The sequence below is a fragment of the Secundilactobacillus silagincola genome (genome assembly GCF_002583405.1).
GTDB classification, from domain to species: Bacteria; Bacillota; Bacilli; order Lactobacillales; family Lactobacillaceae; genus Secundilactobacillus; species Secundilactobacillus silagincola.
Genome location: NZ_BCMJ01000004.1, coordinates 115,344 through 173,014 on the forward strand (window position 1 = coordinate 115,344; position 57,671 = coordinate 173,014).

Consider the following 57,671-nt stretch of genomic DNA (forward strand, 5'->3'; position numbering starts at 1 on the left):
GCTGATAGCGAAGTTCTTTGGCTACATCCATGATAAGATAACCGAAATTATTCATAGTGTTTCTTCCTTTTAAATATAGTTAGTATACTAACTATATCGAGTTGGGTTATTAAAGTCAAAATTGTGCGACTAATCTTGGTCCTCTGCCAGACTAGTCGCACAATTTAGTTCCTATAATTCAATTGAAGCTTTATCCCCATTTATTTGAAAATGTGTCCCATATGGTTCGGACAGTTTTGCTAAGCGCTGTAAAATATCCCCCTTATTCGAAATCGTGGGCCATCCCTTTCGACCATCAGAAAGTGAGTAGTCATAGCCTAATTCAACTGGCCGTATTTCAACACTTGTCAGCTTACCGTTCTCAATCGTCCAATCTGGGATAAATGCCTGATAAAGCTTGGGGTCAACTTGCATCCCACGAGTGTAGCCCGCCCACTGAGCGTTAAAGAGTTCTTTAATCGTTGAGTCGGTTGGTAAGTCATACATCTCAAAATAATCAGCAGGTGCTTTATTCATACTTTGGATATTAAGAATAAAATCGCCTAAAGAATAGAAAATGGGGCGATCCCGGTATATTTCAACCGCTCGAATCGTGTGCGGTCCATGCCCCACAACGGCATCTGCACCGCAATCAATACAGGCTCGGGCAAACTGTTCCAGAAAATCCGGAATTGATTCACGATCCTCAACCTTCATTTCGTGACAATGAATTGACACCACCGCAAAATCAGCCTGATCCTTAGCTTCTTCGATTGAGCGTTGAATTCTATTCATATCCTTTTCGTCCACTTCAGTAATGTGTCCTGGCTGAGCAGCAATTTTAAAGCGATAGTCTCCCAACGCAATCGTGTTATCCGGCACTTTTGGCTGAAACCCCGCTTTGCGCAACAACCGATTATTATCATCTGCATGCGTCGCGTCAATAATCTTGGCTAGCGCATTGCCTTGATCGGGTGTAACAAAATAAGTGGCGTGATAACGTAACGGATTTAATCCCGGTCTGCCAGGTAAATAGGCGGAGGCGTCACCAGCAATGGCTGCAGGATTAAACGAACTGGTGACCCCAATCACGCCGATCCGACCATTTGGTGAATCATAATAAGCCGGCTGAGCAGCCTCCTGCATGTTCCTGCCAGCACCAGCTAAAGGAATTCCGGCTGCATTCACGTAGTCTAATGTTTTAGTTAACCCGCCATACGAATAGTCCATCGTATGGTTATTAGCAAAAGTGGTGGCACTAAAGCCAAATTCTTTCAGGTCTTTCAAAATCGACGGATCTGAGCAAAAATACCCGCCACCACTATACTGCGAACCATATGATTCATACTTGTGGACCGTCGTTTCCAGATTAAAAATACTGGCATCCGCATCTTGAATAATCGACTGAACGGCTTTAAAACCTGGGTAACCACCGCTAGGCATATGACGCTGAATAATGGCATCACCTACTGCTGCAAATTTCGTCTTCATCTGCATATCCTCCCGTATCATTGATAAACTAAAAGCAGTCTGATTATCAGTCAGATTTTGACTGGTAATCAGACTGCTTAAGCCGTTATTTCGACATATCATTTACTATCAAACGTCAATTCTACGCGTCTCATTAGAATTTGATATCCCAAGCTGGTTGTTCAAGTTCACCATAACTCTTCTTGATTTGGTTCTTAACAGCCTTAGTTTGATATGCTTTAATAACATCTTTATAAGCTTGCTTGTTCTGGTTCTTCTTAGTAGCAACGATCACGTTGAAGTACTGCTTATTTGTCTTGTTCAAAGGTTCTTTGAAGATTGAATACTTGATGTTAACGTGATCGGCCATAGCGAAACCACCATTAACGATTGCTGCATCGACATCATCAAGTTGACGGGCAGTTTGGTTAGCATCGATTGGCGTAATCTTAAAGTGCTTAGGGTTAGATGTAATATCACTTGGTGTTGGTGTCGTAACGCTGTTGTTCAATTTAATTAAACCAGCACTTTGCAACAATTTCAGTGAACGACCCTGGTTAGCGGCATCGTTATCGATAACAATCGTAGCACCCTTTTTGAGATCCTTAACGTTGGTGACTTTGTGTGAGTACAGACGCAGTGGTGCGGTGATTGAGTAACCAATTGAAGTTAAGGTACTATCCTTGTGGGCTGCATTCCAAACATCCAAATATTGTTTAGTTTGGAAGGAGTTAAGGTCAATTTCACCGTTTTGAACAGCCTTATTTGGTTGTACATAATCAGTAAAGTCCTTGTACTTGATCGTAATGTTGTACTTATCCTTTGCCTGCTTAGCAACGGTACTCCAGACTGCTTCGTCACCCTTAGATGGTGCAACTCGGCCAACTGTAACAGTTTGCGCTTTTTGCTTACCGCTTAAGCTGCCACCAAAACTAAAGAACCCAGCAATCACAATGACCACAACAACAATAATACCAACGATCCATTTAGTAGATTTCTTCATAACATTCTCTCCTCTGAGTAACAAATTTTATTATTTTTCAAAATAGCCTTTAACCACATCTTTATAAGTCTTGATGGTATCTAGATAGCTGCTAACAGTTGTAAATTCATCAGTTTGATGAACCACACTAGCGTTATCTGGTCCTAAAACGATAACGTCAATATTGGGATTACCTTTGGTGAACACGCTGGCATCCGTAGCCCCTTTGTAAGTAATCAGCTGAATGTCTCTACCTTGATAGTTCTTTTCTGCTGCCTGCTTAGCAACTTGAACTAGGTGCTTTTCAGGTGACGTTTCAACTGGGTGCCAACTATGGATGACCTTAAAGGTTAGTTCGTAATCCGTTGTCGCGTTGATATCGTCCACCGTCTTTTGGATGGCATCAATAACGTGCTGATTGTCAAAAGCTAATGTCGGCCGGATATTACCAAATAATTCTCCGTATTCAGGAATAATATTGACCTGATCACCGCCTTTAATCAGCGTAATGCTGTGAACTAACTTACCCAAATATTCATCAACCGGTGCATCGTCAAAGATATGCTTTTCGCGGTTGCTATACTCATTCAGCCCATCTAGAGCGTTGATGCCCAGTTCTGGCGTTGAGCTATGAGTGGATTTCCCCTTACTCTGGATTTCGTAGTTAAAACTACCACAGTGTGCATAAACCACGTTACCATCGCTAGCTTCACCAACAACCATGGCATTAACATCCTTTGAAATCCCCTGATCATTCAAACGGTTAGCACCAGGTGTCCCAAACTCTTCACCTGCGGTAGCAATGAACCGGAGTGTCCCCGGAACTTTGTAGCCTTCTTTAACCAACTCAATGAACGTTCGTACTTGAGCAGCTAAACCGCTCTTCATATCAGCAGCACCACGTCCATATAGCTTATCGCCAACGATTTCGGCACCAAATGGATCATGATGCCAAGCATCTGCATTGGGAACTGTAACGGTATCTTGATGCCCAGTCAAGACTAAGACATCGTCGACCTTTTTCTCCCCAATTTCAGCAACTAGATTAGCTCTTTTATCACCAAATTCATCAATCTTATATGAAATGCCATTTTCATCAAATAACTTGCCAATGTACTTAGCAACTTCTACTTCATTGCCATTCGGCGTTTGAATCTTGATGAAATCCTGTAATAGCTTAATTCGTTCGTTATCTTCTTCTGTACTCAACCTATTACCCTCTTCTATTAGTTATCTATGACTGTGACTCGTAGCTTTAGCTAAAACATCACCAGTGAGTTGGACAAATACCACTAGTATTAGAACTAGCAGTGTAGCAACCAACGTAATGTCGTTTGAAAATTGGTTATATCCATAAGCAATGGCAGTATTCCCAAGTCCACCAGCTCCAATGGCACCGGCCATAGCAGTCATACCAATCAAACTAATGAGTGTAACTGTCGTGACTCGAATCAATTCAGAACTTGCTTCCCTTAAATAAACGTCAAAGATTAAATCCGGAACGGTTGCCCCTAAGGACTGAGCCGCTTCAATTTTCCCCTTATCAACACTGGAAATAGCTGCTTGAACCTGACGTGCATAAAATGGGATTACGCACAATGACAGGGGAACTAACGCGGCAGTCGGACCAATCTGTGTGCCAACAATTGCTTGGGTAACGGGTGCAATGAATGCAAGTAAAATAATGAATGGAATGGCACGAACAATCGACACGATCTTATCAAAGATATTGAATAACACGCGGTTTTCAGCAATCCCGCCCTTATCAAAAATCACTAGTCCAACACCGAAAATCAAACCAATAACACCGCCAAACAAGGCTGCCCAGAAAGTCATATATAACGTTTGTCCGATCGAAGTCAACCAGCCGTTTTGTCCCAGCCAGCCTAGATGAACAACGTTAGGCATTAAGTGTGCGAATTCTGACATTATGCAATCACCTCCCTAGAACTGTATTCTTCAACATCGACCCCTGCCTTCTTTAGATAGGCAATCGCCTTTTCACGGTTATCCTTGGCACCTTTCAAAGTAACGAATAACGTACCAACGGGAGTCCCCCGAAGTTCATCAACGTTACCAAAGATGATGCTGACTTCTACATCAAAGTCTTTGTAGAGCTTTGCGGCAATGGGGTCAACCACATTGGTACCAGTGTAAGTTAAATGAGCTAACTCCCATTCTTCGTGATTCAAACGTTGGATGGCATCTTTATCCAGAAGATGGATGGCCTTTTTAAGTTCACCCTGAGTACCAATCAATTCTTTGGTTAATTCTTTTTGGGGATGAGTGAAGACATCAACTAATTCACCGCGTTCAATAATCTCACCGGAACTCATCACCGCAATTTTATCAGCAACTTGTTTCACAGCTTCCATCTGGTGGGTAATTAAAACAATTGTCAGGCCCAATTCTTTGTTCAGCCGTTTCAATAAATCCAGGATCTGCGTTGTACTCTTGGGATCCAACGCTGAAGTTGCTTCATCTGAAATTAGAATATCAGGATCATTAGCTAGTGCCCGCGCAATGGCAACCCGTTGCTGCTGACCACCGGATAACTGAGCCGGATAAAAGTCTTTACGGTCCTCTAACCCGACTAGTTTTAACAACTTAAGCGCTTGTGCCGTAACTTCCTTCTCTTTTTTCTTGCTATGTTTCAGGGCGAACTCAACGTTTCTAATCACCGTTTTTTCTTCCAGTAAATTAAAATGTTGAAAAATCATCCCAATATTCCGACGCTTTTCTCGTAATTCTTTGGTTCCAATCTGCTTAGTAACGCCATCCTTCTTTTCAAAAAGAACTTCGCCATTAATTTCGACTTTGCCACTAGTTGGTAACTGAAGTAAGTTGATGACTCGCACTAATGTTGATTTACCAGCACCAGAGTAGCCAACAACGCCGTAGATCTCACCCTGTTCAACCTGTAAAGAAGCGTCCTTCACAGCTTGAACCGTGTTACCTGCTTGATCAAACGAAACGTTGATATTCTCTAAGTTGATTAATTGCTTTGCCATTTATAACCCTCGTTTCAGTTTTTTACTCACATATCTGTTTAATTAATATAACCGTTTTTCTTTCTACAGAAACTAAAAAAAGTTTTCGTCCCTAAGTCATACTTATATGACCTAGGGACGAAAACTTCGTGTTACCACCCATGTTTATAAATCACTCACATGATTTACCTCAACAGCACAATAATGCTTGGAACGTTAACGGGTCCTACCGAATGAAGAGCTTGCACTCTTCACTATCCTTCAGAAGCTCATCTTCACCACATAAACAAGACTCTTTTTCATCAACCGAGTTTTCTGTGCATGTTTTTTAGGTTACTCTTCTTCTTATCGATTATTCTATTTACTTAGGTGGATAACAACATTAAATTAGTAAACATCTATTTTTTACTAATTATGTTTTAATTTATCCGGTTACCTTATGAGAACATTTTAATCATGTATAATTTGTTTGTCAAGATGCTATAACTCTTTTTCGTGAAGGTTACTAAAGAATTGTTCCAGCAATTTGATTCCTGTCTCGTAGTCTTTAATCACAACATTTTCATTTGGCGCATGTGGTCCAGACTGTGCATTGCCAACCCCAAAGGCTGCGATTGGCGCGTCCAAAAAATGATTAAAATCATATGATGGCCCTGTTCCAGCCGAAGTCGGCAACACTTCAACTTTATCTTCACCGCCATAAACTGATTCGGCGGTTGTAATTAATTGCTTAATCAGTGGTGCGTCCATGTCTGACCGGTAAGGTGTAACGCCCATGGTAAACTTCACGTGAACATCACCAAAACCGTTTTTCTCAAGCTGTTTTTGAATTTTGTTAGCGATATCAACTGGATCTTGACCCGGAACCAGTCGGGCATCAAACTTAGCAACACCCTGTTTTGGTAACACTGTTTTAACGCTTTCGCCTTCATAACCGCCACTGACACCTTCAATATTTAAGCTAGGGGCAAATAACAGTGCTTCTTTAATGGCATTTTCATCGTCACCTTGAATGAAGGGGTACTCGAGGTGATCTTCTTCCTTGATTTTTGTGGGTGAATAGTACATCTTGTGCGCTAACTGTTTAGCACGTTCTGAAGGCTCCTCAACACCATCGTAGAACCCTTCAACGGCAATTTTACCGTCTTTATGCAGGCTAGCAATACCAGCAATTAGATGCCAGAGAGCACCATCAACTACCGCAGCGTTAGAAGAATGCAGATCAATGCTTGCGGAATGGGTCGATAGTTCAAAACAGCTAATCCCCTTGTTGCCACCGGTAATTACCAGCTGGCCAATCTCGTTCTTTTTGCCGGATTCCCAAATAATCAAATCAGTTTTAAACAAGTCAGCATACTTTTCAAAGTAACTATGAATTCCTTGGCTGGCAATTTCCTCGGCACCTTCAACCAAAAACTTGATGTGTACAGGCGGTTGCCCATTTTCATCTAGGTAGTCCTTTAAAGCTGTCAATCGTGCAAACAAATCACCTTTACAGTCAGCTACACCACGACCAAATAACTTACCGTCTTTTTCAGTCAGCGTCCAGGGATCAGTATGCCATAAATCATATGGCTCAGCTGGCTGAACATCATAGTGATTATAAAATAAGATGGTTGGCGCACCTGGCTTTTCATCAGGAACCGGAAAATCAGCAAATACTAATGGAAATTTTTCATCCGTAAACACCTGAACTTTGCTACCAAGTTCTTCAAAGGTTTGCTTCAAGAAATCAGCCGTTTCAGGAATATTCTGATATTTAGCCGACACTGAACTTAACTTAATATACTGGGCCAACTTTTGCCGATAAGTTTCAATATTTTTCTCTGACATCAAACCACTCCTCTTCCAAATAAAAAAGTCCTTAGATTCTAAACTTAGAACCTAAGGACGACTGCCGCGTTACCACCTTAATTTCCACTTTTCTCACAAAAAGTGGCTCAATAAGTTAGAGCAAAATTTGCTGTAACCTTGCATGAATAACGCACGCAAACCCGTAGACAGCTTAGCTAAGCCTCACTGCTAGTTTAAATTCAAGACCATCTTCAAACGTGTTACCTTACCAGCTTTCACCAACCGCCAGCTCTCTTTTAAGACGCAACGTTCTACTCATCTTGATCAACTTTTTATATTCTCATGTGATTGCCATTGATAATAACGCTTTTGAAATCGAACTGTCAACTCATTTTTCCTAAAACAAGTTACTTAAGTTCATCCCTTAGCGTTTGCATTAGTTAAGATTTGGCTTTGGCAGTCACTTTTTGTCCAGCTACAAATAATCTCAATAATTAAACAGATGATTAGGCGCCGTACTGCCATTTTAAAAATGGTAACACGGCGCCTCAATTCATTTATTCTGCTTCAACTTTAATCAATAAACAGATTGGTCTACTTAACGTGAGCAGTTTTGGTAGAAGTAACCGCCTTATAATGCCCGTGTGAATAATAACCGGCATTGACGGTAATCGTTTTAGCTTTTGGTGCATAAATTGTTTTGCTGAAAGTGTGCTTACTACTCAACTTCACATAACGATATCCTTTATAGGTGTGGATGTGAGCATAGTTAGCAAATTTATACAATTTTGCCGTACCAGTCACTTTCACGTATTTTTTTGAACCGGTTTTCTTCACGGATAATTTAGAAATATAACTGTGCTTAGCGGAAGATTTGGGTCCTGCGACACCATCATAGTTACCGCCATAATCAAGTACAGCGGCTTCCAAAGCGTGCACGTACCCTTCTTCTTGATCAGCAATATCATAGAAGTCCGAAGAACCGTTGGTGGCGTTAATTTCTTGATTCAGGTTATTCGCCAATGCTTCCAGTTGGCTTTGAGCGCCCGATGATAACCGGTTTTTAAAGATGTTATAGGTTGCAACCATGCAGTCATAGTTGGCACGAGCAGTTGCTTTTGTATTGGTATGGCCTTCAATCGAACTCGCAAGATTGTCTAAATAATCATGAAAGCTTGGCCAATTCCAAGATGTATAGGCATAACAATATTCCTTCGCACTTGGCAGTGAGCTTGCAACCCCTGCTTGGACGTCAGAGCTGGCCTTTCCCAAAGCCGCTTTAATGCCACTTAGATCACGTACATAGGTTGAGTTGGGGATCTTAGCTGCCGCTTGCGCCTGTGTAGTACTCAGTGCATTAGGTGCTTCAACAAATATACCTCCCAATAGCGATGTTCCTACCATAACCATAATTGCTGATTTACCGACCTTTTTTAACATTCAAATTCCTCCCAATAAAGAAATAATTTCGTAATGCAGGCCTACTTTATCATCGCCCAATGTCACCAGGTGTCGTTTTAAATTTAACTTCAAATTTATTCCAAAATTATTTTGTATCTAGATCATGTGTCCAGTCTAGAAAATATAGCTACCTTATTCATTCAAAAATTTATAGTGATACTTTTGGCTATTTAATGCCACATACCGATAGTCATTGTCCAGTTTTAAGATGGAAACGCTCAGCGGATTGTTGCCCTTGTAACCGTTATACGTGCCGACTAAATACATATTAATAGTGCCATCCGGTAAAATTTTCCCCTTATACGAAGTGGCAACACTATCATCAGTATCATCACCGTGTTCAATTTTCATAATAGTTTTAGTTTGCTGATTCCACTTCAACTCAACACGACTTGGACTAATTGAATTGGGATAGTAATTGTAAGTGAGGGTCTTATCACCATCTTCCAATTCATCAGCTATATCAACAAAAGTGTGTTCTTTATTTTTGGAATCGAATAGAATTCCCTGAGTGACTAAAGAATCGTAAACATCATCATCAGCCATTGCCTCTTTGATTGCTGACTTAGAACCATCCATTTCCAGAAACAAGCGATTTTTCAGGTACTTATCAATTTTAGCTTGGCTATCAATTTTGCCAGGCTTTAGCCGCACTGAATTCTTGACTCCAGATATTACCGGATATCCTTGATTAGTTTTGGTGGTTAACTGTTTGATTGGCACAACTGCGTCCGCCGTTTTGTGACCATGAGTTTTTGCACTGTTACTTCCGCAAGCCGTTAAAAACGTGACACATAATAACCCAATTAACATTAGTCCTTTTTTCATAGAAATCCCTCCATTAATTGTGAGTAAAATCAACGACACTGCCTTGATGTTTCGTGTCATCGTGGACATACCTTAACATTGGCAAGCGTCACCACCTGTCGCTAAATTGGTTATTTTTATTATTTTTTCTTATATGTAAATTAGTTTTGCTTTGCGATATAATAAACACATTATAGTAACCGCTTTCTATCGACTGAATGTCGCTAATTATTTTATTTTCTGTCAGTTTAGCGACATACCATGTCGTCGGGACACCGTATACTATGTTTGTTCAATATATTAATCAGACCATCCACCCAAGCTAAAAGCTCTAAAAGAACAACTCTGCAAGCCTTACGTTCTGATTCTGCTTTGTAACTCTAAACGTGGAAGTTAAGATGAAGCTTTCTTGGAAGGTTACTAATTTAAGGAGTGACTCATATGAAAACTAGAAAACAAGTAAAACAGGAACTCGATGAATTAAGTAGTCAATATGATGTGGATATGTCGCAAATAAGCTCGTTCACGACCTGTGTGCATGACTTACCCAGTAATGAACAGATTAAGCGTGACTTTCCAGATTTGTCAGATGTAACACCACTAACTTTGGGACCTAATGGAGACATTAAATCTTCTAAAGCATTTGAGCCAAATGAAAAAACACATTACGCAAATACTGATGTCGCTTTCCCTTTTCCTTTTAAGCACCCGAATTCAAAACACAGTCAAGTGACCGAAAACTACCCTAACTTTTTTGATTCTGAGAAGCTAGTCAATAATGAATTTATGTTCGTAGCCCTTAATTGTGCAGAAAGAAACAGCGAAGATAATGAACCACAGGAACACGATTGGCAAATGTTTCACGATACTAAACGAATTGCAAATACGTATAAATTATACTTAGAGATAAATCAAGACCGCTTCAAAAACTGCTACATCACGGATGCATTAAAAAACACTGTTGAAAGTGATTCAACCAAAGTTGTAAATCAATTTAACTTGGGCAAGTCGAAGTCATTACTCCAATTTTCTGACCCTGAAAGTCTCGGCAAATACTATCTAGAAAACCTGCCAGATTTTAAAAACAGAACTGATGCGGCTGCGGTTACCGAGACAAATACATTAGGAATTAAAAATAAGCAAACTTATCTGCTAAGTTTGAACTTATTTATTGCGGAGTGTACAATGATTCAGCCAAGACAACTGATTGTATTTGGTGGAAAAACAAGCGAAATTCTACAATCCATGAAGAGTGATATTGAAACACACCAAAACGAATTAAATACTGATCCACAAATTCTAAAGTATGTTATCCAGTTAATTGATAATTTAACAACTTTTGATCATTATTCAGCTTTTCGAAGCGTAAAACGTCTCATGGATAAAACCGAACAGGAACTGTGGCCTAGTCTTAACGACGAAAAACAAGCCACTTTTCCTAACTAACTTTCATTAACTAAAATTCAAAAAGTCTGAGATCAATTCTGACATCGATGGAGTAACCCATCCACAGCAGAATTAATCTTAGACTTTTTTGTTGATTCATTTATTTCAATTGGTGACTCTAAGTAGGCTGAATTAAAAAGTCATGTCGTCATTCATAATTCGCCATCATTTTCTGAATCTCCTCACGTACTTCACCTCTCAAGTATTCAGGTTTCACGCCCGATACCAAGGATCCCTGACTCATCAGCCAAAGTTTAGCGCCCTGTTTAGCCACGTTTCGGCATTTAATGAATACTTCCTGGGAGCCGTCCTCTAAAGTACGGGTTTTTTTAACACTGCTTTCAGGAAACCGATCCAATGCTGTTTGCGGGAAACCACGGTACCAAAATTCCAACGTGGTATCGCCGCCGCCAGATAGAAGATACGTCTTTTTCCGTAGCTCACCAACATCCAATTTTTTGATCCGGGGAACTGTCACCTTACCGCTATTCGTTTTGCGGAAGGTGATGAAACGATCTAGCCGATAAATCCGGCTCTGTTCATGTTCATCATCATATAACAAAACGTAGAAATAATACTCTGAAAAATACAAGCTTAACGGTACACCACGCCGCTTTTTGGTTGTACTAGAATTGGGAACGCTGCTTTGATAAGTGAATTTAATCGTCGCTTTTTGCTCTATCCAGTCTGTGAAAATTCTTACCCGATCAATTAAATCTGGGACAGTTTTAACTGGATAGTACTTACTTAAAGTTTCTGTGGTTTCTTGTGTTAGAAAAGCTTGCTGTTTAGGGGTTAAATTATATTTTAAATGCTTTTCGATTGTATTCACACTGCCTTTTTCAAGCGCTCGGGTCCCAATCAGAATCTTCATGATTGCCAAGGCTTCATCAACATGGAGGCTATCAATTTCTTGATCTTTTTGAAAGTCAGGGTCATCCAATTTATAGAACAAGTGATACCCCGGGATAGCCTTGTCATAATTCACCGTATAGTAACCCGCATCTGGCAGAGAATCCATCGAATTTCTTATCGCCCTCAAATCTCGTTGCACTGTCCTTTGAACTGATTTTGGATCCTCATGAAAGTAATCAACGATGTCACTTAAAGTGAAATAATTTTTCTGAAATAACCACAGCATTTCCCCTGCAATTCGCTCTTTAACTTTAGAATGCCACTCTGAGTTGTCGTCATTTTGAATACTATCGTCTCGTTTATCCACTTGCATAACTTCCCTTCAAGAATGTTCCTTAAATAAGTAGTATGAGGATTATTATTCTGAACTAAAATTACCATTAGTTACGGTCTAATTCAATTGTTTTATAGTTACATACTTCAACAACTTACAATCAAAATATATCAAATTATCACGTCATCTTATGTCGTTTTTCTAATAGATAATCATGTTCCGTTGAAAATTATTTTTAGTTAAAGAACTTTTTAAAAACGACATTTCGTGTCGTTCAGATTCGATATACTGTACACATCGAATAAGAAAGTACCAGATCTAACAAAAGGGAGCGTGTTTGTCTATGTATCCGTATGAAGAAACTAGATATACCAAAGCTGTCACACTAAGTGGCGCAATTGAATTAAATCGGCGCCTTAAAAAAATCTCCGACCATTTAGCTGTTATGTTTCAACCTGAATTTATCCTCGGTACCGGTGATGACCGAACACTGGTTGATGCCAGTTTCACTATTTTTTGGCGCGACAAAAATATCGTTTCGAAGCCACTCCGAACTTTTGAATTAGGCTTTCTTGCCATCCCAGTTCGTCAAACTCAGGAAATCACTAATGCAAACCATCCATTCGACTCAACTATCGCTACTCAAATTAACGAAACTTGTAACACTTTTGAAAATAACTTCACGCCTCTAGAACAATTCATTCCTGATAGATTAAACCCTTCCGAACCCGATCTCCCGTTTGATTTAATGATTCTCGATAGTGGCCTTGACAGTTTATTTCCTTATGTTCGTACCTCACCGATTAAATCCACTGAACTGAACCTGGATGATCCGCAAGACCCCCTTGTAGATGATAGTGATGCTTCAATTCCCTTTTGGATCGATGATCTTAACCAGGAGAAATGTTTAAACTTAATCCGTACGGCTACAAAACATCAACTGACCGATTTGAACAATGAAAGTGATGATATGGATGATTTTCTATGTTGGTTCTACCGCGACTTTACTCAGTTTCAATCCTTTATTTTTAAATTTCTTCAGTCTCACCATTACGATACTATCCCTCAAAAGCTGACAATTGATCTGAATGGATTGCAATATGAATCTTTTCTGAATGACTCGCGATATGAATCTGATGACGAATATGTGTTTGATGATGATTTCTATCCTGACGATATTCCGTTAACGACCCTTCGTTGTGCTTATGATCAAACAATCAACGGGATGCCAGTTCTAGCACTTCAACGATACCAAGCCTACCGTATCCCCAGTCAATCTATTTCAGCAATCGTTATCTATGCTGATGATACTCAGGAGTTAACAATGACGTTAACTCACGTCCCTGAAATGATTCAGGCCTGGAAAAAATAGGTTTTAATCGTCACCCTGCCAATTTATGCCGGCCCTTTTGCCCATCCAAACGAGGTGCTTAATGATGAAAGATTCTGAATTTTGCGACCATGCTGATTTAAACTATGTCGTTTTTAACGTCACCATTGATGACGCGTCTGACTTGTCAACGCATGGTGACTTCTACAAATTGTTACAGCCGGTGGAAGAACCATTTCAATTCCTTTTTAATCAAATTACTTACACGGACGATTCAGCACAGTTGATTCTAACAGCCTTATCGTTGACAGAGGTACCGCTTTACTCAGTCGCAACCACTTTACTTGATTCTAAGCAGGGGTTGCATTACATCATTACTAATCAGGGACATGGTCGTGCTCCCATCGACATCCCATGGTATGATGAACCCGAGAGCGGTAACACACTGAGCGAAACGGTCAGTTTGAAGATTCGAGACAAATCCCTCTGCCGGTCTGAAGATAAAGTCCGTCATTATTTGGAATCAATTTCGGACACCGTTAATTTAGTCATTATTAATAAAATTGATGTTTTTCCAAGAAAAATTTCTCGCGTACTATTTACACTCATTTCTCTGGACGAAATCACTGAAGCTGATGTTTTCACTACTGATAGTCTTCTAGGAGATTATGGACGTTTTCGATACCACATTGACGATCATTGTTTAAACATTGGCGAGAAAAGATTAAAAGTTTGGTATTAATTTCTTTGGTAACTAAGTCTCCCAAATATAGCAAAAAAGCAATTCACAGATTAACGCGCAATCTGTGAATTGCTTTTTTCTATATCGATTCAATTATTCAACATTATCCATATCATTCGGGTTCAACCGGTGCTGATACAAGCTCTGATCCGTCTTATCAACGTCCGTGCTTAAGGCATCTTCAATCACCTGCTGAACTTCTTGCATATCCGTCTTATTGAAGAACGGTACCGCAATCGTGTAGCCGTTACCGCTTTTTTCAATTTCCAACTGGGTCATAATACCATTTAAGAACATCCCTACACCTAACACCATCAAAATCAACCCTAATAGTACGGATGCATCCATAGCAGCGAAACCAAAGAAAAACAATATAATTCCCCAAATGAAACGACTCATTTTATACGCTGTATTCAATGAAACGTTAGAGATGTTTTTCAACGGTACGTTTTGAGTATGTGAGCCCGCTGGAAAAACACCTAAAACCGTATTCTTTTCATTAATTCTGACAAACCGATAATCCACCGAAATCTGGCCCTTGACCCAAAATAGAAGGGCACTAGCTGAGAACTCCTTTTTGATCCACGTATTGCTTCTTGACTTCGTGTATGTCGTCTCTTCAGGTTCAGGTTCCTGCGGCTGTTCAACTTCAGGTTCCGGTTTAACCTTAGCCTTAGGTGTTTCCACATTAACGTGGGCGATTGGTCGCTTAGCTGCGGTAGTTTCCCCTACAGAACTTACCTTTTCAGCACTAACGCCCGTGTTTGCCACTAATTTATGCCCGCAATTCGGACAAAAGCGCATCTCTTTAGATTCAATCTTAGCACCACATTTAGGACAAAAATTCATGATGATTCCCCCTATAACAAAGTATGAAAGCGATTCTCCTCGAACAAATTAAGTATACTCTCCCCCGAATACCGGGACAACCTAATAATTAAGAAAAGATTAAGATTTGATGTGCTTTAGATTGTGCAATTCCCCTTTAAATCAAAAACAGCTATCAGAATGATCAACATTCTAACAGCTGTCTCCATATTAGTTATTTTCTGGCATTACCAAAATTGGCTTGATGACTTTGCCCGATTTAGAATCTTCAATAGCTTCATTAACATCAGCTAAATCATAGAACTTGACCAACTTATCAAACGGGAATTGCCCATCTTGGTATAGTTTGATCAATTTTGGAATGAATAATTTAGGCAGTGAGGACCCTTGCAGAACACCACGAACCGTCCGTGCTGGAATTAGAATATCCTGGGCAATATTGAAATTACCTTCAAAAGCCCCGCCAATAATCCCAATCTGACCGTAGATGCCGGTTGAACGAACAGCGTTTTCAGCTAAACCATTAACGCCAGCTGAAACAACACCAAATTCAACACCGCCCGCACTAATCTTATTCACTTCGACTGGCACATCAGGCGTCTTCTTACTGTTGATGACGTTGGTTGCACCCAATTCAAGTGCCATATCAAGTCGGCTATCAACCACGTCCACGGCAATGATTGGGTCACAATGAGCAACTTTGGCAGCCATGATTGCGGCAAGACCAACAGTACCAGTCCCGAAGATAACAATGCCATCACCTGGTTCTGGTTTCAAGTCGTTCAAAACGGTTCCTGCACCCGTTTGCAGGCCGCAGCCAAGAGGGCCAAGTAACTTCAAATCAACATCTTTAGTCACTTTAACCACGTTTCTGGCTTGTACTTTCATGTAGTTACCAAAAGAACTTTGCTGGAAAAATGAACTCAGTGGCTCGCCATCAAGTTCGTAGCGTGTGCCACCATCAATATCTTTACCCTCAAAGTTAAGTTCGTTCATCCGTTCGCAAGCGTACGGCCGGCCAGCAACACACTGTTTGCAGGTTCCGCAACTAGCATACGAAACGGTGACGTGATCACCCTTTTGAAATTCGGTCACACTTGAACCAACGGCTTGAACAATCCCAGCACCTTCGTGGCCCATAATCATGGGAATTGGTGCAAAGCCTGTGGGACCACCATTGATTTCTTGAATATCCGCACCACAAATCCCACTTGCAACGGTTTTAACTAATAATTCGTCAGATTTTAATTTGTCATTTAAATTAACGTTTTTAACAACGAGAGGATCGCCTTGTTTTAACGCAACTGCAGCTGTAATTTCCATGATAATACCTCCATCAAAGTTTGATACTTATTTCACAACCATAGATTATCATGGAAACACCCGTTAAAATGTACCAAATTCCACCAAAATGTCACTATTTAAATAGCAGTTTCTGCCCATTCGTTAACGTTAAAAATAGCTGGATCAGCGTTTCAATATTAGTATGACGATGCTCGTCACTTAAAAAACTCACCAGAAACATGTAAATGGCCCCCGCATAGGTGTTGCTGATGTAGGTCTCATTCAAATGCACAACGTTATTCATCTTCATGATTTCACGATTCATAAACGCCACGTTATCAATAAAGACCTCACGTAGTCCTGACCACTCAATCAGTGCGAAAAATTCCCGGTGATTGTCCCAATACGACAACAGAAAACTAATCATTGATTCCGCATCCAGGTTAGAAATCTGGGTGAAGTGGTGCAATGCATTTAGTTTAAATTCATGAATCCGTGATGTGATAATTTCGTCTTTATCTTGATAATGCCGGTAAAATGTTTGGCGAGACAATCCAGCGTACGAAGCCAGCTGCTGAACAGTTAACGTCCGATAGTCTAAACCCTCTGATTTAATTTGCAGCAGCGCCTGATAAAACTTTTCCTTACTCTTATCTTTCGCCGTTATTTGAGTCATTTTTTAACCTCGATAACATGATTTGATACCCAAATTATAGCATGGTTAAACTTCTATAAGACAATCTGTCTTTGCTCATCAACAACTATGTGGTAATCAATCCAATCAACCCACTTACTAATAATCACGATGTCCACCCTGTTTAACAAACTCCCAACTATCACTGACGTTTTTGCTCATGCGACTTAGTAAAGATTTGACCTGGCGGACCTCATCGTCACTGAACCCCCTCAGCGCAACCTGAGTTGAATAGTCGTTTTCTGCCTTGATTCTAGGGTAAACTTCTTGCGCATATTCAGTGGGCCAGATGTGTTTGATTTTGCGATCATGGTCATCCGTTTCACGGCGCACAAAATCATTTTCCTCCAGTCGCTGTACCGCTCGAGTAGCCGTTGCCCGATCCACCTTAATCAAATTAACCAACTCAGTTTGCGTTAATCCCGGGTGTTCACAGATTCGCGTGAGGTACATATACTGGCCACGCGTGAGGTGATACTGTTTAAATTCAATATTGGCGATACCATCTAGTGCCTTGGCAATGACACCGATGGTTCTCAATGGATCATCGCTCATTTAAGCTACCGTAAACGTGTCAACATCAGCGTCAACACTAAATTCAGTTTGAAGCCGTTCCTTCATTGTGGTCACTGCTTCAGCCTGACGCACACGTTGCTCCTCATTAATAGCTTCGATGACTAAAATAGCGTCCGTGGTTTTTTCTGTTAACATGGTCCGTTCGCCATCACGCCAGTTGAAACAGCGGCAGACTGCACCAATTTTATCGTAGTAAATCACTTCACCAGGTAAAGCCGGTTCGTCTTCATCCACACCTAATGGCTTAAAGGCTTCACCACCTTTAGCGACTCCGAGGTGCATCGGCCCATCAATGGCGGCTAAATCTTCGCCACCGCAAGGCACACCAAATTCTAGTGAAACGCTGTTGTACACGTCCACTAACGGATTGATTGGCGAAAGCGTCTTGCCCTGATCCACTCGTTTTAGTAACGCTTCGATGGATGAACGGGCACCCTTCTTTTTCTTGAATTTACTGTAAGCATCACGCCATTGCACTACTACTGGATTATTGCGGAAGGTATCTTCCGTTAAATACTGGTGAGACTTTGCCATAGCATCATCTAATAAAGCCTGAAAATGCGGATCTTGTGACTCATCAACGGTGTTATTTAAACCATGAACGGTTAACGTATTAATTTGGGCATCCGGAAAAAGATCCCAAAACGCTGGATCAACAACTAAATTAGCCATACTGACACATCCTAAATTAGAATTTAGTACTTGCATTTGCAACTACTGGTTAGCTTGATTTTACATTAATGCTCTGTCGGTTGCAATCTACTCCAACGAAAAACCTGCATGACAAGTTTGAATATTCGTCATGCTGGTTACTACCACTATTTAAATGTCCTTAACATACCAAGCAGTACATGCCTTATGAGCCGGCTTATCTCCCAAAGGCTTATCAAGCTGTGTAAAACCAACGTGCGTATATAATCCCCGTGCTGATGTATAATTCAAAAATGTTTCTATGTAGAATTTTTCATAACCATATTCCTTAGCGGTCTTCTCTGCCAGAGTTTCTAATTGATGGCCAATGTGATGACCCCGAGCAGCCGGTGTTAGGTATAACTTTTGGAATTCCGCTGTGTTGGGATATGAAAAAGGACCAAGGCCAGCACCGCCAACTAAATCACCGTCAACTTCTGCTACCCAGTATTTCGCCTTATCCTGCTGTGCGTAGTGCTCCGCTAAGTGATCTAGAACCTCATCATAATACGGTGAGTCGGGTAAATCATTGCCATACTCACGAATAGCAGCTTGAATAATCTTTTTAATCTGAGCGTTATCCTTTTTCTCGATTGGTCTGATTTTCATGCGCAATTTCCTCCATTTAATAGTTAGCGTTCAAAACATCATGAACTAACTACAAAGTTTACTTCACTTTCAATCTACTTGCTATCCTTTTAATGGTCATTTCCACATTTCAACTTCCAAATTTTGCTTGATCATCAATGCCCTAACACACAAATAACCTGTTCGATGAATTTTTTGAAAATAAAAACTAAGTAGTTTCATCACGTAAAAAGTCTTTGAAAGCGCTATATATCAACATTTCATCATTATTTATGTTGATTTGTCAATTATTTTTAGGTAAAGTGGAACTTTCTATTGGAAAAGTGTTATACTTCTTTTCGGGGACAAAGAGCAGTTCCAAGAGAGAGAGCCATAGGACGTAGAAAAAAGTTTATCAGGGCTATAAACAAAGACGTGTTGTTTATCAACACGTCTTTTTTACTGTCTAAAATTAGAAAACAACTTTTGCACTTCTACAATAAGCCACAAAAATAGCCCCGACAGTAATTCATCTGTTGGGACTATGCTGTTTCCTTATCAATTAGTATCGTGACAAACAGGGGCATTATTGAGTAATGTACTCGCTAATCAATTTCCCTAATTTTTTATTTAACTGTCTATCAGAAAATAGGTCAACGAAGACTTCAGCACCACCGTTTATAATGATACCCGTGTCTCCTTCATTAGTATAATAGGGAGCGTTCGGTGCTTTTTCCTTACGCCAACTAAACAGAATAATTTCAATCTTCGAATTATTGTAAATGCTGATAAGTTTAGCTGGGGTTGCCGCTTCTGCAAATTGCTGTTGCGTGATTTTTAAGCAATCGTAGAAATCTTCTACTGGTTTCTCATCAACCACATAGCCACCGCCAAAGTCATTTTGCACCAAAAATTGGTCTAATTTGCTAGGATCCACATTATTAGCAGCTAAAAAATCAGAAATTTTTCGAGTCGTTATTATCATAGTTTATTTATTCCCCTCTACAAATATTTACATTTCTATCTAATAATAGTTTACCCCAAAATGATTGGTTTTTGTTTAATAGGTTTATTTAACCTATGTTGAATGGCATTAAAGTATCATCATTTTTAAACTTCTGTAATGATACCAGTGAGAATACTAAAAATTCACCACTTTGGCTGGTAGATTTTTACTATTTTCTGTAGTAATAATTTGTCCAGTAATGGCTTTTATAGTGATGCCCATCGTTAACACTTAAATACGCACAAAGATGAATCCAGTTTTTAGATTTATGAACCTTATAGTAACCCACTTCATGCCCCTTAGTATACATATATTCAGTGCCCTTGATGTAGTAATAATGACTACCCTTGTTATGGTGATAATACATGTTTTTTAAAATAGTTGGGTCGTTGCCTTCAAGATAAAACTGATTCTTAGATAATTTTACTTCAATTCGCGCTTTAGTGCCGAGATAGTCAATTTTCTTAGTAACCCAAGTACCACGAATTGCTGATGGTGTGTACTTGTGCCAAGTTGCGGCATGAGCAGTTGTCGTCGATACTGCCCCAAAAATGGCGCACGTTGTCAAGATGGAAAGTAAAAATATTTTGATTCTCCTCATCATAAATCCTCCCAATATCATATAAAAATAAGTATAAAGTGAATCAATCTTGATAACAAGTATCCCCGTAATCTTGATTGACTACGAAGCCGCTCCATTACACGTATTAATTTGCTTTGGTGGTAGTTTATGTTTTAAAACAATCTTCTCACAGATGGTTTATTTTTAAAGGGTATAGCAATCGACCAATCAATACGCTCAACGAAAAAGGCCAAGTTCGCGTCACACGAGCTTCGACCTTTCTTTAATATCATTAATAATTAAAACCATCCAAAATTGAATCAACTATTTAACCAAATTACAGCTTGAACCCCTGAATCAAGCGTTGACGTTGCGCCAGTGACTTCTTTTCCACTTGTGAAAAGCTGTACCACTTAAAATGGAAAAGTTTCGTCTTAAGGAACGTCCCTCGGAACAGCGCCTTTAAAAGTGGTGCGCCTATCACCCAACGATAAATCCAACTTGGGGTACCCATCGTGGTAATCACTTTAATCTTTGGTTGCCGAACAAGTTTGGTTTGCATCGAGCCGGCCTGATACAGACAACCTTTTGCGTAAACTTTATCGAGAAAGCCCTTCATCATTGCTGGCATGACTTCCCACCAAATTGGAAACATCAAGATGATTTGATCCGCATCTAATAAGCGATTTTGATAGTCTTCAACTTGAGCGTTAATAGGCACTCCGCGTCGCCAGTTCGATAGATCTTCAGCGGACATTACTGGATCAAAATGGTCAGCGTGGAGATCAATGAGGTCCACTTCTGAATTTTCAGCTTTTAGCTGGGTAATAACCTGCTTGTAGATTGCTGCAAGAAAAGAACGTTGATGTGGTACATTTTCACTAGCGGTACTCGTGTATGGGTGGTCGAAGATAATGACTGTTTTCATTTTTAATTTGCCTCACTTATTTTTTTGATTGAGGTCAGTTTAGCATCGCTCGATCACTGGCACATTAACTTATGTTAATTTGAACTGTGAAATGGCAGCTATCTGGACAATAAATCACAACATTGGAATATCAACGAATTCTGGTAATAGTTATTAAAATGAACAAAGCCACACACTTTTCACACAAAACGTATCTAAAAAGGCACTAAATTATACTAGAGCAAAAAAATAAAACGCTGATATATCAACGTTTTATTTAATCATATTAAGTTAAGAAACACTTATTGCGCCCCCCGAGAGTCGAACTCGGATCATGAGGACCGAAATCTCATGTGCTATCCATTACACTAAGGGCGCCCAACACAACTATGATAGCGGTGTTGAACAAGGATTTCAAGTCTTAACGCATACCTGCAATCTTTGTGGCTGCCTCTTGTAAGTATAAGAAGCAGGCATCATTGCTTGCTTTAAAATCAGTCACAAACGAGTCCGTCTGCGGTTTAATCGTTTCAATGGGCTGTTTCATAATATCAATCACTTCAATATTGTCTCCTGCCCACTTGGCTGAATCGTAGTGCCCTTCTTCAGCAAATTCTAGATAGGCTTGAAATGAGGCTAATACGGTTCTTTTAATAACTTCGGCTTCCGTCACGGTCTCACCGTTAGCTTGGCGGCGAGCAACTTCTTTTTCGACTTCTGCCATGGTTTCTGGTACATCAATTTCCATGAGTGATTCCTCTTTCTGTCATAGTCTTCAACACATTTTAGCATGTTACATTCCAAAACTCCTGTTAAATTTTCCTGAAGAAACAATATCGATTAGTCCATCTTAACAATCATTGGTAATGAAGGAAAGCGTTGGCTCTTATCCAGCTATAAAATGAGCAATAAATTAAAAACTCCTCTGTAATTTCTCATTAAATCAGGTAAACTAGTGATAAAGAAACTACAATTTGTAAGTAAATAAGGAGAATGACTATGACACTCTTATATCGCAGTACACGTGGTACTGCAGACGATGCCTTAACTGCATCCGCTGCAATCCTACAAGGATTAAGCCCGGACGGTGGTCTTTACGTCCCAACTGAAGCCCCCCAACTCAATTTAGATTTAAACAAACTGCCAAACATGTCCTATCAAGAAGTTGCTTTTAAAGTACTCAAGGCGTTCTTGACCGACTTTACAGATGACGAAATCCGCGACTGTGTCAACGCAGCCTATGATGATAAATTTGACGACCCATTGATTGCGCCAGTCACTCACCATGGCGATGATTATTATTTAGAACTCTTCCATGGCGCTACTATCGCCTTTAAAGACTTGGCGCTGTCAATTTTACCCCACCTCATGACAACGGCAGCCAAGAAGAATCACTTTAAGAAAGAAATCGTGATTTTGACTGCCACGTCTGGTGATACCGGGAAAGCAGCCATGGCTGGTTTTGCGGACGTTACTGGTACTAAAATCATCGTCTTTTATCCGAGTCAAGGCGTCAGTGCCATTCAAAAACAGCAGATGATCACCCAAGTGGGTGAAAACACCTACGTTGTGGCGATCAACGGTAATTTTGACCAAGCACAAACTAACGTTAAAGAAATTTTTAACGATAAGGATTTTGAAGCACAACTCGCTGCTCACGGGTTCCAGTTCTCGTCAGCCAACTCCATTAATATTGGTCGGTTAGTGCCACAAGTTGCCTACTATTTCTACGCTTATGGTCAACTGGTTAAACAAGGCGCAATCAAAAATGGCGACACCATTAACTTCAGCGTACCAACTGGTAATTTCGGTGATATTTTAGCGGGTTATTACGCCAAACAATTGGGGCTGCCCGTTAACCGATTGATTTGTGCTTCGAACCAAAATAACGTCCTGACTGATTTCTTCAAAACGGGTTACTATGACCGTATCCGCCCATTTTTCACGACCACCTCGCCGTCCATGGACATTCTGGTCTCTAGTAATTTGGAACGACTCGTCTTTCACGCAACTGGTGAAGATGCCACTCAAACGGCTGCTTACATGCATGAGCTGGAAAAGAACGGTCATTATCAGGTCAAACCAGCTGTTCTTGAAAAACTGCAAGCCACTTTTTCAGCGGACTTTGCCAGTGGCGATGATGATCAGCAAGCCATCGCGAAAGTTTATAAAAACACTGAGTTTGCGATTGATCCTCACACCGCAATTGCGAAAGCCGTCGCGGATAAATACCGCCAAGCAACTGATGATAATCATCCAATGGTCATTGTTTCAACTGCTAGTCCATATAAATTTCCTAATGCGGTTCTCAGTGCCATTGAGGGACATCAAGTTGAAGTTGACGGCCTTGACGCTGTGAAACAACTTCAAGATCACATTAACGTCCCGCTGCCAAAAGCCATTGAAACCCTCTTCCACGCTGAAGTTCGTCACAATACCACGGTACAACCTGATGAAATGCAGGCAGCGATTACAAAAATTTTGAAAATTGACTAAGTAAAGCTATTCAATTTTTATAAATACAGTTATACTTTAATAGTCAAATATTTAAGTAACCGAGGTGAAAGTTTGTGGCAGATATTAAGAAAGATTATTTAGCCGTTTCAACCTATAATGCTATTCTCCATCGCCAGCTTCAACGTGATATGAATCAGCTGTTGATTAAAGATAAGCTACCCGTTAACATTACCGAAATGTATCTGATGGTTCTGATTCTTGAAAGTCAGCCTATCAGCCAACGACGCGCATCTACAACACTAGCTGTCGATGAAGGTCTGATGACACGGATGGTCAAGCACTTAACTGCGCTTGGCTTAATTCATAAAGAAGCAGCCGCCAAAGATAAACGTGTTAAAGAATTGACACTGACAGCGGATGGTAAAAAGTTGCTGGATTATGGGTTATCAAAGCTTGATGAGTGGTGGCAGTCCTTCGCACCCGATTTAAAAGATATCGATATTAATAATCTTGGGCGTGATTTGTTTGATGTGTCAAAGGTTGTACTGTCTGATCGTCATCAAACAGACCTAAACAATGATCGTGTTGATACGGAAATCAAGAACTAAATGCGTCGCTTGAACTCATTAATAAAAGAAGAAATCCGATAATGGTGATCCACTACCCATTACCGGAATTTTTTTGCCAAAAATCCCCTAACTTCTCACTGGCATTTCAGTCATTAAACGACTACGCTAGACGTGAAGAAAATAGTAAGGAGTGGTTGAGATGACACGAACGGTAAGCATTGCTTAGGCACGTCAGGGCGATTCGCATACGATTCAAGAAATCGGTATCCCATCATTAGTCCTGATGGAACGGGCAGCCTTGGGTGCAACTGGTCGATTGTTAAATGGTAATTTTGATTTATCGAAGGTTTTAGTTTTTGCTGGTACAGGCAATAACGGTGGTGACGGTCTGGCAATTGCCCGCATGCTGCATGTTCGAGGTGTTGACGTCACTGTTATGCTGACGGGCGCAGAAGACCACACGTCTACTGAAACTGCACAACAGCTCAAAATTTTGCATTACTATCAGATTCCTGTTATTCCAGCAAGCACTGATCTAACGGGTTACACCACAATTGTTGATGCGATTTTCGGTATCGGCTTGGATCGGCCAGTTGAAGGTAAATTTGCTGATTGGATCAATGCCATCAACGCATCATCCGCTAAGGTTTTCAGTGTAGATGTGCCTTCAGGATTAAACGCTGATACCGGTGAACCACAAGGGGCCACGGTAAAAGCCACCGCCACCAGTTCATTCGCTTACGCCAAGAACGGTTTCGTTACCGATCAGGGTAAGCAGTATACCGGGCAGTTATACGTTGAAGATATTGGCGTGTACTTAGACGACCATTATGAAGGTTAGTTCAAGCAACCAAAAAGGCTTAGAAACGGTGATATTCACTGTCTCTAAGCCTTTATTTGCCGATTAAAATTTTAAATATTACTAAACGCTTGTTTTCACACTCTCTTAATCGCCCACAATTGCCTTAATAGCAGCAGCATAAATGTCCATCGCCGTAAACATTTTTTCTAGTTCCCACTGTTCATCGACCTGATGCATATAATCTGGAACTCCTGGCAGCATTGCACCAAAGGCCACGCATTGGTTCATGGTTCGGGCATAAGTCGCCCCTCCGGAAACTTGCGGTTCAGTGTCATCTCCGGTAACCTCACGATAAACCGTCATTAATTTTTCAACTAGTTCACTGTCTTTAGGGACATATAACGGTGCTAAATAATCGAAATCTTCATAACGGTATCCATATTCAGCAACCTTCTTTGTCATCTTCTCAATCAACTCATCATGGTCCACAGTTACCGGTATCCGCATATCCACCTGCATCCGTGTTTCTTCAGGGCTGACTTCAATGTTTGAAATGTTGATGGTGAGATGTCCAGACGCTTCATCCGCCACATCACCCATTAAGTTAGTCCCAGTGGCATCTTCTTTGAAGCAACGACCGATTAAGCCTAGTGGTCCATCTGGGAAAACCTGGTCCAGCGCCATTGCCAGTCGTAACACCGCGTTAGTCCCATTGGGCGCTAACATTGCGTGGACTGATTTACCAGTAACGGTAATCCCATTTTCGTCTGTTTCGTAGTCAAAGCCGAAATCATCCAGCGCTGCTTTAACTTCAGCCAGTTTGGGGCCATTATATTGTGCTTTGGCGGGAACCGCGTTGAAAGCGTGTTGCATCTTCAGGCTAAATTCCGTGCTACCTGGCCCAACGAAGTAGGATTGCTGAAGCCCCTTCTCGGCATAGGTAACCGGGAACTCGGAGTCTGGCGCGATACCATGAGTAATGGGATCTTCTTTTTGCTGATAAACGGCGATTCCGCGCCAAAGCGTTTCTTCATCTGTTCCGAAAATGAATCGAATACGTTCTTTGAAGGTCACCCCAGCGTCCATTAAGGCTTTAACAGCATACAACGCTGCTATTGATGGCCCCTTATCATCCTGAACACCACGTCCATAGGCCACACCGTTTTCAACCACCAGTTCAAATGGGTCATGGCTCCAGTCCGCTGTATCGCCAGCTGGAACAACGTCCACGTGACCAAGAATACCAAAGATTTCTTCGCCTTCACCAACTTCTGCATAACCGTAATTGCCATCCGGATCCGTATAGGTTTTAAAGCCGAGTTCATCGCAAATTTGCATCATTTCATCTAACGCGTCTCTGATGGGCTGACCAAATGGTGCATCTGGCGCAGGATCTGTGGCGCTTGACGGGTGTTTAACTACTCGTTTAAGAGCTTCAACGGCTTCTTTTTGATGGGTTGCTTTGATGTCGTTTTGCATGGTGGGGTCCTCCTTTATGATTTTGGATGGTTTCTTTAATATTGTTTAAATGGGTTGTGCCAGGCAGAGAACTGCATTTTTTTACATTGCCTAACTGGGCTACAACAAGCAGAGAGCTGCATGTAAGGAGCAGCCACCCAAAATCCAAGTTCGGGATTTTTGGCGCCCGCCCCTTACACTCCGCTCTCTAACCGCTTGTTTCCGCACCTTGGCTTAATCGGGCTACACTAGACAGAGAACTGCATGTAAGTCAATTCTGGTATAAATCCAAAACCGGGATTTTTACCAGAACCGTCTTACACTCCGCTCTCTAACCGTCTAGCTCCGCACCTTGGCTTAATCAGGCTCCTACAGGCAGAGACTTGCACCTAAGCCAATACCGCTATAAATCCAAGACCGGGATTTCTACCGGCATCGGCTTAGGCTCCAGTCTCTAACCGCCTGTATCCACACCTTATAATATTGCCAACACCCCCAAGAACACACTCGTCACAATGAAGAGGTAAATCATCAGCTTGGCAATCCACTTCCACCATACACTAATGTTGATGTGCGCAATGGCCAAGGCCCCCATCACGACACCTGAAGTTGGCGTAATCAAGTTTACCCAGCCCGACGCTGCCTGGTACGCCGTGATGACGACACTACCATCCACGCCAGCAAATTTACCCATCGGTCCGATAATTCCCATGGTTGCTGATGCAAGACCAGACGTTGACGGAATCAGGAACGACATTGGAATGTAGAAAATGTAGGTGATGATGATGAAGACACTTTCTGAGAGACCCTTAAGTCCCATTTCACCCCAATGAAGCACTGTATCAGTAATTAAACCGTCATTCATAACCACTTGAATCCCACGAGCAACCGCCACGATGATGGCTACGCTAAGGAATTCTGCCATACCGCCAAGGAAGGCGTGAATGAAATCGGCTTCTTTCATCTTATAAACAAACATCACAACGACTGACATTAATAGGAAGAGCATGGTAATTTCTGAGAAGTACCAGTCACCCATCGGCACCATGTCGCTACCGAGGATGTTGCCTACTACCGGAATACCAGATAACCACTTGGTTGCACTTTCAAAGAAAGTCCACTTCGTATTGATCGTGCTCCAAGGAATTAAACCAACGATCATCAGCAGGAATGTTAAGCCAAAGAGGGTGAGGACGCCTTTTTGACGGCCGGTCATGGTGCCACCTTCATCAGCATCAGCTACTGAGAAACGATCCAGGTCTTCTTGACGCTGTTCAAACACAGCCGATTTACTTGGATCTTTCTCAACCTTTGAAGCATAACGGTAAACATACCAGATACTCAACACCAGTGTAATAATCAACAGCAGTAATCGTGGGAAGAGTCCCTGTCCCATCGAAATATCCAGTGTTTGACTGGCCACACCAGTCGCAAATGGATTCACCGTGGAAGCCAAACAACCAATCTGTGACCCGACTAAGATAATCGCCACGGCTGTTAAGGAATCAAAGCCCACACCAATCATCACTGGAATCAGCAGTGGATAAAACGCAATGGTTTCTTCTGCCATCCCATATGTTGAACCGCCTAAAGCAAACAAAATCATTAAAATCGGAATTAAACGTTTTTCTTTTCCTTTATATTTACGAACAACGGCACCAATACCGTCATCTAAAGCCTTGGTCTTGTTAACAACACCAAGGAAGCCACCGATTACAAGAATAAATAGCGAGATAGAAATTGCGCCTTCGGTTTGGTCGTTACCGATCATCCCGTAAATTGGTGCCATAAAGACGTCCCAAATACCTTGTGGGTTCGCCGTTACTGATTTATAAGTATGCGCAATAATATTGCCAGCTTTATCAGTGTTATAAGCCCCTGCAGGAATAATCCAGGTGAGAATTGCCACTAAACAAATAATCATGAACAGAATCGTATACGCTGACGGCATTTTAAACCGTCTTTTTTTCGGTTCCACTTTAGGTGTTTGCATCGTCCTCATCTCCTTATCACTATTCTTTAACACTTTTTAGTTTATCGGAGACAAGTAACCAAATTATGACTATTGTTTGAAAATTTTTAATTTTATACTAATTGTGAGCATTAATCTTTACTTATTTGTATATCTCAAGCAATTATCTGTGTCAGTAAGTATCAAACGCTACTACATGTATGCTATAATCATTTTGAAATCGTCACCACAGGAGGGATATCAATGACTGAAGAAGGATACATGAACATTCAAGATGCAGATCCAGACATTATTGTTGACCTTAAATACGCTACTACTGATAATTTTACTGGCCGAGTTATCTATGACTTTACAACCGCGATTGCTCGAATCGGTACAGCGAAGAAACTCGCCAAGGCCGCCAAAGCACTTAAAGAGCAAGGCTATCGCATTAAAGTTTGGGACGCCTACCGACCAACTGAGGCACAGGAGAAATTATTTGAAGTCGTTTCTAACCCAACTTGGGTTGCTGAACCTGATCCAAATTACTCCCATCAAAAAGGCGTTACTTTTGACCTCACCCTCACTGACTTAGATGGTAAAGAAATCGAAATGCAATCCGGCTTCGACGATTTCACGGGAAAAGCGGTTCGCGATTACCCTCGAACACCCACTCAAGAAAAGAACTTTCAGACTTTAGTTAAAGCTATGACCGACGCTGGTTTTGTTGGTTACGAAAATGAATGGTGGGATTATCGCGATACGAATATGGATGATTATGGACCATTAGATGCAAATCCAAACGATTTTGCGCACGCGTAAAAACCTGAGCCAACTATTAAACATTCACACTAAAACTGACTATACTATTCTATGGTGATTACCACCTCCAAACGATCAGCTCAAGTACGTGGCTCCGCAGAAATACGACCAGGCTTGACTATGGTGATTACCCCCAATCTGTAAGGATTGGAACTGAGTTAACTCAAAAAACACCGCCCTTTATGTGAAGGACGGTGCTTTTAGTTTCTATTAAATTTACATCTACTGGGCTCAATGCTAAAGTAGATTTGTACGAATATTAAGGGAGAAGGATATGTTTTGAATCGTAAACTATTAATCAGCACCGCTGCGTTGATTGCCGGATTAGGCATCGCGTATAGTAGCCTGCAAACACCAACAGCTTCAGCATCTTACCGAGTCGTAAAACGAACTGAGGACAATGCACCATTCTCGACGTTTTACCTTAAGAATAAGCATAGTAATGCATACATGTGGAATTTATCCCACACGAAAAAAAGCCATAATTTAAAAAATTATCCTCACACAACCTGGTCTCGAACTTCAACAGTTACCTTACAGTCAGGTAAAAAGCGGTCAATCTACTATCAAGTTAGTAATGGCCGTTACAACGGTTATGTCTGGCACGGTTACTTCAAGGCTGGGCAGAACCCTGACGTTTCATACAGAACCAACAGTGATAAGGAAGTTGTGTACAGCAGCATTCCCAAGCGTGACTGGAGTCAAGTGGGGTCAGAAACTGATTATACACTGAAGAAGCCTCAACTAACTGGGCTTTCTTCGTACTCGGCATACGCTAAAAAACCAACCACTTCGCAAATTAACAAAGTGGTTGCCTTCATTAAAGCTTCGAACAACGCTGCCGGTATCACAGGCACTGGCTCATTAGCACCCGACCATGACGGTGATCCAACCTATAATGGCTGGCAAAACTTCCGCATCGTTATGCGCCCTATTAGTTCATCAAAATCTAAGACCATGGTGCCCTATGTCGAATACATGACCAACAACGTTATCGATGAAGGTACCGGCAATTCTTACTCAGGTAGCGAATGGGAAACAGCAGGAACCTTCAAAGCCTTTTATGATGCCGCCTCTGCTATCAGCGTCAAGAGTTACGACTCAAACAAACAGCCGTCAGATACTGGTACGGTCATATTCACACCCATTAGTTACGCTTTACCTAGTTATGCCGTAGAAGACCCCTATTTCTACACCCAAGCTGATAAAATCTACACTCTAGCCAAGGGCAGTCTGTCAGTTGTTCAAAACGGCACTCAACTTGAATATGTCAAAACAGCCAACATTTTGAAGTTCCCTAATCAAATTGTTTATCGCAATGGGATTGCCTATGGTCTAGCTGATCCAACCCGTACTGCAGTTAATATCAACCATAGTAAGGCGACCCATTACCGTCAGATTGATCCAAACTTTACCTCACCGGCATTTAATGATGATGTTTATCGTAATGGTCAATGGACACAAAACTTCTCAGTTGTATTAGACGAAGATTGGGCAGAGAACGTTAATGGTGGAATGGCTCTAAAACCAGCAACGATTATGCTGACTCAACCAAGTACAGATCCTGATAGAATTCCAGATTTCAACCCGCCATATCCGGTTGCAATGGGCACGACCACGGCAGATGCCAACACGTTGCGTAACCTCTATGCACCAAGTAGCGTCTGGGCAAAATACCTGAAGTAATATTTTATATCATGCTTCAAAACTCAGATTCCGGCCATTTAACGCAAATAAGACCTATTCCGGCAAAGTTTCCACCGGAACAGGTCTTATTTGCGTAAATTCTGGAATCTACCGCGTTTTGTCACACACGCTACTGTTCATTATCATCCGTTACCTGTTTAACAAACGAATGGTCTGGCACCCGAATCAGCGTGAAGCGGTTGGCCAATCGACCCGCGTGGAGGCCAATACCGTTTAGGAAATCCTTTTTATAAGTGGTTTCTACAACACCAACCCACGCCTTTTGATGCTGCTTTTCCATCTGATTAACTTTCTTGGTATCCCACTTATACGAAGATGCCACCAAGTTGATTGGATGCGACCCCGCTGAAACGGTGGCACTGTCACCGGGAACGATGTCCTTTTCACCCTGAGTATAAAAGGTATAATACTGCGCTGGTTTACGGCCATTACCCGTTTTAACGATGACGTAATCTGACTTATCCACAGCACTGGTATCTAGGACTAGTGGCTTATATTGATAAGCAACGGTGACCCGATTAGGATTAAGCTGACTGACATCTTGAAACAGCGTCGCGTAACCCATCCCCCACAAGCCAAGCAGGAAAATGACTAATTCAATACTCGATTTGGTAATATTTTGCCACGACCAAGAACGTTTCTCCGTAACCAAAAGCTTCAGCCGGCGCACACGCATATCGTGCACCATCCAAATTAAGTAGATTAATAGTAGAAGCCACAGCCCCATACCGACTAAATTCCATGCTGATTTCATGCTAAATTCTCCCATTCTTATCCATGATTTAACGCTTTTGTCACTTTGCCCCACCCGGAGAAGCGCTTAACTTCTTTCTAGATTATCGAAATTGGGGTTTAAAAACAAGTCCTTAGGTAGAAATGTTTCCCTGACCTATAATAGCATTATACAACATAAGTAGGGGGCTTTTGAAATGTGTACCAGTCTTACATTAACAGCGGCGGATGGCACCCATCTACTGGCAAGAACGATGGATTTTCCCAACGTTGATCCTTGGAAACCGACCATCCTTGAAACCAGTACTGAATGGCGGCCGATTCTAGGCGAACCGCACACTAGCAAGTACCGAATTGTCGGCTCAGCACGTCACCTGAACGGCCACTATCTTTTTGGTGATGGCCTAAATAGTCAGGGACTCAGTTGCGCCGAACTTTATTTTCCAAACCGCGTTCACTACTACGATGAACCGCAAGCTGGTATGACGAACCTCACGCCTCAAGACTTCATCTTGTGGGTGCTTAGCCAACATAGTACAATTGCGGAAGTTGCTGCTGATCTGGAAAACGTTGCCTTCATTGGCAAAGTCTGGTATGCAGAAAACAAAGTCTACCCTTTCCACTGGCTACTAGCCGATAAAACTGGAGCCACGGCTGTGTTAGAACCCACTACCCACTCGTTGACCTTAATCAGTGACCCCTTAAACGTCCTCACTAACACACCTGAATTGGCCAACCACATTGAGCGTGTTAACAACTTTCTGGATACTGACGCTGCTCATTTACAAGACTCAGCCAGTCAATGGTTAACTGAAAATAAGCCGCTACCAGAAGGGCCAATCCCCACTAATCGGTTTATCAGAACCACGATCAATCTCTGGGGACAACCCCAACCGGCAACGGCTCATGATGCGATTGCGCGTGCAGAAGCAATTCTTCAGCAGGTGATTATCCCAAGACAAGCCGGCAAACAGCCAACTAACCATAATTTTACCCATTACATTAGTATAATTGATATGTCTCATCTGCGTTATTTACAATTACCAACCGATGACACATCAAAATCAGAAATCACCCTTTAATCTTGCTAAACAAGTCAAGAAAACTGCGATTTTAAGCCAAAATCGCAGTTTTTTTGACTTATTTTTTGAAAAATCCCCTAATTTACCAGCTTTTGTTACAATCCTGCAATAAAGAAACGACGCCCGTTATAACGGCATTCAACGGACTTAAATTAGCGCCGTTTCACTGAAAGATTACGTTTCTGTCGATTTCATTAATCTAATAGATAATTCACTGAAACACTACTGTAACTTAGGATTGTTACACTTAGTCTCGTTGAATTGATTAAGACAAATATGAATTTTAAAAAAAGACTACATACAAGCAAAAGGGGATATTTAGAAATTATGAAGAAATGGTTCGTTAAACTCGCACTTACAGCAATTGCAGTTCTTGGTTTTACGGTTGCTGCTAACATGACTCACAGTACAACTGCAAGCGCCGCTACAACACCTTCTTACTCAAAGATTTACAAGGTCGCTAAACAACAACTTGGTAAACCTTATGGCTGGGGCTCAACTGGTCCTTCTCGGTTTGACTGCTCAGGTTTAACCTCATACGTATACAAAAAAGGTGCTTCAAAAGCAATTCCACGTACTGCCCAAGCGCAATACAACAAGTACAAGAAGGTCTCATACGCCCATGCTAAGAAGGGTGACTTGGTCTTCTTCGGTGGTAGTAAACACAGTATCAGTCACGTTGGCCTGTACATCGGCGGCGGTAAGATGATCGATTCTCAAAACCGTGGCGTGATCGTCGAATCCGTTAAAGCACCTTGGTGGCACCATGTTGGTACTGCTCGAGTAACTAACTTAAATTAATCATATGCAATATCCCCAAAGACCTGATTGTCGTGATGATGATCAGGTCTTTTTCGTATCGAGTGTGTGACAAAACGCGATAGATTCCAGAATTTAACACAAAATGGCTGGAATCTGAGTTGTGGCGCCGTTTAGACTAGCTTAGAGTATTGAATAAAAGTAAATTTTAAGTTGTCTTTCAGTCAAGAAACCGGATGAAACTTTTATCAATATAGACTTATATCATGGCTTCTTTTCGGATTATTAATATAAACGATTAGACGGCCACCGATTCTTAGAAAAAGACCGCACAACACTCCGTTAGATAGTAAAATACTAGTTCTACCACATCTGGTAGAAAAATAAGGAAGTTACGCCATATATTGTTGCTTTTTTCAAACGGATGTTCTACGATTAACATATCGAGAAAAAGGAGACTTAGCCGTGAACAAACAAAAACCGCAACAGTCACATATTCAGATTACGGTTCGCTTTGTGGAAAAGCAAAACGGGAAAAAAGCGCTGTTTGATGCGCGTAAAATTCTACGTAGCTTAAACCACCTGACACATGATGACCGTCTCATCCGTCGTATTAACGCTCTTGTGCTTGCTCAAATTGCCGGCTATTCTCAAATTGATACAGCTACGATTCGCCAGCTGATCATCTCCACTTTAAATTTGCTTAACCACCCTGAACTTGCGAAGCGCTATGATGAATATCGTCCGTCTGCTACTAAACAGGATCAGTTTAAACAGTTGTCATTTTTTAATCTTTAATATTACACGTTAAAAACGGTTCAGCCTGATTGTCAGAAGATTCATCTCTGGTAATCAGGCTGATTTTTTGTTTACAGACTAAAAAGCAGCACCCCAGAATGGAATGCTGTCGCAAGTTTAGTTTAAATTATGAACTGAGCTGTGATTCTAAATCGCGTAATTCAGCCACCCGAACTTCACGTGGCAAGAACCGGCGAATCTCCTCTTCGTTGTATCCAACTTCCAAACGCTTGTCATCAAAGATGATAGGCCGTTTGATCAAGTCAGGATACTTAACAACGAGATCGACTAATTGGCTAACTGCCAAATCATCCAAATCGATGTGTAATTTTTTAAAGACGTTTGAACGGGTTGAAATAATATCTTCACTACCGTTTTCAGTCAAGCGTAAGATCTGTTTAATCTCATCCGCATTAAGTGGATTGGATTTAATGTTACGTTCCTTAAACGGGATATGATGATCTTCTAACCATGCGCGCGCTTTACGACTCGATGCGCTGCTTGGTGCAACATATAAATTAATCATAGATAAGCACTTCCTTTATTTCGCTTTCTCCTAGTAACAAACAAAAAACTAAAACAAAAGCAAAGGTGCGTCTTAATTCATTCATTACTAAGTCCCCAACACTTCATCATGAACAGTTTCATAATACCATCAATCTCAGAAAAATTCAATACTACTTTTATATTTTTTAGCTTGTGAAAAGATAATTATTTCTGCGCTAAATATTTGTCGAAAATGTTACAACCACGCGTGTTATAACAATATAGATTTGTGTGCATTTATAAAATTGATTTATCAAACTATGAATCTGTTGTAACGTTCCTAAACACTTGATTTATCTGGGTTTACTTACTCTTTGAAAGTGAAATTTGATACCCCATATTTAGTTTTATTCACTGGTAAAATTGTTATTGCAGTTTAAGTATTCGGGTTATAGTAATCAATCAGAACATGAGTTACAATTTGGTTAATTAACTTGGGGGAGTGGTTTTTTTGACTTCGTTCTTTACAGTTCTACTATTAGTCGTTGCTGCCATTGCGGCTAACATCATATATGCTATTTATCCCAAAATTCCGCTAGCTTTTTACGAAATCGGTGCGGGAGTCCTGCTGTCGTTAGTACCGCTTTTTAATCATTTTCATTTGGAACCAGAAATCTTTATGCTGATGATTATTGCGCCCTTAATGTTCAATGATGGTCAAAACACGGACATGCATCGTTTACGAAAAAACATGAGTTCAACCCTTTCTCTAGCTATTGTCTTGGCATTGGTCACGATTGTAGTTGGCGGCGCGCTGACACACGTTTTATGGGGGACGTTGCCACTAGCACTTTGTTTTGCACTCGCCGCAATTGTGACACCCACCGATACCGTTGCCGTTTCGTCGATTACGTCAGGTATCGAAATGCCTGAACACGTTATGGGTGCGTTGGAAAACGAATCACTTTTCAACGATGCTTCCGGTATCGTGGCAATGGATTTGGCGTTAACCGCCTTTACTACTGGTGAATTCTCGCCGGTTCAGGGATTCAAACGGTTCTTAATCGTCTTCTTTGGTGGTATTGCCGTTGGGATTATCATGGGCATGATCATTGTTTTAATCCGTGTTCTTTTCCAGCGTAAAACGTTGGATACGATCGCTGTCATTTTGCCATTCAGCTTACTGACACCGTTCATCGTTTATCTGACCGCTGAACACTTTGGTTTTTCCGGTATTTTAGCAGTGGTCGCTGCTGGTATCGTTCACGGTATCCAAGGTCAGCGCCTGCGATTGACTTCTACTCAAACACAACTGGTGAACAAGACGACGTGGGAAGCCCTGACGAACCTGCTCAACGGCTTTGTTTTCGTATTGCTGGGTGCATCCATTCCAAGTGTGTGGAACGACCTTTCAACGAGTGAAGTCCATCATTTACCCCTATTGCTTTTAACTGCAGTAGGACTGTACCTACTCATGGGGCTGATGCGCTTTTTGTGGTGCATGTTTAACCTGATTTCTTTGCCTTCTGAGGACACCCGAATTAAGGACAGCCTGTTAATGGCACTTAGCGGTGTCCACGGTACGATTACGCTCTCAATGGCCTTCTCGTTGCCTCTGGTCGTAATGGGGCACACCTTTCCGTTTCGTAGCGCCATTATTTTGATTGCTGGCATTATTATTTTACTCAGTATGGTCATACCAAGTTTGGTATTGCCCATCCTTTTACCCAATAAACGGGCACCCTATTCAGAAGAGGAATTTAGCGAACAAATCGTTAAAATGGTGAATTTTGCAATCGATCAATTACGCAATGTCAACGATAAATCGGAAAGTTTACCCGCTGTTATTGAAGTTTTAAACAGTCAAAAAAGTCAGTATCGCAAAAGCGCGGATAATAAACTCGTTCACCAACTGCTGGAACAGACCGAAGACGTTGAGCACGCTACGGTGACTGAAATGATTGACAATGGAAAAATTACCCCTCAGACTGGCTGGCAATACAACCGTGCCATCATGTTTCAAGCACAATTCGCCTTCCTAAGTCCGTGGGCTCGACTGAAAATGTGGCTCAAAATGTGGGAGTTCCGCTTTTTTCCAAAAACTGCCCGTAAACAATTTAACAGATCATTCAAACAAACTCGTGAAGCTAAAATGAAGTCGCTTAAAGAACGTGGTCAAACTGAACAGTTCAATACCTACCAACAATTTTACCTTGAGCACAAAGACGATCATCGTCCCACAGGTAACAGACAAAAATCAATAAAGCAAAAAAAGCAAAACCAGCTAGCCTTGCCTGCCACAACGCCGCTACTGCCAGCAATCTCTCAGCAGCAAGACTTGTCACAGGAACAAGGAAAGGCTGTCAACCAGCAATCAGCTCATAAGCAGCGTGGTCGCAGGCGTCGGGCCGACTTCAGCCCAGAAGCACGGGAAGCTTTTAGTCAGCTAAGTCAGGTCTGCTATGACAGAGCTATTGGCTACCTCGATTCCATTGAAACTGACGATAACCGTCAAGAAGTTGACGTGGTGCGTCATTACTACGCAGTACGTCGGTCAAGAACAACTAAGAGTGAGGAATCAAGCGAGGCTGAAAATGAACTATTTTTAATGGCCTTTCAATTTGAGTACAGCTACGTTCAAAATGTCAGCCAGCAAGATCAACTATCAAACGAACTGATTGATGAACTCCATAAGAAAATTTCTATGGATCAGATGGTTTATATGCAAAATAGCGATTAGGTAAGGGGCTTAACAATTTAAAAAAGCTTGTTTGGTAACGGAACTGTTATGTTATCTTCACACTTTCTTCACATTTTGGCTATATATTAATCCTGTCTTAATATTTAACTAATATTAAGTAAGCTTTTTCATTTTACTCCTCCAAAGTAAAATAATATTTTCGTGAACCCCATCACGAAAATGCCTACTCCTATGTTGGATCTACCCTCCCCCGGGTGGATCTTTTTTTGTAGGGTGCGAAAGCAGACGGTTAGAGACTGGAGCCTAGTAAGAAAAAGTCAAAAATCCCGGGTCTGGATTTATGGCTTTTTCTTACTAGGTGCAAGTCTCTGTCTGCTGTAGCCCAACTTGGCTATGTAACAGAGGCTTGGATTTATGGTCATCTACCACTAAGTGCAAGTCTCTGCTTCGTGTAGCCCAACTAAGCAATGTAACCAACCATACCCAGCCAGCTACGTTCTGTCAGCTGTAGCCCGAATAAGTAAAGTTACCAATTCCTCACACCTACATAACATCCCCTTCTCCGGTTGCTATCCCGCCAGAAAAAACTTATAATTTTCTATAATATTACAAACCGCATTGGGGGAAACGATATGGTCACACTTACGATTCTTTCAACTAGCGATACGCACGGCTTTATTTTCCCAACTAATTACGTTAAGCCCAGAGCGCACATGCCCTTTGGACTCATTCGAGCTGCAACGGTACTTGCTGCGGAACAGCAGTCAGCACCGGGACCAGTAGTCACCATTGATGATGGTGATTTTTTGGCTGGTTCGCCTCTAGCCTACTATGTCGCCCAGGTACAGCCACACTCAGATCCGCAGCCGTTGGTCAGAATCTATAATCAAATTCACTATGATGCCGAAGTTTTAGGGAACCACGAATTCGACTATGGCACTGATTATTTAGAGCGGGCGCTAAATGCCAGTGACCGTCCAGTTGTAAATGCAAATATACTTGATGATGCTGGCCGGCCACTATTTGGTCAGCAGTATCGCATTATAGAACGTCATGGTATTAAGATTGCCATCATTGGGTTAACAACTCGAGCCGTGTTACAGTGGAAAAACCATGATAATGTCAGCGCGGATGTGCATTTCCATACCGCTGTTTCAATCGCCAAAGAACTCGTGCCACGACTGAAAAAAATCGTTGACGTTGTGATTGTTTCCTATCATGGCGGTTTCGAACGTAACTTAAAAACAGGCAAACTGATTGAATCGCTGAGTAATGGTGAAAATGAGGCCTATCAGCTACTTTCCGAAGTAAAAGGCATTGATGCGCTGATCACTGGTCATCAGCACCGTAAAATAGCGACGACGGTCTTCGATGTACCAGTGACTCAGCCTGGTTATCGCGGTGAAGCTGTTGGTAAAATCGTGCTTCAATTAGAACCCTCCAAATCGGGTGGGTACGTTGTCACTGACAAAAGCGCTCACTTAATTGAAACCAAAAATGCTGAATTTGATAGAAACATTGCCATCTATAGCCATCAGCTCGATAAAAAGGTGGATCACTGGCTGGCTGAACCCTTGGCACGAATAGATGGTGACCTGACCTTCAAAAGCGCTCAGAAAGCCAGAATGAAAGAAACAGCTTATACTGAATTTATTCAACGCGTTCAGATGACAACCATGAACGCTGACATCTCTGCGACCTCATTATTTAACAATGAGGGCCACGGATTTGAAAATCCCATTACTATGCGTAACATTATGACTAACTACGTCTATCCAGACGGGCTGGCGTTGGAACTGGTCACTGGTAAAGATCTGAAGGCAGCACTTGAAAAAGCTGCGACTTATTTCACACTCAATCTTAACAATCAAATTATTGTTAACCCCGCCTTCTATTCCCCGAAATTACGCCATTATAATTATGATATGTATGAAGGTATCAACTATCGGATCAACGTTGCCAAACCAGTTGGTCACCGTATCGACAAATTACTTTTCAAAGGCCAACCCGTCACCGACGATCAAATTTTCAGACTCGTCTTAAATCGCTATCGTGCAGGTGGCGGCGGTCACTACGACATGTTCCGCGCTGATAAGATTATTGCGGAAAATAAAACCCCGATGAGCCAGCTGATTGCTGATTATCTCAGAGCACACTCAGTGGTGAAAGCAACCGTTGACGATAATTTTGAAGTTGTCAATGAACCTGATACGAAATAGCAATTCTTTATTCTTGATATTAAAAGCATCACCATTCAATTCAAATTGGTTATCAATCTGGATTAAATGGCGATGCTTTTTAATGTCTAACTTAAGCTTTATAAACTAGGAAATTCGATCAATTGCCCGTACATATTCCTGCAACAACTGGGCATCCGTTCCACTATCCCGCTCCGTTTCATAAGCCGCCCGCAAAAAATCAACGATGGCAGTGTTGCCAGGTTGACTCAACCGGCCAACTGCATAGGCTGCAGTGGCACGAATTAATGGTCGCGGATCTTTTTCGATAACTTCTAAAAGTTTAGGTACTGCGCTAGTGTCATTGAGGTTGGCCAACGCGATGATGGCGTTTCGCTGCAACGGCTTCTTTCCCCGCCACGACCCGGCCATTGAACCAAAACTTGCTTTGAATTCCCGGTTCGTCATCGCCAGCATGGGTGTTAATTCTGGCCGTACCCGTTCAACGTCTGGCTCCATCCGTTCATGCAAATGATTATCCACGCCCCGATTAAACGGGCACACCACCTGACAAATATCACAGCCGTAAATTACATTACGAATCAATGGCCGAAACTCATCCGGCATTTCCCCCTTAGTTTGCGTCTGATAAGACAAGCAACGTTGCCCGTTTAACTGGCCGTTACCCATCAGCGCGCGGGGCGGACAGGCATCGATGCAGCGGGTGCAATTACCGCACTGACTTGTCATCGGTTCATCTGGCGCCAACTCTAAGTTCGTCACAATTTCACCTAAATAAACGTAGGACCCAAACTCCGGCGTAATCAATAGCCCGTTTTTACCGATGAAGCCAACACCTGCCCGTTGTGCGACCGCTACGTCGATCAACTCGCCGGTATCTACCATGGGTTTAAACCGAATGTCATTATCTTCTGGTAACAAGTTTTTGATTGCATTAATCAATGCCGCTAAATGGTCATCCAAGATGAAATGGTAATCCTCACCCCACGATGCCCGTGCGAATTGACCGCGTTTTAAACCCGTTCGCGGTGCCCGACCTTTTAATTTGGCAGGATACGCTAACGCAATCGAGATCAACGTTTTCGGGTCATCAAAGATTAGACTTGGATTCAGTCGCTCATCGAGGTTTTGGTGTTCAAAGCCAGTAGTGTGCCCGTCGGCTTTTTGCTTTACCAGTCCCGCTCGCAAATGCTCAAAATCGGCTGCAGTTGTGAAGCCAATTTTATCGATGCCCACTTGTTGACTGGCAGCGATGATTTGCTGCTTTAAGGTGACGTTTGACATTTTGCGCCCTCCTTTCTTACAACTTATTTTCTAAAGATTGTAACACCTTTTATAGAAGCTGTAATCTACAACAAAAAGCGGTCTGAACTTCCGTTTATGGAAGCACAGATCGCTGTACTCTTAATATCCTAAAATTGGTAAACTTTAGCCTCATATGGTCTTAATTGATCCTTTAAATCGTCATCATAATTCGAAATCAAAAGTTGCTTGTCCTCAGGCAACTCGTATTGCCGCATCAATGTCTTAGCCGAGAAGTTCACGATCACAAACAACGTTGTATCGGCATCTTTTCTGGTATAAGCATAAACGTCCTGATCCTGCTCATTACCTGGTAACAACTCATATTTGCCATCGGTGATCACTGGTAATTCATGACGTAGCTTGATGAGTCTTTGATAGTAGTAAAAGACTGAATCTGGATCAGCAAGCGCCTGCTTGACGTTGATCTGCTGGTAATTTTGGTTGACTTTCAACCATGGCTGATGCTTGCTGAATCCGGCGTTTTCACTGTCATCCCACTGCATTGGTGTTCTGGCGTTATCCCGAGAGTGAAATTCGATGTACTTCATCATGGTGTCTGAGTCAATCAACTTCTCATCGGTAACTAACTGCTTGTAAATATTGTGCGTTTCCAAATCCTGATAATCAGACAACTGTTTAAAGTGGGCGTTGGTCATTCCGATTTCTTCACCTTCGTAGATGTACGGTGTCCCTTGCAGGAAGTGCAACAAGGTGGCTAACATCTTGGCTGACTTGACCCGGTACTTCGTACTGTCATTACCAAACCGTGAAACTGCCCGGGGCTGATCATGGTTGTTCCAATACAGTGAATTCCATGCTTTGCCGCCGAGTTCAGTCTGCCACTTGCCCAAACTGTTACGTACCTCACTTAGGGTAACGTGCCGATCGTCCCACTTACCGAACACGGCTTTTTTATTGCCGTCTAGAGAAACATGTTCGAACTGAAAGACCATGTTTAACTCAGTTTCATCCAAATTGGCGTACTTTTTAGCATCATCAACCGTCGAACCCGGTGCTTCACCAACCGTTACTAAATCATGCTTGTCCATCACGTTTTGGTGCATTTCCTGCAAAAATTCATGGACTCGGTGGCCATTGGCAACGATGGGTTCAACGTTAGCATACCGCTCACCGTCAGCTAACTTACCATCTTCGTACTTGGCTGGCTTAGAAATAAGATTAATCACGTCCATTCTAAAACCGTCTACACCCATGTCTGCCCACCAGTTCATGATGTCATAAACTGAATGACGTAGCTTGGGATTCTCCCAGTTCAAATCAGGTTGTTTCGTTGCAAAAAGATGCAAGTAATACTGACCTGAAGCTTCATCAAACTGCCATGTTGATCCAGAAAAGTATGAACCCCAGTTAGTGGGTTCGTGTCCGTCCACTGGATCACGCCAGATATAGTAGTCGCGGTACGGATTTTCCTTACCTTTGCGGCTTTCTTCAAACCACTTATTTTCGTCCGAGGAGTGGTTGACTACTAAATCCATCATAATTTTCAGACCTAATTTGTGAGCCTGACTTAATAGCTCTTTGAAATCATCCAAATTACCAAAGTCTGGATGAATCGCACGATAATCGCTGATATCATAACCATTATCTACATTAGGTGATTTGTACATTGGATTTAACCAAATGATGTCTACACCAAGCTTTTTAATGTAATCCAACCGTGAAATAATCCCTTGAATATCACCGATACCATCATTATTACTATCCTGAAAACTGCGTGGATAGACTTGGTAGACGACGGCGTTTTGCCACCAGTACTTTTTTGTTTGTGTCATGTTATATTCTCCCTAATTTAGGTTTACTCAAACGTTTGAGCTAATTTCTAAAATAAAAAGCAATTCTCTAAGTAATCGCTTACATCCTTAATTATAGGGACTCTAGTTTTAATGTCAATGACCGACTGGTATAATTTGTACTAGAAACTTGAGGTGAGATAACTGATGGTCACTATCAAAGACATCGCAAAGCTCGCCGGTGTGACCCCTTCAACGGTATCCCGGGTACTCAACCACGCCGGTGGCTATAACGATAAAACCAAAACTAAAATCGAACAAATCGCAGCCTCACTCCACTATCAAAAAAACGAAGCCGCATCAAACCTAGTCGCTAAAACTTCAAACTTGATTGGGGTCATCATTACTGACTCTAAATCCAGTTTTGCTTCCCCCATCATCGATAGTGTGGAAGATACTGCGTACGCGCACGATATCCGCATCTTGCTGGCACACTGCGGTTTAAACGACCCCAAGCGCCTACGCTTTTGCCTTGATCTCATGGCTGGTCAGAAAGTCAGCGGTATTATTTCCGTAGCTGTACAGTTTGATGATGATAATCTAAACTACCTAGAATCCATTAATATCCCGTTGATCTCGCTAAACGTGACCGTCCCACATCATCCTTCGATTGAAATTGATGACGTTCAAGCCGCTCACGATGCCACCACGTTTCTCATTAACCGTCATTATCGCAAAATTGCTTTAGTGGCCGTTGATCATAGTGACCCACAGACCGGTATCAAGCGAATCACCGGCTATAAAAAAGCGCTGGCAGAAGCTCATATTTCGCTTGATCCTGACTTGATTGTTAAAGGCGACTTCTCCTTTGAAGCTGGCGTTAAAGCTGCTAAACACTTATTAAGCGGCGATGATTGGCCAGATGCAATTTTTGCTGCCAGTGACGATGCTGCAGCGGGCGTGCTATCTTACGCTTATACCCATCACATCAAGGTTCCTGGGAAATTAGCCGTACTTGGTTTTGATGATTCTCACGTTGCTCAAATCGTGACACCAGCTCTAACCACCGTTAAACAGCCCTTTTCAGAAATGGGACGACTGGCCGTGCAAAAAATTATGGCGCATGATCTTGCTGAGAATGTGACGGTACCTTATGAGATACTAACGAGAGACTCTGTCTAAGAAGTCGTGACAGAAGTTTATTCCTGACATTTAATGCAAATAATACAAATAATGCCTATTCTGAAAAATCAGAATAGGCATTATTTAGATTAAATTCATCTACCAAGTCAGTTATATCACCATTTTCCAAAACGTGTTCAAACAAGCAGACAGCTGCATGTAAAGGACCCCCAGCACAAATCCCAAACCCATGGTCTTTCCTTTCACTTTGCTGAAATATGCTCAAACAAGCAGAGAGTTGCAAATAAGGCCACAGGCAACAGAAATCCAAACCCGGGATTTCCGTTGCCTGTGGCCTTATTCTCCACTCTCTAAACGCTTGTTTTCACACTCTATTTCATTTACGCCCTTTTTTTCTTCTTTTTACCCGGCTTATCACCAACGTACTCAACGGCTCGCAGTTCACGAATCGTTGTAACCTTGATTTTGCCTGGATAAGTCAATTCGTCTTCAATCTGATTCTTCACGTTTTCCGTCAATTCAGCACTGGCTTCATCATCCAGCACCTTTGGCTTAACCACGATTCGAATCTCTCGACCAGCTTGAATAGCGTAACTTTCTTGAACACCTTTTTGATCGTTAGCAATCTTTTCCAAACTGTGCAAGCGATTGATATACTCTTCAACTGACTCACTTCTGGCACCAGGACGGGAACCTGACACGGCATCCGCTATGGCAACCAATATTGAAATTGGTGAAGTTGCTTCAACGTCACCATGGTGAGCAGCAATCGCATTGATTACAATTGGATCTTCACCATAAGCTTTGGCTAAAGCTACCCCAATTTCCACATGAGTCCCTTCGATTTCGTGATCAATAGCTTTCCCGATATCATGTAGGAGGCCAGCTCGTTTAGCTAAACGAACGTCCTCACCTAATTCGACAGCCATGACCCCTGTCATCTGAGCAACTTCAATGGAGTGATTCAAAACGTTTTGACCGTATGACGTTCTAAACTTCAAACGACCAATAATCTTCATAAAGTCTGGGTGCATAAAACCAATCTTTAACATGCTGACGGTTCGTTCACCAGTCTGGCGAAGATCCTTCAGTACGTCGTTTTGGGCAGTTTGCACCTGTTTTTCAATTGCAGCGGCCGTAATTTTACGGGAAGCCAACAAGCTCTCAATTGCGATACGCGTCGTCTCACGCCGAATTGGATCATGGGTACTGATCAGCAACAAGTTCGGCTGCTCAGGATCAAAAACCAAATCGGTACCAGTCAACGATTCTAGTAAACGAATATGCTGACCATCACGACCAATCAGCTTACTCTTCGTTTCATTAGTAGGTACCAAAACAGAGTGTTCTGCGTGTTCACGGGGCCAGTCTACTGGTCCGCGTTGAATCGATTCAATAATCAGATTACGAGCAGATTTATCCGCGGACGCTTCAGCGTTATCCGTCAGCTCACGAACCGTCACATCTTCTTCTTGCTCAAGGTTACGAGCCGTTTCTTGTCGAATGTGATCCTTCGCTTCGTTGATCGTTAACTCAGCGCGTGTAGCCACTTCGTTTTGACGGTCAACAAATAACTGGCGCGCCTGACTTTTCGTTTCTGTCAGATGGGTTTGATCGTCATTCAGTGCAGTCTGCGTTTCTTCAATCGCAGCTTGCCGCTGGTTTAACCGTTCCTCCATCTGTTTCAGTGTCACCTGACGCTGTTCAGTTCGTTTCAAACGATTTTCAGTCTCGGTCTGCTGATCTGCTAACTCGGCTTCAGTTGCTTGCCGATCTTCTTGAATCTTCGCTTTCGCTTCAGTGAGATATTTTGTTGCTTGCTGTTCCGCGTCTTTACGCGCGGACTCCCGAAGTGCCGCTGCTTGTCGGGCTGCTTCATCAACTTCGTGCTGGTGCTTTTGACGGCGTAAAATAAAGCCCGCCAACAGGCCAATCACGAGGGTGGCAACCACGATAATCGTATCAATCATGTCGGCACTTCCTCAATCTATAGTTTCGATATACGTTTGTTATTATACGCTATTACGCGTCATTTCTAAAGCGACTGGTCAAGTAAATCACTAGCAGACCAGCTGCGTTTAAGAACAGAACCGTCCACATTACCAGATCCGCACTCATTCTTAAACAAGCCATTGCAGAGATACTAGCTCCCACCACAAACGTTAGGAGTGTCGCCACTAACCATAAGCACTTAGAACGAGCAGCACGATCATGTTCAATTAGCCAATGATATAGCGACACCATCATGTTCTTCGTGTTCCCAGTCATAATTCCATTATTGACCGTTGTATCCTTAACTTCACGAAAACTTGTCAGTTCGTATCCTGATAACCAGCCTAAAATAAAAATCAGTACCAGCTCGCTGAACCACTTCTGACCCAGTGCAGCAATCAGCAGTGTGACTACTACAATACTCATTAACCACAAGTAACGCTGTCTTAAATCCCGTTTATTATTCAGCCAGCTTAACGCGGCCTGTGCCACAAAGCAGCCCAGCGCAAAACCTACCCAGATAGGCAAGCAGACCCACGCTTGACCAATGCCACCACGGGCAAATTTCACCGCGAAAACAACCAGGTTACCAGTCTGTGCGCTGGCAAAGGTTTCGTTATGCGCAATATACGTATAGGCATCAACGGCTCCCATTGAAAAGGTCGCTAGAAAGGTCAGCCAGCTAAATGAAGCTCGATTTGTAGCCATTAGCAACATCCCCCTAAAAAGATATCTGGCTAAATTATAGCATTTACTAATTAAAGTACCGGTCTAAAAAGGCTTTAACCGTACTCCGATATAGTGCAGGAGCGTGCTCATATGATTTCGCATGTTTAGCGCCATTCACCAGCAGCAATCGCTTTGGTCCCTTATCCGCTTTATACAGCGGATAAACCATCCGTGTTGGCACGAAGGTGTCACTTGTGCCGTGAATAAATAACATTGGTTTATGGTTTTTAGCAACTTGTTTCAGCGCACTAGCCTGTTTGAAGGTATATCCGTTCTTAAGGTAATTAATCCCGCTGACTACGGGGACTAACGGATATTCTGGAATATTGTACATTGATTTGGCCTGATATTTAATTTCATCATAAATACTAGTATAACCACAGTCTTCAATGTAGGCTTTCACCTGTTTAGGCGTCTTTTCGCCACTGACCATCATGGTAGTCGCACCGCCCATGCTAGTCCCAAACACCACGATTTGTGACTGTGGCCCGTTTTTGCGAATAACCTGTTTGATCCATTTCAGGTAGTCCAGTCGGTCAGGCCAGCCATAGCCAATGTAATTACCTTGGCTCTTACCGGCACCACGATCATCTGGTAACAGTACGTTGTATCCGAGTTCGTGAAACAACCCTGCGTATTCCCCCATCTTGTCACTGCTGCCACCAAAACCATGGGCAATCACGATAGTTTTATTGGTTTGCTTACTTGCGGGTACGTAATTAGCCACTAATTTAAAATGTTTAGTAGCCGAAGTTTCGTGCCAAACCAGTTTCTTAGTGCCGCGATACCAACTTTTTTCGTGGTATAACGGGTCACTTTTCTTAATGGTGTTACTGTTATTAATAAAGGTCTTTTTACCACGAGCAACCGCCATATTATAGAAGTAATAACCTGCTGAACCAATTCCAATACAGATAACACCGACCACGATCAAAATACCGATCAGCCAGTGTTTTAAACGCTTATTCACTTTTCTGCACCTCATTCTTCAAAAGTATACGAGGTTTATCATACCATATCGCATGTGGGACTTAAATTGAACAAACCACTATGCAAAATCTAAACCAACACCCACAAAACGCTCCGTTAGGGTTACAATAGTAGATAAGAGGTGATGTGCATGTTTTCCGAACGACTCCGGGCGTTGCGCCGTGGTCAAGATTTAACGCTGGGCCAGTTGGCAACCGCCTTAAATCAATTATTTAAACCAGATAAGGAACATCGAAATACCGCAGCTCAAATTGGTAATTGGGAGCGTGGCATCCGGGTTCCTTCTTACATGGAAGTCCGCAAATTAGCAGAATTTTTTGATGTTACCATGGACTATCTAGCCGGTAAATCCGAACGCGATGAATACGACTTGGACCGGTTATTTTTGTCCGGTAAAGAACTGAAATTTGGCGAAAAAGCCTTATCATCCGATGATCGTTACGCCATCTATCAACTGATGAACGGCTACATTCACGGCCGTTCCCGTCGCCTGGATACTAACGATGAGAACACCCCCATTACCCATCAAGAATCACTGGAACTTGGGCTTGATAACGATAAGCAAAATTAAAACAGAACGAGGCTGTGCTATCAGTCTATATTGGCAAGTATTTCAATCAATTTTGAGCTGTAAATAGTTAACACTGTACTTTAGCTCTACACGTCACTATAGCCTAATTACGCGATAAAACTCAGATTCCGGCCATTTAACGCAAATAATGCCTACTCCGCAAGAATCGCGGAATAGGCATTATTCACGTTAAATTCTGGAATCTACCGAGTTTTGTCACAGCTTGTTTATGTCTGGAGGTCCCTTTTTTGAATCCAAAACAAAAGAAAAAACTACTGAAACGCGCGCGCAGTCAGCATACTGCTAAACCATCAGATTACATTGCAACCATGGAACGATACAACAGTCTGTTTGCTGATTTCCCAACGATCAAAATTCTGATCAACAATGTTCTCCAAGCTGACCGCTTGCTCAAACAGGGTCTTTTACCACAAACCCTGCCAAAACTATTACTGCCTGATAATACTCAGGATGTCATTTTCAAACAACTCAACGAAACATTCCCAGCTGGCGATCCTGCTGGTGATAAACGTTGGGATCAATTATCGAATGCCCTGCCTGATCTGGATAAAAAGCTGCGCAGCTTCCGTGATTATCTCGAAGAAACTTACGGGATGTGGGCCTATATCTCAGCACCAGTGGCTAAAGATCTAGCCGATTTCGTTAACGGCCGACCAACACTAGAAGTCATGGCCGGTAACGGATACGTTTCGAAAGGATTGCGTCAAAACGGTCAAACCGTCATTACCACTGACTCGAAGGACTGGACCAAGGAAAACGAAACGGGCAAGCATCCCGTAACTGACATTGAACAGCTTACGGCTAGTGATGCCTTCACTAAATATCAGGACCAAGTCGATGTCATTATCATGGTGTGGTCCCCAGATGGTTTGGAAATAGACTGGCAGCTGTTGCAGCAAATCCGTGCAGCTGATAAGGATTACGACTTTATTGTGATTGGTGAGAAAGATGGCGCAACCGATTCGAAAGTCTTCTGGCAGAATGCGCAGCTGTTAGATACCCCAGCAGTAAAAGCACTGAACAAGCATTTTAATCAGTTTGATTTGATTCATGATCAAGTTTATTTAGTAAAATAAAAAAGAAGCCGAGATTTTCAATCTTCTCAGCTTCTTTTATTTTTATCTACTAATCCTTAAGTTCAACTTGCTTGCCTGCTAAATCAACAGTCAATGGGTCCCCTGACAAAAGCGTGAGGTTAGTCCCATTTTGATCAACTCGGACTTGAATTGAACGTCCCCGGAATTGAATCCGGAATTTATAACTGTTCCACTTCTTAGGGAGGAAGGGTGCGAAGTGTAATTGGTCATTGCGAACCCGCATACCAGCGAATCCTTGAACGATAGCTAACCAGCCACCAGTCATTGAAGTGATATGCAGACCGTCTACCGTATCGTTGTTGTAGTTATCAAGATCCAAACGAGCAGTCCGTTCGTACATCTTAACAGCCTTATCTTCGTAGTGCAGATCAGCCGCCAAAATAGAATGGATAGCTGCAGACAGACTAGATTCGTGCACAGTCAATGGTTCATAGAAGTCAAAGTTCGCCTTCTTTTGTGCTGGTGTAAAGTCATCAATAAAGTCCCAAACACCTTGTAGCACGTCACCTTGCTTGATGTAAGGCGAACGCAAGATCTTGTCCCATGACCAGTGCTGATTGATTGGTAATTGATCAGCAGGAATGGACGAAACCGGCTTAAGATCCTTATCCAAGAAACCATCATGCTGCACGAAAATTCCAAGTTTCTTGTCCTCTGGTAAGTAGAACCGATCAATGATATCTTGCCAGTGCTTCTTTTCGTCTTCAGAAACGCCCAACTTCTTGGCTACTTCTGGAGAAACTTGGTCTAAAATCTCTAAAGTGTACTGCAACGTCCACTTAGCCAGATAGTTGGTGTACCAGTTATTATCAACGTTGTTTTCGTATTCGTCAGGTCCAGTAACACCGTGAATCATGTATTTCTGATTGCGTTCGCTAAAGTGAACCCGGTCAGCCCAGAACCGAGAAATTTCGGTCAATACTTTGCTGCCTTCGTTCAATACATAGCTCTTATCGCCGGTGTAACGCGTGTAATTATAGATAGCAAAAGCAATATCGCCATTTCGGTGAATTTCTTCAAAGGTGATCTCCCACTCGTTGTGGCATTCGATCCCGTTGAAGGTCACCATTGGGAATAAAGCACCTTTCAGTCCTTGTTCCTTGGCATTGACGTAAGCACCATCTAACTGTTGGTAACGATACATTAACAGGTTACGAGTTACCTTAGGATCCGTAATTCCCAGATAGACGGGAACGGCAAAGGCTTCGGTATCCCAGTAAGTTGCACCACCGTACTTTTCACCAGTGAACCCTTTTGGCCCAATGTTTAAGCGGCTATCTTCACCATAATAAGTGGAGAACAGCTGGAAGAGGTTAAATCGAATACCCTGTTGTGATTCAGTGTCGCCATCGATTTCAACGTCGGACTTTTCCCAACGATCAGCCCAGATCTTAGCATGAGTAGCAAATAAATCATCATATGAAATCGCAGCTACCTTACCACTAAGTTCATTCATAGCAGCTTCCAGCTTATCTTGAGTATCATAATCACGGGAAGTGACAACGGTGATCCGTTTGGTGATAACCGTACTCTGGTTAGGGGCTAATTCACCGCTAAATTGGTTAACGACTTCTTTATCATTTGGCTGGTCAACTTTTTCAACATCTAAATCAGCTTCGTTAGTCATCTTGATGCCAACAGTAAACCGTGGTGTGCCAAACGGATTTTCTTTGGTAATCGCAACAATCGAACCATCAGTTGAATTCTGTTGGGTTTTAAGAACATCCCAGAAACGTTCGTCATAGTTGGCGTCTTCGTTTTGAACGTCAGCATCCAAGGCTGATTTAAACATCACCTTCACCGCATCGTTACTCTTGTTAGTGGCTGTAACGCGAATACCGACAAGTTCCTTATTAGCAACACTGATGAACCGTTCGAAGTTCATAGCGATGGCATGACCGTTTTTGGTGACCGTGAAGGAACGGGTCAACTTGGACTGTTTCATGTCCAGATTCAATTCAAAATCCGAAACCTTATCTTTAGCCAGATCAATGGGTTCGCCATCGATCAAAACGTTCAATTTAATAAAGTTGATTGCGTTGATAACCTTACCAAAGTACTTAGGATAGCCATTCTTCCACCAGCCAACCCGAGTCTTATCAGGGAACCAAACACCGCCAAGGTAAATTCCCTTTAAGGTGTCGCCTGAGTAGTTTTCTTCAAAAAATCCGCGCATCCCCATGTATTCGTTACCTAAACTGGTCATTGATTCTTGAAGGCGCTTGTCTTCAGGATCTAATTTATGAGTAACAATATTCCAGGGGGTGACTTCAAAAGTTCGTTTCATATTGGGATAGTCCTCCTTGTTAACTTATGCACTGAGTTTTAATGAACATTTTTGCAAATTAATCTTCGGCGTCTGCTGGTTCTTCTTCAGCATCAGACTTACGAGCCCAAACTTCTTTAACAACACCAACGCTCAAAGCACCTAAAATCAGGAAGATGCCTGACAAGAGAAGCATGGTTGGCATATGTGAACCTAACAGTGGGAATAAGGCGAAACTTGCAACTGAAGCAACGATTTGTGGTAAGCAAATACTGCTGTTGAACAAACCTAAGTAAGTCCCCATGTTTTCTGAATCTTCGATAGCGTTGGTCAAGAACGTGAATGGGAAAGCGTTCATAGCAGCCCATGCGCAACCAATCAGAATAAATGAGAAGAACAACGTGTACTTATCATGAATAAAGAAGATTGAACCGAAACCGAGACCACCCATGACTAAGCTAATTGAGTAGAACAGTTTGTGATGGTTGTTGCCAACCCGTGAAAGAACCAGTGCCCAGATAACGGCAGCAATCGCTTGAACGGCTGACATCACACCATACCAGTTACCAGCAGCTTGATATCCTGCTGAAGCAACGTTAGCAGTGTGCCATACGTTATCAGCAATAGCACCAGTTGAGTAAGTCCAAAGGTATTGGAAGCCCATCCAGCAGAAGAATTGAACAATGGAAACGGTCCAGAAAATCTTTGGTGCAGTCTTTAAAGCTTCAAAAATACCCTTTTTCTTGCTGTTATCAGAAATCCCATGATACTTAGCGTAAGTCACTGGATCGTATTCCTTAACACGGAAGACAGTCAGTAAGCAGCAAAGTAACAGAATAATGGCACCGGCATAGAATGACCAGACAACTGAGTTAGGAACAGTCCCCTTCTTAGCCACGTTAGCAATACCCAAGGCAGTCAATGCGTATGGGAAGATACTTGCCAGCAAAGCACCAGCGTTGGAAGCAAAACTTTGAATCGAGTAACCAAAGCCTTTTTGCTTTTCGTTGACCATGTCACCAATCATCATCTTGAACGGTTGCATCGCAACGTTAGATGACAAATCCATGAACAGTAACGTGATGGCACCAAACCAAAGGGCAGCCATTGAACCATAACCAAACCCAAGGCTACCAGCATTAGGCAGCAAGAACATCACGATCATGGCAACCACAGCACCGATTAACAAATACGGAATCCGACGGCCTAACTTCGGCATCCAGGTCCGGTCTGAGAAATAACCGACTAACGGTTGAACGACCATTCCGGCCAGTGGTGGCAAAATGAAGAAGAAACCTAAATTATTTGGATCTGCACCAATGGTTTGGAAAATCCGCCCCATGTTCGTGCTTTGAAGTTGAAACGCCATTTGGACACCTAGGAACCCGAAGTTGATCAGGAAAATTGTGCTAGTTGGCAATGATGGCAATAAATCTTTTTTGGGCTCAGCAGTTTTTGCTGTCCCATCAGTAACCTCAGTTGCTGATTGTGCCATATGAATCCCTCCTCAAAGAAATTAAAAATGATTGCAAACGCTTTCTACAAAAAACATTATGCAACCGGTTCCATAATAATGCAACCGGTTGCACTAATTTTTTTTAAAAAGAGCGAAACATAAAATTCCGCTCTTCCCTACTATGATAGGCTTCAGCCCCACTCAAAATAATTTTAAAATTTTTTTATAATCAACGGCGTCTAAACCTACAGTATTAGTTGTTTCAGTGGACTTACCTCTCTATAGTAAATGGAATGATCTCCGACCGTTTCTCCGGATCAAGCAAGACTCTGACTGCCGCAGCGCCCATACTTTGTGGATAGAGTTCAACAAAACGGACTGAACTTCCCATTAACAAATCATTCGGCCGATTACGGTTAAAACTGATCAACGGAATGTCGCGATCAAGCTGCCGCCAAAGCAGCTGATAGATCATGACTCCAAGTGTATCATCAGTGGTTACGATCCCCTCTATCGTCTGACGCGTCATCAAAAATTGAGCAACAGCATCATCCAACTGAAGTTGTCCTTGATCAGTTACTTTGAGCACTTCAGTGGGCACCTTAGCTGTAGCCATGGCCTCTTGAAAGCCTAATCGTCGTTGACGTTCGTATCCCTGTTCAGGATCAGATTCAACAAATAACGTCCGCTTAGCATTAAACTTATGTAGCATGTATTCGCCAGCTTTTTGACCGGCTAACCGATTATTGTTGTTAACGAAGTTTTCATCTTCGCTGTTAGGATCACCGATGACAACGTAGTCGACTTTTTGTTCCCGCAGTAGTTTAACGATAGGGTCGTTTTTCTTGGAGTACAGCAACACAAAGTACCGAATAAGGCCTTGCGTGATCAGTGCTGAAACGTTAGCCGTCAATTCTGCCACGGTGTTCGCAATAGCTACTGACAAAACGCCATTTCTCGGCCGTAACTCGCGATTGATACCCATTAAGATATCCACGTAAAACGGATTAGTTGCCAGACTCATTTCACCTGGCGGAAATACCACGCCGATTGCGTTAGATACACCGTTAGTCAAATTCTTGGCATTGTAGTTTGGCCGATACCCCATTTCGTCAGCCAATGCCTTAATCTTATCCTTGGTCTTCTGGCTGATTTTGGGATGGTTATTTAACGCACGGGATGCTGTCGAGACAGACACTCCAGCACGTTTAGCAATGTCTCGGATTGTGACCATGGCGATCCTTCCTTTCACTTTTCTCTATTGTATCAGAATATCAGTGTGCCGTAACGACTTCACGGTTGTTATGAATAAGTTTGTGATTTTCATCTTGTAACTCAAAAAATTCTGAGGAGATTATCCTCAGAATTTTTTTAAACTATTTCAAATTTTCAAATAATGTCCTTAACGTCGTAACAACGCCTTCCCAAACACTGTTATGACGTGCTATCAATAACTAATCAGCTACAGATAGATGTAGAAATGAAGCAATGTCACTACTTGGAATCGACTTGATTTTAGGTTTTCCGATGGCCGTCAGATAGACTAAATTCAAGTGACCATGCCGGTTCTTTTTATCGTTTTTGACTTTGTCCAGCACAAGCGGTGAAGTCAATAACTCATCCGTCACTGGCAAACCAACAGCCGCAAAGCGATCACGTAATTTTGCCGTAATACCCTCTTCCGCTAAACCAGCGTTTTCGAATACCCGCATAATTGCGACCGTCCCAATACTGACAGCTTCTCCGTGACGCAGACCGCCATCCGCTAACGCTTCAACAGCGTGCCCAATCGTGTGACCGAAGTTTAATAACTGACGTGTACCGCTTTCCGTTTCGTCAGCCATAACCACCGTAGCCTTGTAATGAATCGAACGTGCGCTCAATTCGGGTGAATGGGTGATTAAGTCGGCTGGGCTATTAATGGTCTCGATGAGTTGCCAAAAGTCACCACCTTCCAGTGCAGCAGTTTTCACTATTTCACCGTACCCTTCAACCAAGTCACGCTGTTTCATGGTGGCTAAGGTATCAGGATCAACAATGACTAAATCAGGCTCGTAAAAAGCGCCAATAATATTTTTAATGTTATCAAGATCCACAGCGGTTTTACCGCCCACTGAGCTATCAACTTGTGCCAGCAATGACGTTGGCATCTGGATGAACGAAAGTCCCCGCATGTATGATGCGGCGAGTAAGCCTGCCAAATCGCCTGTAACACCACCGCCTAATGCGATTACGCTATCATCACGATTAAAGGCATCGTTAGCCATTTGACGTGCTAGATCAGCCAGCGTGGTCAGTGATTTAGAAGCTTCACCCGCTGGAAAAACGTAACGGTGAACATCGAAGCCTGCAGCCGTCAATGAGTCAGAAACTTGCTCCTGATATAGCGGTGCTACATTGTCATCGCTGACCAGCGCAATTTTACGTGCTGACCACTGTTTTGAAACTAATTCACCAACCTGCTTTAACAGGCCGCGTTCAATTAAAACATCATATTTTGTCTCTGGTAACTTCACAGAAACAGTTGTCATTCTAGCGCCCCGCTTCCGCTTGTTCTACCGGCATATCCGTTAATAATTCACGAATAGCAAATGCTTTGTCGGCTAATTCTTTGAATTCATTTGGCTTCAAAGCTTGTGGCCCATCTGACAATGCATGCGCTGGATCATCATGAATTTCAACAACTAAGCCTGAAGCACCAGCAGCAACACCGGCTAAGGCTAATGGCGTAACAAATTCGGTATGACCTGAAGCGTGACTTGGGTCGATGATAACTGGGTAATGAGTTAACTTCTGAAGAACTGGCACAACGCCAACATCTAACGTGTTCCGAGTGTATTTGTTGTCGAATGTCCGGATCCCACGTTCAGCAATCATAATGTTGTGGTTACCACCGGCAGCGATGTATTCTGAGGCGTTTAAGATGTCGTCAACGGTTGCTGACATGCCACGCTTCAACATGACTGGGATATTCGTTTTACCAACTGCTTTCAACAATGAGAAGTTTTGCATGTTACGGGCACCAATTTGGAAAATATCCGTGTATTTAGCAACCAACTTCACGTGCTCGTCATCCATGACTTCAGTCAACACGTCCATGTTGTATTGATCAGCTGCTCGGCGTAAGAACTTCAACCCATCTTCGCCTAAGCCTTGGAATGAGTATGGTGAGGTCCGTGGCTTGTAGGCGCCCCCACGGAGAATTGTTGCACCATTAGCTTTGGCAACGGCTGCCATCTTCATCACGTGTTCTTCTGATTCAACGGAACATGGACCAGCCATCATAGTGAAGTTGTCTCCACCGATAATGCTGTGCTTTGTTCGGATCACCGTATCTTCTGGATGGAATTCACGGCTACCTTGGACAGCCTTGGGTACGGTATCAATCAGTTCTTCAGCAGCTGCACGTTCACTATCAGATAAATCTGCATCCGTAATGCCTTGCACGGCTACTCGGTTATTATGGACAAAAATTTCGTGGGTATTACCGAAGTGTTGTTGGAGTTCTGCAATCGTGTTTTGGTCGTCATTCTTTAATACAATAATCATATTTATCATCCTCACTTTTTGGTGTGTTCTAATTGTTGTTTAATTGCTTCTTTAACGTTATCAACTGGCATTTGCTGACCCGTCCAGCGGTTAAATGACCCGGCCGCTTGCTGAACCAACATGCCAAGACCATTCATCGTGTGGCAACCCTGCTGTTTAGCCTGAACTAGGAACGGTGTTTCAAGCGGTGCATAGATTGCATCGGCAACCATCTGACCCGCGTGAAGCACTTGCATGACCGGTGGTGAAACGGGGCTGCGTGCGTCATGTGCCATGCCAAGATTAGTGGTGTTGACGATAACGTCCGCTTGCTGAAGCACCTTTGCCATTTGAACCTGATCTTCATAAGGAAAAACTCGGATCCGCTCTGACCAACTGGTAAGCCGTTCCCGCAATGCGTTAAACGTGCTGTTTTGCCGTTTAAAGACGGTGACTTCCGCGCCTTCGTTGGCCGTTGCTAAAATAATCGCTCTTCCAGCACCGCCAGCGCCTAATACCGCTACTCGCTTACCTTTCACAGTCACTCGTTCATCCTGTAATGCATGAATGAACCCTTCACCATCCGTACTGTCACCAATCAAACGGCCATCTTGGTTAATAACCGTGTTGACCGCCTCCAGTTGTTTAGCCACCGGAGTTAGCTCATCAAGATATTCAATAATCTGTTGTTTATATGGCATCGAAACGTTAATACCTTGTATCGGCAGCGCTCGCATGGATTGAACCGCACTTTCGAACTGTGCTTGCTCAACGTCGAATGCGAGATAAACGCTGTTGATACCTAACGCCTGAAAACTTGTGTTGTGAATCAGCGGTGACAAACTGTGCCGCGCTGGTTTAGCAATAAAGCCATATAAACTTGTGTGTGCATCAACCAATTTGTCACCTCCTTAAATTTCTTATTCAAAATAAAAACGTCTCGCAAAGTTTTGTTTTCACAAAACACTGCGAGACGTTTTGACGTCGAATTTTATA

At 42.3% G+C, this 57,671-nt stretch carries 50 protein-coding genes, 1 tRNA gene, 1 pseudogene and 1 other annotated feature (1 of these 53 only partly in view); of the genes and pseudogenes, 16 read left to right on the forward strand and 36 right to left on the reverse strand.

Translation table 11 applies throughout. The annotated features are described in order from the left end of the window. The 9 genes from CES82_RS06190 to CES82_RS06230 all read right to left on the reverse strand — a co-directional run. Positions 1 to 55 carry the 5' portion of a MarR family winged helix-turn-helix transcriptional regulator gene (locus CES82_RS06190; RefSeq protein ID WP_098824546.1) on the reverse strand. The gene continues 365 nt to the left of window position 1, outside the view, so the window shows 55 of its 420 coding nt (coding positions 1–55); it begins with the start codon at positions 53 to 55; the stop codon falls past the left edge of the window. A gap of 116 nt (positions 56 to 171) precedes the next feature. After that, positions 172 to 1,470 carry a CapA family protein gene (locus CES82_RS06195; protein WP_180245682.1) on the reverse strand — a complete coding sequence of 433 codons (1,299 nt, stop codon included), beginning with the start codon at positions 1,468 to 1,470 and terminating at the stop codon, positions 172 to 174. Between the two features lie 133 nt (positions 1,471 to 1,603). Then, positions 1,604 to 2,452 (reverse strand): MetQ/NlpA family ABC transporter substrate-binding protein, encoded by an 849-nt coding sequence (locus CES82_RS06200; protein ID WP_098824549.1) that lies wholly within the window; start codon positions 2,450 to 2,452, stop codon positions 1,604 to 1,606. 30 nt (positions 2,453 to 2,482) lie between these two features. Then, positions 2,483 to 3,640 (reverse strand): ArgE/DapE family deacylase, encoded by a 1,158-nt coding sequence (locus tag CES82_RS06205; protein WP_098824551.1) that lies wholly within the window; start codon positions 3,638 to 3,640, stop codon positions 2,483 to 2,485. A gap of 21 nt (positions 3,641 to 3,661) precedes the next feature. After that, positions 3,662 to 4,360, reverse strand: coding sequence for a methionine ABC transporter permease (locus CES82_RS06210; RefSeq protein ID WP_098824553.1), 699 nt, complete (start codon positions 4,358 to 4,360; stop codon positions 3,662 to 3,664). Beyond that, positions 4,360 to 5,442, reverse strand: coding sequence for a methionine ABC transporter ATP-binding protein (locus CES82_RS06215; protein ID WP_098824554.1), 1,083 nt, complete (start codon positions 5,440 to 5,442; stop codon positions 4,360 to 4,362). Before CES82_RS06215 ends, CES82_RS06210 begins: the two co-directional genes overlap by 1 nt. A gap of 459 nt (positions 5,443 to 5,901) precedes the next feature. After that, on the reverse strand, positions 5,902 to 7,254 hold the full coding sequence (locus CES82_RS06220) for a M20/M25/M40 family metallo-hydrolase (RefSeq protein WP_225364854.1): 1,353 nt from the start codon (positions 7,252 to 7,254) through the stop codon (positions 5,902 to 5,904). 50 nt (positions 7,255 to 7,304) lie between these two features. Next, positions 7,305 to 7,552, reverse strand: a binding site (T-box leader). Positions 7,553 to 7,809: 257 nt separating this feature from the next. After that, positions 7,810 to 8,655, reverse strand: a complete 846-nt coding sequence (locus CES82_RS06225; RefSeq protein WP_098824558.1) for a hypothetical protein — start codon at positions 8,653 to 8,655, stop codon at positions 7,810 to 7,812. Positions 8,656 to 8,808: 153 nt separating this feature from the next. Continuing rightward, a complete protein-coding gene (locus CES82_RS06230) occupies positions 8,809 to 9,504 on the reverse strand; it encodes a hypothetical protein (RefSeq protein ID WP_098824560.1) in 696 nt (231 codons plus the stop codon). Between the two features lie 420 nt (positions 9,505 to 9,924). Between CES82_RS06230 and CES82_RS06235 the strand changes: the two genes are divergently transcribed. Next, entirely contained in the window at positions 9,925 to 10,929 is a 1,005-nt protein-coding gene (locus CES82_RS06235) for a hypothetical protein (protein ID WP_098824562.1), read from the forward strand. 148 nt (positions 10,930 to 11,077) lie between these two features. Here CES82_RS06235 and CES82_RS06240 read toward each other — a convergent pair whose 3' ends face one another. Continuing rightward, positions 11,078 to 12,151, reverse strand: coding sequence for a helix-turn-helix transcriptional regulator (locus CES82_RS06240; RefSeq protein WP_180245683.1), 1,074 nt, complete (start codon positions 12,149 to 12,151; stop codon positions 11,078 to 11,080). Between the two features lie 310 nt (positions 12,152 to 12,461). On the opposite strand from CES82_RS06240, the gene CES82_RS06245 reads away from it, so the two are divergent. Next, positions 12,462 to 13,490 (forward strand): hypothetical protein, encoded by a 1,029-nt coding sequence (locus CES82_RS06245; RefSeq protein ID WP_098824565.1) that lies wholly within the window; start codon positions 12,462 to 12,464, stop codon positions 13,488 to 13,490. A gap of 61 nt (positions 13,491 to 13,551) precedes the next feature. Continuing rightward, positions 13,552 to 14,190 carry a hypothetical protein gene (locus CES82_RS06250; RefSeq protein ID WP_143466294.1) on the forward strand — a complete coding sequence of 213 codons (639 nt, stop codon included), beginning with the start codon at positions 13,552 to 13,554 and terminating at the stop codon, positions 14,188 to 14,190. A gap of 93 nt (positions 14,191 to 14,283) precedes the next feature. Here CES82_RS06250 and CES82_RS06255 read toward each other — a convergent pair whose 3' ends face one another. From CES82_RS06255 to CES82_RS06305, 11 genes are all read right to left on the reverse strand, one after another. Further along, positions 14,284 to 15,039 (reverse strand): zinc ribbon domain-containing protein, encoded by a 756-nt coding sequence (locus CES82_RS06255; protein WP_098824568.1) that lies wholly within the window; start codon positions 15,037 to 15,039, stop codon positions 14,284 to 14,286. Positions 15,040 to 15,228: 189 nt separating this feature from the next. Next, on the reverse strand, positions 15,229 to 16,341 hold the full coding sequence (locus CES82_RS06260; RefSeq protein ID WP_098824570.1) for an NAD(P)-dependent alcohol dehydrogenase: 1,113 nt from the start codon (positions 16,339 to 16,341) through the stop codon (positions 15,229 to 15,231). A 94-nt stretch (positions 16,342 to 16,435) separates the two neighbouring features. Further along, positions 16,436 to 16,978 carry a TetR/AcrR family transcriptional regulator gene (locus CES82_RS06265; protein ID WP_098824571.1) on the reverse strand — a complete coding sequence of 181 codons (543 nt, stop codon included), beginning with the start codon at positions 16,976 to 16,978 and terminating at the stop codon, positions 16,436 to 16,438. Positions 16,979 to 17,095: 117 nt separating this feature from the next. Then, positions 17,096 to 17,551: a MarR family winged helix-turn-helix transcriptional regulator gene (locus CES82_RS06270; RefSeq protein ID WP_098824573.1), complete on the reverse strand. Its 456-nt coding sequence runs from the start codon at positions 17,549 to 17,551 to the stop codon at positions 17,096 to 17,098. Next, the gene (locus tag CES82_RS06275; RefSeq protein WP_098824575.1) at positions 17,552 to 18,244 is read right to left on the reverse strand and encodes a B3/B4 domain-containing protein; all 693 of its coding nucleotides are present in this window, start codon (positions 18,242 to 18,244) and stop codon (positions 17,552 to 17,554) included. Positions 18,245 to 18,394: 150 nt separating this feature from the next. After that, the gene (locus tag CES82_RS06280; protein ID WP_098824577.1) at positions 18,395 to 18,871 is read right to left on the reverse strand and encodes a GNAT family N-acetyltransferase; all 477 of its coding nucleotides are present in this window, start codon (positions 18,869 to 18,871) and stop codon (positions 18,395 to 18,397) included. Between the two features lie 544 nt (positions 18,872 to 19,415). Beyond that, positions 19,416 to 19,814, reverse strand: a complete 399-nt coding sequence (locus CES82_RS06285) for a hypothetical protein (protein WP_098824579.1) — start codon at positions 19,812 to 19,814, stop codon at positions 19,416 to 19,418. Positions 19,815 to 20,004: 190 nt separating this feature from the next. Then, the gene (locus CES82_RS06290; protein WP_098824581.1) at positions 20,005 to 20,436 is read right to left on the reverse strand and encodes a hypothetical protein; all 432 of its coding nucleotides are present in this window, start codon (positions 20,434 to 20,436) and stop codon (positions 20,005 to 20,007) included. Between the two features lie 298 nt (positions 20,437 to 20,734). Beyond that, positions 20,735 to 21,325 carry an NAD(P)H-dependent oxidoreductase gene (locus CES82_RS06295; protein WP_098824583.1) on the reverse strand — a complete coding sequence of 197 codons (591 nt, stop codon included), beginning with the start codon at positions 21,323 to 21,325 and terminating at the stop codon, positions 20,735 to 20,737. A 285-nt stretch (positions 21,326 to 21,610) separates the two neighbouring features. Next, positions 21,611 to 21,682 (reverse strand) — tRNA-Arg (locus tag CES82_RS06300). Positions 21,683 to 21,725: 43 nt separating this feature from the next. Further along, a complete protein-coding gene (locus CES82_RS06305) occupies positions 21,726 to 22,052 on the reverse strand; it encodes a hypothetical protein (protein WP_098824585.1) in 327 nt (108 codons plus the stop codon). A 251-nt stretch (positions 22,053 to 22,303) separates the two neighbouring features. On the opposite strand from CES82_RS06305, the gene thrC reads away from it, so the two are divergent. From thrC to CES82_RS06320, 3 genes and pseudogenes are all read left to right on the forward strand, one after another. Beyond that, positions 22,304 to 23,800: a threonine synthase gene (gene thrC / locus CES82_RS06310; RefSeq protein ID WP_098824587.1), complete on the forward strand. Its 1,497-nt coding sequence runs from the start codon at positions 22,304 to 22,306 to the stop codon at positions 23,798 to 23,800. 74 nt (positions 23,801 to 23,874) lie between these two features. Then, positions 23,875 to 24,369 carry a MarR family winged helix-turn-helix transcriptional regulator gene (locus CES82_RS06315; RefSeq protein WP_098824589.1) on the forward strand — a complete coding sequence of 165 codons (495 nt, stop codon included), beginning with the start codon at positions 23,875 to 23,877 and terminating at the stop codon, positions 24,367 to 24,369. A 202-nt stretch (positions 24,370 to 24,571) separates the two neighbouring features. After that, positions 24,572 to 25,171, forward strand: a pseudogene (locus CES82_RS06320) (NAD(P)H-hydrate epimerase); the annotation flags it as partial. A 105-nt stretch (positions 25,172 to 25,276) separates the two neighbouring features. Here CES82_RS06320 and CES82_RS06325 read toward each other — a convergent pair. Both CES82_RS06325 and CES82_RS06330 read right to left on the reverse strand, forming a co-directional pair. Further along, positions 25,277 to 26,611: a M20 family metallopeptidase gene (locus CES82_RS06325; RefSeq protein WP_098824591.1), complete on the reverse strand. Its 1,335-nt coding sequence runs from the start codon at positions 26,609 to 26,611 to the stop codon at positions 25,277 to 25,279. A 454-nt stretch (positions 26,612 to 27,065) separates the two neighbouring features. After that, on the reverse strand, positions 27,066 to 28,592 hold the full coding sequence (locus tag CES82_RS06330; protein ID WP_439959050.1) for a YfcC family protein: 1,527 nt from the start codon (positions 28,590 to 28,592) through the stop codon (positions 27,066 to 27,068). A 213-nt stretch (positions 28,593 to 28,805) separates the two neighbouring features. On the opposite strand from CES82_RS06330, the gene CES82_RS06335 reads away from it, so the two are divergent. Beyond that, entirely contained in the window at positions 28,806 to 29,363 is a 558-nt protein-coding gene (locus CES82_RS06335) for a M15 family metallopeptidase (RefSeq protein ID WP_098824594.1), read from the forward strand. A 279-nt stretch (positions 29,364 to 29,642) separates the two neighbouring features. Beyond that, positions 29,643 to 31,049, forward strand: a complete 1,407-nt coding sequence (locus tag CES82_RS06340) for a hypothetical protein (RefSeq protein ID WP_098824595.1) — start codon at positions 29,643 to 29,645, stop codon at positions 31,047 to 31,049. A 130-nt stretch (positions 31,050 to 31,179) separates the two neighbouring features. Here CES82_RS06340 and CES82_RS06345 read toward each other — a convergent pair whose 3' ends face one another. Further along, the gene (locus CES82_RS06345; protein ID WP_098824597.1) at positions 31,180 to 31,824 is read right to left on the reverse strand and encodes an LVIS_2131 family protein; all 645 of its coding nucleotides are present in this window, start codon (positions 31,822 to 31,824) and stop codon (positions 31,180 to 31,182) included. Between the two features lie 175 nt (positions 31,825 to 31,999). Between CES82_RS06345 and CES82_RS06350 the strand changes: the two genes are divergently transcribed. The 3 genes from CES82_RS06350 to CES82_RS06360 all read left to right on the forward strand — a co-directional run bounded on the left by CES82_RS06350 (position 32,000) and on the right by CES82_RS06360 (position 34,441). Further along, complete coding sequence (locus CES82_RS06350; protein ID WP_098824599.1) at positions 32,000 to 32,884, forward strand: linear amide C-N hydrolase; 885 nt, start codon at positions 32,000 to 32,002, stop codon at positions 32,882 to 32,884. 327 nt (positions 32,885 to 33,211) lie between these two features. Further along, positions 33,212 to 33,685: a C40 family peptidase gene (locus CES82_RS06355; protein ID WP_098824601.1), complete on the forward strand. Its 474-nt coding sequence runs from the start codon at positions 33,212 to 33,214 to the stop codon at positions 33,683 to 33,685. Positions 33,686 to 34,108: 423 nt separating this feature from the next. Next, positions 34,109 to 34,441 carry an ATP cone domain-containing protein gene (locus CES82_RS06360; RefSeq protein ID WP_180245684.1) on the forward strand — a complete coding sequence of 111 codons (333 nt, stop codon included), beginning with the start codon at positions 34,109 to 34,111 and terminating at the stop codon, positions 34,439 to 34,441. 127 nt (positions 34,442 to 34,568) lie between these two features. Here CES82_RS06360 and spx read toward each other — a convergent pair whose 3' ends face one another. Continuing rightward, the gene (gene spx, locus CES82_RS06365) at positions 34,569 to 34,967 is read right to left on the reverse strand and encodes a transcriptional regulator Spx (protein ID WP_098824604.1); all 399 of its coding nucleotides are present in this window, start codon (positions 34,965 to 34,967) and stop codon (positions 34,569 to 34,571) included. A gap of 471 nt (positions 34,968 to 35,438) precedes the next feature. Here spx and CES82_RS06370 point away from each other — a divergent pair, with 471 nt between their 5' ends. Then, positions 35,439 to 37,667: a cation:proton antiporter gene (locus CES82_RS06370; protein ID WP_180245685.1), complete on the forward strand. Its 2,229-nt coding sequence runs from the start codon at positions 35,439 to 35,441 to the stop codon at positions 37,665 to 37,667. Between the two features lie 593 nt (positions 37,668 to 38,260). Next, on the forward strand, positions 38,261 to 39,847 hold the full coding sequence (locus tag CES82_RS06375; protein WP_098824608.1) for a bifunctional metallophosphatase/5'-nucleotidase: 1,587 nt from the start codon (positions 38,261 to 38,263) through the stop codon (positions 39,845 to 39,847). Positions 39,848 to 39,952: 105 nt separating this feature from the next. Here the strand turns inward: CES82_RS06375 and queG are convergent, their stop codons facing one another. Both queG and CES82_RS06385 read right to left on the reverse strand, forming a co-directional pair. After that, positions 39,953 to 41,110: a tRNA epoxyqueuosine(34) reductase QueG gene (queG, locus tag CES82_RS06380; protein WP_098824609.1), complete on the reverse strand. Its 1,158-nt coding sequence runs from the start codon at positions 41,108 to 41,110 to the stop codon at positions 39,953 to 39,955. A 128-nt stretch (positions 41,111 to 41,238) separates the two neighbouring features. Beyond that, positions 41,239 to 42,924, reverse strand: coding sequence for a glycoside hydrolase family 13 protein (locus CES82_RS06385; RefSeq protein WP_098824611.1), 1,686 nt, complete (start codon positions 42,922 to 42,924; stop codon positions 41,239 to 41,241). A 165-nt stretch (positions 42,925 to 43,089) separates the two neighbouring features. On the opposite strand from CES82_RS06385, the gene CES82_RS06390 reads away from it, so the two are divergent. Next, complete coding sequence (locus tag CES82_RS06390; protein ID WP_098824613.1) at positions 43,090 to 44,064, forward strand: LacI family DNA-binding transcriptional regulator; 975 nt, start codon at positions 43,090 to 43,092, stop codon at positions 44,062 to 44,064. Between the two features lie 341 nt (positions 44,065 to 44,405). Here CES82_RS06390 and rny read toward each other — a convergent pair whose 3' ends face one another. From rny to CES82_RS06405, 3 genes are read right to left on the reverse strand one after another with little or no spacing between them, the layout of a single operon-like run. After that, entirely contained in the window at positions 44,406 to 45,995 is a 1,590-nt protein-coding gene (rny, locus tag CES82_RS06395; protein ID WP_098824615.1) for a ribonuclease Y, read from the reverse strand. Positions 45,996 to 46,047: 52 nt separating this feature from the next. Next, positions 46,048 to 46,725, reverse strand: coding sequence for a YoaK family protein (locus CES82_RS06400; RefSeq protein ID WP_180245686.1), 678 nt, complete (start codon positions 46,723 to 46,725; stop codon positions 46,048 to 46,050). A gap of 46 nt (positions 46,726 to 46,771) precedes the next feature. After that, on the reverse strand, positions 46,772 to 47,731 hold the full coding sequence (locus CES82_RS06405; RefSeq protein WP_098824619.1) for an alpha/beta hydrolase: 960 nt from the start codon (positions 47,729 to 47,731) through the stop codon (positions 46,772 to 46,774). A 135-nt stretch (positions 47,732 to 47,866) separates the two neighbouring features. On the opposite strand from CES82_RS06405, the gene CES82_RS06410 reads away from it, so the two are divergent. Next, positions 47,867 to 48,307: a helix-turn-helix domain-containing protein gene (locus CES82_RS06410; protein ID WP_098824621.1), complete on the forward strand. Its 441-nt coding sequence runs from the start codon at positions 47,867 to 47,869 to the stop codon at positions 48,305 to 48,307. Positions 48,308 to 48,555: 248 nt separating this feature from the next. Further along, a complete protein-coding gene (locus tag CES82_RS06415) occupies positions 48,556 to 49,404 on the forward strand; it encodes an SAM-dependent methyltransferase (protein WP_098824622.1) in 849 nt (282 codons plus the stop codon). Between the two features lie 49 nt (positions 49,405 to 49,453). Here the strand turns inward: CES82_RS06415 and CES82_RS06420 are convergent, their stop codons facing one another. The 6 genes from CES82_RS06420 to CES82_RS06445 all read right to left on the reverse strand — a co-directional run bounded on the left by CES82_RS06420 (position 49,454) and on the right by CES82_RS06445 (position 57,574). After that, on the reverse strand, positions 49,454 to 51,712 hold the full coding sequence (locus CES82_RS06420; protein WP_098824624.1) for a glycoside hydrolase family 65 protein: 2,259 nt from the start codon (positions 51,710 to 51,712) through the stop codon (positions 49,454 to 49,456). 58 nt (positions 51,713 to 51,770) lie between these two features. Next, positions 51,771 to 53,186 carry an SLC45 family MFS transporter gene (locus tag CES82_RS06425; protein WP_098824626.1) on the reverse strand — a complete coding sequence of 472 codons (1,416 nt, stop codon included), beginning with the start codon at positions 53,184 to 53,186 and terminating at the stop codon, positions 51,771 to 51,773. A 232-nt stretch (positions 53,187 to 53,418) separates the two neighbouring features. Then, positions 53,419 to 54,381, reverse strand: coding sequence for a LacI family DNA-binding transcriptional regulator (locus tag CES82_RS06430; RefSeq protein ID WP_098824628.1), 963 nt, complete (start codon positions 54,379 to 54,381; stop codon positions 53,419 to 53,421). Between the two features lie 220 nt (positions 54,382 to 54,601). Beyond that, complete coding sequence (gene aroB, locus CES82_RS06435; RefSeq protein ID WP_098824630.1) at positions 54,602 to 55,678, reverse strand: 3-dehydroquinate synthase; 1,077 nt, start codon at positions 55,676 to 55,678, stop codon at positions 54,602 to 54,604. A gap of 1 nt (position 55,679) precedes the next feature. Beyond that, positions 55,680 to 56,696 carry a 3-deoxy-7-phosphoheptulonate synthase gene (gene aroF, locus CES82_RS06440; RefSeq protein WP_098824632.1) on the reverse strand — a complete coding sequence of 339 codons (1,017 nt, stop codon included), beginning with the start codon at positions 56,694 to 56,696 and terminating at the stop codon, positions 55,680 to 55,682. Positions 56,697 to 56,707: 11 nt separating this feature from the next. Further along, positions 56,708 to 57,574 carry a shikimate dehydrogenase gene (locus tag CES82_RS06445; RefSeq protein WP_098824634.1) on the reverse strand — a complete coding sequence of 289 codons (867 nt, stop codon included), beginning with the start codon at positions 57,572 to 57,574 and terminating at the stop codon, positions 56,708 to 56,710. Positions 57,575 to 57,671 lie beyond the last annotated feature (97 nt).

Bases quoted from the DNA above. Each gene is read 5' to 3' on its own strand.
- CES82_RS06195 (WP_180245682.1), bottom strand. From the start codon at position 1,470: ATGAAGACGAAATTTGCAGCAGTAGGTGATGCCATTATTCAGCGTCAT.
- CES82_RS06200 (WP_098824549.1), bottom strand. From the start codon at position 2,452: ATGAAGAAATCTACTAAATGGATCGTTGGTATTATTGTTGTTGTGGTC.
- CES82_RS06210 (WP_098824553.1), bottom strand. From the start codon at position 4,360: ATGTCAGAATTCGCACACTTAATGCCTAACGTTGTTCATCTAGGCTGG.
- CES82_RS06215 (WP_098824554.1), bottom strand. From the start codon at position 5,442: ATGGCAAAGCAATTAATCAACTTAGAGAATATCAACGTTTCGTTTGAT.
- CES82_RS06220 (WP_225364854.1), bottom strand. From the start codon at position 7,254: ATGTCAGAGAAAAATATTGAAACTTATCGGCAAAAGTTGGCCCAGTAT.
- CES82_RS06225 (WP_098824558.1), bottom strand. From the start codon at position 8,655: ATGTTAAAAAAGGTCGGTAAATCAGCAATTATGGTTATGGTAGGAACA.
- CES82_RS06230 (WP_098824560.1), bottom strand. From the start codon at position 9,504: ATGAAAAAAGGACTAATGTTAATTGGGTTATTATGTGTCACGTTTTTA.
- CES82_RS06235 (WP_098824562.1), top strand. From the start codon at position 9,925: ATGAAAACTAGAAAACAAGTAAAACAGGAACTCGATGAATTAAGTAGT.
- CES82_RS06245 (WP_098824565.1), top strand. From the start codon at position 12,462: ATGTATCCGTATGAAGAAACTAGATATACCAAAGCTGTCACACTAAGT.
- CES82_RS06250 (WP_143466294.1), top strand. From the start codon at position 13,552: ATGATGAAAGATTCTGAATTTTGCGACCATGCTGATTTAAACTATGTC.
- CES82_RS06255 (WP_098824568.1), bottom strand. From the start codon at position 15,039: ATGAATTTTTGTCCTAAATGTGGTGCTAAGATTGAATCTAAAGAGATG.
- CES82_RS06260 (WP_098824570.1), bottom strand. From the start codon at position 16,341: ATGGAAATTACAGCTGCAGTTGCGTTAAAACAAGGCGATCCTCTCGTT.
- CES82_RS06265 (WP_098824571.1), bottom strand. From the start codon at position 16,978: ATGACTCAAATAACGGCGAAAGATAAGAGTAAGGAAAAGTTTTATCAG.
- CES82_RS06270 (WP_098824573.1), bottom strand. From the start codon at position 17,551: ATGAGCGATGATCCATTGAGAACCATCGGTGTCATTGCCAAGGCACTA.
- CES82_RS06275 (WP_098824575.1), bottom strand. From the start codon at position 18,244: ATGGCTAATTTAGTTGTTGATCCAGCGTTTTGGGATCTTTTTCCGGAT.
- CES82_RS06280 (WP_098824577.1), bottom strand. From the start codon at position 18,871: ATGAAAATCAGACCAATCGAGAAAAAGGATAACGCTCAGATTAAAAAG.
- CES82_RS06285 (WP_098824579.1), bottom strand. From the start codon at position 19,814: ATGATAATAACGACTCGAAAAATTTCTGATTTTTTAGCTGCTAATAAT.
- CES82_RS06290 (WP_098824581.1), bottom strand. From the start codon at position 20,436: ATGAGGAGAATCAAAATATTTTTACTTTCCATCTTGACAACGTGCGCC.
- CES82_RS06295 (WP_098824583.1), bottom strand. From the start codon at position 21,325: ATGAAAACAGTCATTATCTTCGACCACCCATACACGAGTACCGCTAGT.
- CES82_RS06305 (WP_098824585.1), bottom strand. From the start codon at position 22,052: ATGGAAATTGATGTACCAGAAACCATGGCAGAAGTCGAAAAAGAAGTT.
- thrC (WP_098824587.1), top strand. From the start codon at position 22,304: ATGACACTCTTATATCGCAGTACACGTGGTACTGCAGACGATGCCTTA.
- CES82_RS06325 (WP_098824591.1), bottom strand. From the start codon at position 26,611: ATGCAAAACGACATCAAAGCAACCCATCAAAAAGAAGCCGTTGAAGCT.
- CES82_RS06330 (WP_439959050.1), bottom strand. From the start codon at position 28,592: ATGAGGACGATGCAAACACCTAAAGTGGAACCGAAAAAAAGACGGTTT.
- CES82_RS06335 (WP_098824594.1), top strand. From the start codon at position 28,806: ATGACTGAAGAAGGATACATGAACATTCAAGATGCAGATCCAGACATT.
- CES82_RS06345 (WP_098824597.1), bottom strand. From the start codon at position 31,824: ATGAAATCAGCATGGAATTTAGTCGGTATGGGGCTGTGGCTTCTACTA.
- CES82_RS06350 (WP_098824599.1), top strand. From the start codon at position 32,000: ATGTGTACCAGTCTTACATTAACAGCGGCGGATGGCACCCATCTACTG.
- CES82_RS06355 (WP_098824601.1), top strand. From the start codon at position 33,212: ATGAAGAAATGGTTCGTTAAACTCGCACTTACAGCAATTGCAGTTCTT.
- spx (WP_098824604.1), bottom strand. From the start codon at position 34,967: ATGATTAATTTATATGTTGCACCAAGCAGCGCATCGAGTCGTAAAGCG.
- CES82_RS06375 (WP_098824608.1), top strand. From the start codon at position 38,261: ATGGTCACACTTACGATTCTTTCAACTAGCGATACGCACGGCTTTATT.
- queG (WP_098824609.1), bottom strand. From the start codon at position 41,110: ATGTCAAACGTCACCTTAAAGCAGCAAATCATCGCTGCCAGTCAACAA.
- CES82_RS06385 (WP_098824611.1), bottom strand. From the start codon at position 42,924: ATGACACAAACAAAAAAGTACTGGTGGCAAAACGCCGTCGTCTACCAA.
- CES82_RS06390 (WP_098824613.1), top strand. From the start codon at position 43,090: ATGGTCACTATCAAAGACATCGCAAAGCTCGCCGGTGTGACCCCTTCA.
- rny (WP_098824615.1), bottom strand. From the start codon at position 45,995: ATGATTGATACGATTATCGTGGTTGCCACCCTCGTGATTGGCCTGTTG.
- CES82_RS06400 (WP_180245686.1), bottom strand. From the start codon at position 46,725: ATGGCTACAAATCGAGCTTCATTTAGCTGGCTGACCTTTCTAGCGACC.
- CES82_RS06405 (WP_098824619.1), bottom strand. From the start codon at position 47,731: ATGAGGTGCAGAAAAGTGAATAAGCGTTTAAAACACTGGCTGATCGGT.
- CES82_RS06410 (WP_098824621.1), top strand. From the start codon at position 47,867: ATGTTTTCCGAACGACTCCGGGCGTTGCGCCGTGGTCAAGATTTAACG.
- CES82_RS06420 (WP_098824624.1), bottom strand. From the start codon at position 51,712: ATGAAACGAACTTTTGAAGTCACCCCCTGGAATATTGTTACTCATAAA.
- CES82_RS06425 (WP_098824626.1), bottom strand. From the start codon at position 53,186: ATGGCACAATCAGCAACTGAGGTTACTGATGGGACAGCAAAAACTGCT.
- CES82_RS06430 (WP_098824628.1), bottom strand. From the start codon at position 54,381: ATGGTCACAATCCGAGACATTGCTAAACGTGCTGGAGTGTCTGTCTCG.
- aroB (WP_098824630.1), bottom strand. From the start codon at position 55,678: ATGACAACTGTTTCTGTGAAGTTACCAGAGACAAAATATGATGTTTTA.
- aroF (WP_098824632.1), bottom strand. From the start codon at position 56,696: ATGATTATTGTATTAAAGAATGACGACCAAAACACGATTGCAGAACTC.